The organism is Neobacillus drentensis (assembly GCF_036962765.1).
Classification (GTDB): domain Bacteria; phylum Bacillota; class Bacilli; order Bacillales; family Cytobacillaceae; genus Neobacillus; species Neobacillus drentensis_C.
The window spans coordinates 1-48,418 of the sequence record NZ_JBALOS010000079.1 but is presented as its reverse complement, the minus strand read 5'-3'; the positions used below and the strand labels follow the sequence as shown (position 1 = coordinate 48,418).

The 48,418-nt window shown below is 39.5% G+C and carries 55 protein-coding genes, 1 pseudogene and 2 riboswitches; of the genes and pseudogenes, 11 read left to right on the top strand and 45 right to left on the bottom strand.

What is annotated here, in order from left to right; genetic code table 11:
* Nucleotides 1-209 precede the first annotated feature (209 nt).
* From V7137_RS11755 to yugI, 5 genes are all read right to left on the bottom strand, one after another.
* Entirely contained in the window at nt 210-1,556 is a 1,347-nt protein-coding gene (locus tag V7137_RS11755) for a glucose-6-phosphate isomerase (protein WP_335698257.1), read from the bottom strand.
* Nucleotides 1,557-1,666: 110 nt separating this feature from the next.
* Nucleotides 1,667-2,830 (bottom strand): iron-containing alcohol dehydrogenase, encoded by a 1,164-nt coding sequence (locus tag V7137_RS11750; RefSeq protein ID WP_335698256.1) that lies wholly within the window; start codon nt 2,828-2,830, stop codon nt 1,667-1,669.
* A gap of 119 nt (nt 2,831-2,949) precedes the next feature.
* Nucleotides 2,950-4,233: a Glu/Leu/Phe/Val family dehydrogenase gene (locus V7137_RS11745; protein WP_335698255.1), complete on the bottom strand. Its 1,284-nt coding sequence runs from the start codon at nt 4,231-4,233 to the stop codon at nt 2,950-2,952.
* A gap of 186 nt (nt 4,234-4,419) precedes the next feature.
* Nucleotides 4,420-5,625, bottom strand: a complete 1,206-nt coding sequence (locus V7137_RS11740; protein ID WP_335698254.1) for an ornithine--oxo-acid transaminase — start codon at nt 5,623-5,625, stop codon at nt 4,420-4,422.
* A 210-nt stretch (nt 5,626-5,835) separates the two neighbouring features.
* Nucleotides 5,836-6,222 (bottom strand): S1 domain-containing post-transcriptional regulator GSP13, encoded by a 387-nt coding sequence (gene yugI / locus V7137_RS11735; RefSeq protein WP_218348831.1) that lies wholly within the window; start codon nt 6,220-6,222, stop codon nt 5,836-5,838.
* A 336-nt stretch (nt 6,223-6,558) separates the two neighbouring features.
* Between yugI and V7137_RS11730 the strand changes: the two are divergent.
* Nucleotides 6,559-6,753, top strand: a pseudogene (locus V7137_RS11730) (helix-turn-helix domain-containing protein); the annotation flags it as partial.
* A gap of 162 nt (nt 6,754-6,915) precedes the next feature.
* On the opposite strand, the gene V7137_RS11725 reads toward V7137_RS11730, so the two are convergent.
* The 7 genes from V7137_RS11725 to V7137_RS11695 form a co-directional block, all read right to left on the bottom strand.
* Nucleotides 6,916-7,179, bottom strand: coding sequence for a DUF1871 family protein (locus V7137_RS11725; protein ID WP_335698253.1), 264 nt, complete (start codon nt 7,177-7,179; stop codon nt 6,916-6,918).
* 50 nt (nt 7,180-7,229) lie between these two features.
* On the bottom strand, nt 7,230-7,607 hold the full coding sequence (locus V7137_RS11720) for a PH domain-containing protein (protein ID WP_335698252.1): 378 nt from the start codon (nt 7,605-7,607) through the stop codon (nt 7,230-7,232).
* Between the two features lie 317 nt (nt 7,608-7,924).
* Nucleotides 7,925-9,124: an alanyl-tRNA editing protein gene (locus tag V7137_RS11715; protein WP_335698251.1), complete on the bottom strand. Its 1,200-nt coding sequence runs from the start codon at nt 9,122-9,124 to the stop codon at nt 7,925-7,927.
* 140 nt (nt 9,125-9,264) lie between these two features.
* Nucleotides 9,265-9,591, bottom strand: a complete 327-nt coding sequence (locus tag V7137_RS11710; protein WP_335698250.1) for a hypothetical protein — start codon at nt 9,589-9,591, stop codon at nt 9,265-9,267.
* 181 nt (nt 9,592-9,772) lie between these two features.
* Nucleotides 9,773-10,321 carry a superoxide dismutase family protein gene (locus V7137_RS11705; protein ID WP_335698249.1) on the bottom strand — a complete coding sequence of 183 codons (549 nt, stop codon included), beginning with the start codon at nt 10,319-10,321 and terminating at the stop codon, nt 9,773-9,775.
* Between the two features lie 96 nt (nt 10,322-10,417).
* On the bottom strand, nt 10,418-10,627 hold the full coding sequence (locus V7137_RS11700; RefSeq protein ID WP_335698248.1) for a hypothetical protein: 210 nt from the start codon (nt 10,625-10,627) through the stop codon (nt 10,418-10,420).
* 93 nt (nt 10,628-10,720) lie between these two features.
* On the bottom strand, nt 10,721-11,464 hold the full coding sequence (locus V7137_RS11695; protein WP_335698247.1) for a peptidylprolyl isomerase: 744 nt from the start codon (nt 11,462-11,464) through the stop codon (nt 10,721-10,723).
* Between the two features lie 167 nt (nt 11,465-11,631).
* On the opposite strand from V7137_RS11695, the gene V7137_RS11690 reads away from it, so the two are divergent.
* The gene (locus tag V7137_RS11690) at nt 11,632-12,018 is read left to right on the top strand and encodes a kinase-associated lipoprotein B (protein ID WP_335698246.1); all 387 of its coding nucleotides are present in this window, start codon (nt 11,632-11,634) and stop codon (nt 12,016-12,018) included.
* A gap of 90 nt (nt 12,019-12,108) precedes the next feature.
* On the opposite strand, the gene kapD is transcribed toward V7137_RS11690, so the two are convergent.
* From kapD to V7137_RS11645, 9 genes are all read right to left on the bottom strand, one after another.
* Nucleotides 12,109-12,732, bottom strand: a complete 624-nt coding sequence (gene kapD / locus V7137_RS11685) for a 3'-5' exonuclease KapD (RefSeq protein WP_218348817.1) — start codon at nt 12,730-12,732, stop codon at nt 12,109-12,111.
* Nucleotides 12,733-12,911: 179 nt separating this feature from the next.
* Nucleotides 12,912-13,295: a hotdog fold thioesterase gene (locus V7137_RS11680; RefSeq protein WP_218348816.1), complete on the bottom strand. Its 384-nt coding sequence runs from the start codon at nt 13,293-13,295 to the stop codon at nt 12,912-12,914.
* Nucleotides 13,296-13,416: 121 nt separating this feature from the next.
* Nucleotides 13,417-13,647: a hypothetical protein gene (locus V7137_RS11675; RefSeq protein ID WP_335698244.1), complete on the bottom strand. Its 231-nt coding sequence runs from the start codon at nt 13,645-13,647 to the stop codon at nt 13,417-13,419.
* A gap of 282 nt (nt 13,648-13,929) precedes the next feature.
* Nucleotides 13,930-15,435, bottom strand: a complete 1,506-nt coding sequence (locus tag V7137_RS11670; RefSeq protein WP_335698243.1) for a leucyl aminopeptidase — start codon at nt 15,433-15,435, stop codon at nt 13,930-13,932.
* Between the two features lie 116 nt (nt 15,436-15,551).
* Nucleotides 15,552-16,160 carry a 3D domain-containing protein gene (locus tag V7137_RS11665; protein WP_335698242.1) on the bottom strand — a complete coding sequence of 203 codons (609 nt, stop codon included), beginning with the start codon at nt 16,158-16,160 and terminating at the stop codon, nt 15,552-15,554.
* 125 nt (nt 16,161-16,285) lie between these two features.
* On the bottom strand, nt 16,286-16,609 hold the full coding sequence (locus V7137_RS11660) for a YuiB family protein (protein ID WP_218348807.1): 324 nt from the start codon (nt 16,607-16,609) through the stop codon (nt 16,286-16,288).
* 159 nt (nt 16,610-16,768) lie between these two features.
* Nucleotides 16,769-16,894: a YuiA family protein gene (locus tag V7137_RS11655; protein ID WP_218348806.1), complete on the bottom strand. Its 126-nt coding sequence runs from the start codon at nt 16,892-16,894 to the stop codon at nt 16,769-16,771.
* Nucleotides 16,895-17,052: 158 nt separating this feature from the next.
* A complete protein-coding gene (locus V7137_RS11650; protein WP_335698241.1) occupies nt 17,053-17,544 on the bottom strand; it encodes an NUDIX hydrolase in 492 nt (163 codons plus the stop codon).
* A 94-nt stretch (nt 17,545-17,638) separates the two neighbouring features.
* Nucleotides 17,639-18,856 carry an NAD(P)/FAD-dependent oxidoreductase gene (locus V7137_RS11645; RefSeq protein ID WP_335698240.1) on the bottom strand — a complete coding sequence of 406 codons (1,218 nt, stop codon included), beginning with the start codon at nt 18,854-18,856 and terminating at the stop codon, nt 17,639-17,641.
* A 466-nt stretch (nt 18,857-19,322) separates the two neighbouring features.
* Between V7137_RS11645 and V7137_RS11640 the strand changes: the two genes are divergently transcribed.
* Nucleotides 19,323-20,321, top strand: a complete 999-nt coding sequence (locus V7137_RS11640) for an NAD(P)/FAD-dependent oxidoreductase (protein WP_335698239.1) — start codon at nt 19,323-19,325, stop codon at nt 20,319-20,321.
* Between the two features lie 84 nt (nt 20,322-20,405).
* On the opposite strand, the gene erpA is transcribed toward V7137_RS11640, so the two are convergent.
* Nucleotides 20,406-20,771, bottom strand: coding sequence for an iron-sulfur cluster insertion protein ErpA (gene erpA, locus V7137_RS11635; RefSeq protein WP_335698238.1), 366 nt, complete (start codon nt 20,769-20,771; stop codon nt 20,406-20,408).
* Nucleotides 20,772-20,941: 170 nt separating this feature from the next.
* Nucleotides 20,942-21,181: a YuzB family protein gene (locus tag V7137_RS11630; RefSeq protein WP_335698237.1), complete on the bottom strand. Its 240-nt coding sequence runs from the start codon at nt 21,179-21,181 to the stop codon at nt 20,942-20,944.
* A gap of 227 nt (nt 21,182-21,408) precedes the next feature.
* On the opposite strand from V7137_RS11630, the gene V7137_RS11625 reads away from it, so the two are divergent.
* On the top strand, nt 21,409-22,476 hold the full coding sequence (locus V7137_RS11625; protein ID WP_335698236.1) for an NAD(P)/FAD-dependent oxidoreductase: 1,068 nt from the start codon (nt 21,409-21,411) through the stop codon (nt 22,474-22,476).
* Between the two features lie 78 nt (nt 22,477-22,554).
* Here V7137_RS11625 and V7137_RS11620 read toward each other — a convergent pair whose 3' ends face one another.
* Nucleotides 22,555-22,881, bottom strand: a complete 327-nt coding sequence (locus tag V7137_RS11620; RefSeq protein ID WP_335698235.1) for a YuzD family protein — start codon at nt 22,879-22,881, stop codon at nt 22,555-22,557.
* Nucleotides 22,882-23,033: 152 nt separating this feature from the next.
* Between V7137_RS11620 and V7137_RS11615 the strand changes: the two genes are divergently transcribed.
* Nucleotides 23,034-23,270 (top strand): NifU family protein, encoded by a 237-nt coding sequence (locus V7137_RS11615; RefSeq protein WP_218348798.1) that lies wholly within the window; start codon nt 23,034-23,036, stop codon nt 23,268-23,270.
* Nucleotides 23,271-23,491: 221 nt separating this feature from the next.
* Here the strand turns inward: V7137_RS11615 and yutH are convergent, their stop codons facing one another.
* Nucleotides 23,492-24,502 carry a spore coat putative kinase YutH gene (gene yutH / locus V7137_RS11610; protein ID WP_335698234.1) on the bottom strand — a complete coding sequence of 337 codons (1,011 nt, stop codon included), beginning with the start codon at nt 24,500-24,502 and terminating at the stop codon, nt 23,492-23,494.
* Nucleotides 24,503-24,695: 193 nt separating this feature from the next.
* Here yutH and V7137_RS11605 point away from each other — a divergent pair, with 193 nt between their 5' ends.
* Nucleotides 24,696-25,199, top strand: a complete 504-nt coding sequence (locus tag V7137_RS11605; protein ID WP_335698233.1) for a phosphatidylglycerophosphatase A family protein — start codon at nt 24,696-24,698, stop codon at nt 25,197-25,199.
* Nucleotides 25,200-25,231: 32 nt separating this feature from the next.
* On the opposite strand, the gene V7137_RS11600 is transcribed toward V7137_RS11605, so the two are convergent.
* The 3 genes from V7137_RS11600 to V7137_RS11590 form a co-directional block, all read right to left on the bottom strand.
* Nucleotides 25,232-25,996 (bottom strand): TIGR01457 family HAD-type hydrolase, encoded by a 765-nt coding sequence (locus V7137_RS11600; RefSeq protein WP_335698232.1) that lies wholly within the window; start codon nt 25,994-25,996, stop codon nt 25,232-25,234.
* Nucleotides 25,997-26,061: 65 nt separating this feature from the next.
* Entirely contained in the window at nt 26,062-26,499 is a 438-nt protein-coding gene (locus tag V7137_RS11595; protein WP_335698231.1) for a DUF86 domain-containing protein, read from the bottom strand.
* Nucleotides 26,500-26,531: 32 nt separating this feature from the next.
* Entirely contained in the window at nt 26,532-27,824 is a 1,293-nt protein-coding gene (locus tag V7137_RS11590; RefSeq protein WP_335698230.1) for an EAL domain-containing protein, read from the bottom strand.
* Nucleotides 27,825-28,013: 189 nt separating this feature from the next.
* Between V7137_RS11590 and V7137_RS11585 the strand changes: the two genes are divergently transcribed.
* Together V7137_RS11585 and V7137_RS11580 are read left to right on the top strand one after the other, a co-directional pair.
* Complete coding sequence (locus tag V7137_RS11585; protein ID WP_218348792.1) at nt 28,014-28,280, top strand: DUF3055 domain-containing protein; 267 nt, start codon at nt 28,014-28,016, stop codon at nt 28,278-28,280.
* Between the two features lie 55 nt (nt 28,281-28,335).
* Complete coding sequence (locus V7137_RS11580) at nt 28,336-28,626, top strand: cytosolic protein (protein ID WP_335698229.1); 291 nt, start codon at nt 28,336-28,338, stop codon at nt 28,624-28,626.
* A 26-nt stretch (nt 28,627-28,652) separates the two neighbouring features.
* Here the strand turns inward: V7137_RS11580 and V7137_RS11575 are convergent, their stop codons facing one another.
* On the bottom strand, nt 28,653-28,928 hold the full coding sequence (locus V7137_RS11575; protein ID WP_335698228.1) for a YutD family protein: 276 nt from the start codon (nt 28,926-28,928) through the stop codon (nt 28,653-28,655).
* 106 nt (nt 28,929-29,034) lie between these two features.
* Here V7137_RS11575 and V7137_RS11570 point away from each other — a divergent pair, with 106 nt between their 5' ends.
* The gene (locus tag V7137_RS11570; protein ID WP_335698227.1) at nt 29,035-29,682 is read left to right on the top strand and encodes a YhcN/YlaJ family sporulation lipoprotein; all 648 of its coding nucleotides are present in this window, start codon (nt 29,035-29,037) and stop codon (nt 29,680-29,682) included.
* Between the two features lie 36 nt (nt 29,683-29,718).
* On the opposite strand, the gene lipA is transcribed toward V7137_RS11570, so the two are convergent.
* Nucleotides 29,719-30,636 carry a lipoyl synthase gene (lipA, locus tag V7137_RS11565; RefSeq protein ID WP_335698226.1) on the bottom strand — a complete coding sequence of 306 codons (918 nt, stop codon included), beginning with the start codon at nt 30,634-30,636 and terminating at the stop codon, nt 29,719-29,721.
* A 203-nt stretch (nt 30,637-30,839) separates the two neighbouring features.
* Between lipA and V7137_RS11560 the strand changes: the two genes are divergently transcribed.
* Nucleotides 30,840-31,838, top strand: coding sequence for a M23 family metallopeptidase (locus tag V7137_RS11560; RefSeq protein ID WP_335698225.1), 999 nt, complete (start codon nt 30,840-30,842; stop codon nt 31,836-31,838).
* Between the two features lie 21 nt (nt 31,839-31,859).
* On the opposite strand, the gene yunB is transcribed toward V7137_RS11560, so the two are convergent.
* From yunB to V7137_RS11485, 15 genes are all read right to left on the bottom strand, one after another.
* Entirely contained in the window at nt 31,860-32,657 is a 798-nt protein-coding gene (yunB, locus tag V7137_RS11555; protein WP_335698224.1) for a sporulation protein YunB, read from the bottom strand.
* Between the two features lie 145 nt (nt 32,658-32,802).
* Entirely contained in the window at nt 32,803-33,105 is a 303-nt protein-coding gene (locus V7137_RS11550) for a YunC family protein (RefSeq protein WP_335698223.1), read from the bottom strand.
* Nucleotides 33,106-33,171: 66 nt separating this feature from the next.
* Nucleotides 33,172-34,524 (bottom strand): bifunctional metallophosphatase/5'-nucleotidase, encoded by a 1,353-nt coding sequence (locus V7137_RS11545; protein WP_335698222.1) that lies wholly within the window; start codon nt 34,522-34,524, stop codon nt 33,172-33,174.
* A gap of 6 nt (nt 34,525-34,530) precedes the next feature.
* Entirely contained in the window at nt 34,531-35,352 is an 822-nt protein-coding gene (locus V7137_RS11540) for a sulfite exporter TauE/SafE family protein (RefSeq protein ID WP_335698221.1), read from the bottom strand.
* A gap of 20 nt (nt 35,353-35,372) precedes the next feature.
* Nucleotides 35,373-36,218, bottom strand: a complete 846-nt coding sequence (locus V7137_RS11535) for a DUF72 domain-containing protein (protein WP_335698220.1) — start codon at nt 36,216-36,218, stop codon at nt 35,373-35,375.
* A gap of 385 nt (nt 36,219-36,603) precedes the next feature.
* A complete protein-coding gene (gene sufB / locus V7137_RS11530) occupies nt 36,604-38,001 on the bottom strand; it encodes a Fe-S cluster assembly protein SufB (protein ID WP_335698219.1) in 1,398 nt (465 codons plus the stop codon).
* A 55-nt stretch (nt 38,002-38,056) separates the two neighbouring features.
* Nucleotides 38,057-38,497: a Fe-S cluster assembly sulfur transfer protein SufU gene (gene sufU / locus V7137_RS11525; RefSeq protein WP_335698218.1), complete on the bottom strand. Its 441-nt coding sequence runs from the start codon at nt 38,495-38,497 to the stop codon at nt 38,057-38,059.
* Entirely contained in the window at nt 38,487-39,716 is a 1,230-nt protein-coding gene (locus V7137_RS11520; protein ID WP_335698217.1) for a cysteine desulfurase, read from the bottom strand. Before V7137_RS11520 ends, sufU begins: the two co-directional genes overlap by 11 nt.
* Nucleotides 39,716-41,026 (bottom strand): Fe-S cluster assembly protein SufD, encoded by a 1,311-nt coding sequence (gene sufD / locus V7137_RS11515; RefSeq protein WP_335698216.1) that lies wholly within the window; start codon nt 41,024-41,026, stop codon nt 39,716-39,718. Before sufD ends, V7137_RS11520 begins: the two co-directional genes overlap by 1 nt.
* A gap of 21 nt (nt 41,027-41,047) precedes the next feature.
* On the bottom strand, nt 41,048-41,833 hold the full coding sequence (gene sufC, locus V7137_RS11510) for a Fe-S cluster assembly ATPase SufC (RefSeq protein ID WP_335698215.1): 786 nt from the start codon (nt 41,831-41,833) through the stop codon (nt 41,048-41,050).
* Nucleotides 41,834-42,235: 402 nt separating this feature from the next.
* Nucleotides 42,236-43,078 (bottom strand): methionine ABC transporter substrate-binding lipoprotein MetQ, encoded by an 843-nt coding sequence (gene metQ / locus V7137_RS11505; protein ID WP_335698214.1) that lies wholly within the window; start codon nt 43,076-43,078, stop codon nt 42,236-42,238.
* 13 nt (nt 43,079-43,091) lie between these two features.
* Nucleotides 43,092-43,721 (bottom strand): methionine ABC transporter permease, encoded by a 630-nt coding sequence (locus V7137_RS11500; RefSeq protein WP_335698259.1) that lies wholly within the window; start codon nt 43,719-43,721, stop codon nt 43,092-43,094.
* A 34-nt stretch (nt 43,722-43,755) separates the two neighbouring features.
* Nucleotides 43,756-44,781 (bottom strand): methionine ABC transporter ATP-binding protein, encoded by a 1,026-nt coding sequence (locus tag V7137_RS11495; protein WP_335698213.1) that lies wholly within the window; start codon nt 44,779-44,781, stop codon nt 43,756-43,758.
* Between the two features lie 164 nt (nt 44,782-44,945).
* Nucleotides 44,946-45,055, bottom strand: a riboswitch (SAM riboswitch).
* 130 nt (nt 45,056-45,185) lie between these two features.
* Entirely contained in the window at nt 45,186-46,502 is a 1,317-nt protein-coding gene (locus V7137_RS11490) for an O-acetylhomoserine aminocarboxypropyltransferase/cysteine synthase family protein (RefSeq protein WP_335698212.1), read from the bottom strand.
* Between the two features lie 73 nt (nt 46,503-46,575).
* Nucleotides 46,576-46,684: riboswitch (SAM riboswitch) on the bottom strand.
* A 72-nt stretch (nt 46,685-46,756) separates the two neighbouring features.
* Nucleotides 46,757-47,116: a hypothetical protein gene (locus V7137_RS11485; RefSeq protein WP_335698211.1), complete on the bottom strand. Its 360-nt coding sequence runs from the start codon at nt 47,114-47,116 to the stop codon at nt 46,757-46,759.
* Nucleotides 47,117-47,353: 237 nt separating this feature from the next.
* Between V7137_RS11485 and V7137_RS11480 the strand changes: the two genes are divergently transcribed.
* Nucleotides 47,354-48,268, top strand: a complete 915-nt coding sequence (locus V7137_RS11480; RefSeq protein WP_335698210.1) for an NERD domain-containing protein — start codon at nt 47,354-47,356, stop codon at nt 48,266-48,268.
* Nucleotides 48,269-48,418: the final 150 nt, after the last annotated feature.

Genomic DNA, 48,418 nt, shown 5'->3' with positions numbered 1-48,418 from the left:
CTGAGGTTACTTCGGACAGGTTTGGAAAATATATTGTTTTACTTATTTTTTACGTTTTAAAATGTTGTTATTTTAATAAAAACTTTGTTATCTCAACAAAAAAAAGACCAATTAGGTGATAATTGGTCTGCAAATCAAGTATTTATACTAATATTTTCTCTCCCAAAAGAGAAACCGTTATACAAATGATCAGATCTCTTTTCTGGAAATTATAATCGTTGTTCTAATTCAGCTTTTTTCTCTTCATATCCTGGTTTCCCTAAAAGGGCAAACATATTTACTTTATATGCCTCAACACCAGGCTGATCAAATGGATTTACTCCAAGTAAATATCCGCTCATGGCACAGGCCTTTTCAAAGAAATAAACCAGGTATCCTAATGTATACTCGTCCATCGCTGGTATAGTAACAATTAGATTTGGAACGCCGCCATCTGTGTGTGCGAGCATGGTCCCTTGAAATGCCTTATTATTAACAAAGTCAACGGTTTGGCCAGCAAGGTAGTTTAAACCATCTAGATCATTTTCAACAGCTTCAATTGTTAGTTCGTGACGAGGGCTTTCAACCTTAATAATCGTTTCAAACAAATCACGGCGCCCTTCTTGAACATATTGTCCAAGCGAGTGAAGATCCGTTGAAAAATTGGCTGAGGAAGGATAAATACCTTTTTGGTCTTTTCCTTCACTTTCTCCAAATAGCTGTTTCCACCATTCGGAGAAATATTGCAAGCCTGGCTCATAATTAATCAGCATTTCAATTGTTTTGCCTTTATTGTATAACACATTTCTCACGGCAGCATATTGGTAAGCGGCATTATCTTCAAGTTCGGAATGGCCAAAGTCAGCTTGTGCTTCCTTTGCACCTTCCATGATTTTCTCAATGTTTGCTCCGCTCACTGCAATTGGAAGCAATCCAACTGCTGTAAGAACTGAATATCGTCCGCCAATGTCATCAGCAATCACAAATGTCTCATAACCTTCTTCTGTTGCTAAGGTCTTTAGAGCCCCTCTTGCTTTGTCCGTTGTCGCATAAATTCGTTTACGCGCCTCATCTTGACCGTATTTTTCTTCGAGAAGCTTCCGGAAAATACGGAAAGCAATAGCTGGTTCAGTAGTTGTTCCCGATTTAGAAATGACATTGATAGAAAAGTCTTTTCCATCAAGAAGGTCGATTAAATCTCTCATATAAGTAGAACTAATGTTATTACCAACAAAAATCACTTGAGGTGTGTTTCGTTTTTCTTTTGGAAGTACGTTGTAAAAACTATGCTGAAGCATTTCAATCGCCGCTCTTGCCCCAAGGTAAGATCCGCCGATCCCAATAACAAGAAGAACATCAGAATCAGCTTTGATTTTCTCAGCTGATTTTTGAATGCGTGAAAATTCTTCCTTGTCATAATTAGTTGGCAGGTCAATCCATCCTAAAAAGTCACTGCCCGCGCCTGTTTGCTCATGTAGGGAATGATGAGCAACCTTTACAGCATCACGTAGATATGTAAGTTCATGTTCTCCAAAAAAGGTTAAAGCTTTTGAGTAATCAAAACGAACGTGTGTCATGCATGATCCTCCATAATTTTATTTACATATTCCACTTTATCGAATGATGAGCTGATTATCAAGGAAGGTCTAATAGTGAAAGCGCACCCAATTTCGACAAATTTCTTTCATTATAGTGATTCACGATAAATGGCTAATACATCCTCACGATTTAACTTTTTAAAGTTTCCAAACTCTCCGTTTTCCATCGCTCTATCAGCCATTAACTCTAGTTTCGAATCATCAATATCATAATCAGCTAACCGTGCCGGTGCTTCAATGCTATTCCAGAACTCACGTAATTTCTGAATTCCTTCGAGCCCTGTTTGTTCTGCACTCTTGCCTTCATCGTTTACTCCAAACACACGAACAGCAAGCTGCTTAAAGCGTTCCGGTTTCACCGCTAGATTGTGCCTCATCCAATGTGGGAATAGGATAGCTAATCCGCCGCCATGAGGAATATCATAAACGGCTGATACCGCGTGTTCAAGATTATGTGTAGCCCAATCGCCGCGGTATCCCATATTCAAGATTCCATTGAGAGCCATCGTCCCGCAGTAAAGAATGGTTGCCCGGTGCTGGTAATTTTCTAGGTCAGAAAGCAGCTTAGGTCCCGTTTCCATCACTGTGATTAATAAAGACTCACACATTCGGTCTTGATAATCCGTATTTTCCTCTAGATGAAAATAATGTTCAAGAACATGTGACATCATATCGACTATTCCATAAATCGTTTGATTCTTTGGTACGGTAAATGTGTTAACGGGGTCTAAGATAGAAAATCTTGGGTAGGTAACTGCACTTCCCCAGCCGTATTTTTCATTTGTTTCCCAATTTGTAATAACGGAGCCTGCATTCATTTCAGACCCGGTTGCCGCAAGTGTTAACACAGTTCCAAATGGAAGTGCATCTTTTGCAAATGCCTTTTTAATAACTAGATCCCAGGCATCCCCCTCATATTTTGCACCAGCAGCAATCAGCTTTGTACAATCAATGACACTTCCGCCGCCAACCGCTAGCAAGAATTCTATTCCCTCTTGTTTACAGATTTCGATCCCTTTTCGTGCAGTAGTAATCCGTGGGTTCGGTTCCACTCCAGGAAGTTCAAAAACCTCTGCTCCGATTTCAGCTAATAAGTTGATCACCTTTTCATACAAACCGCTTCTTTTAATACTTCCGCCCCCATAGACTAGCAAAACCTTTTTACCATAACGGGGTACTTCTGTTTTTAATTGGTCCAACTCCCCTTTTCCAAAGATTAATTTAGTTGGATTCCAAAAAGTAAAATTTTCCATAAACATTCACCATCCTTTACCTAATACATTATTAATTATTATGGTTTATTTTGCAAAAACTAGCTTAGTTCACCGTAAAAAAAAACTTCCTTACATCGTAATGATGGAAGGAAGTTTTTTTATACCCAGCCTCTAAATAATGATGCCTCTGCCATTTTTCTGACACCAATCATATATGCCGCTAAACGCATATTTACATTGTTCGTTTGAGCCAGCTCGTAAATATCATGGAACGATTTTATCAGTTTATTATGCAATTTCACTTCTACTTCCTCTTCACTCCAATAAAAACCTTGCTTATTTTGAACCCATTCAAAATAGGAAACAGTTACACCGCCTGCTCCTGCCAAAACATCTGGAACGAGCAGTATTCCCCGGTCAGTGAGAATAGAAGTTGCCTCTAGCGACGTCGGCCCATTTGCAGCTTCCACGACAATTTTCGCCTTAATATTGTGTACATTCTGCGCAGTAATTTGGTTGGAAATTGCTGCAGGAACCAACACATCACATTCCTGTTCGAGCAATTCCTGATTGGTAATGGTCCCCTCGAAAAGCGTCGTGATTGTACCAAAGCTGTCACGGCGGTCGAGCAGATAATTTATATTTAATCCATCTGGGTTATAAAGGGCACCATACACATCAGAAATTCCAACTACAATCGCTCCAGCATCATGCATAAACTTGGCAATATTACTGCCAGCGTTCCCAAATCCTTGAACAATCACACGGGCTCCTTTGATGTTAATGCCGCGTTTTTTGGCTGCCTCTTTAATACAAATGGTTACTCCCCTTGCTCCCGCCTTTTCACGGCCTTCAGAACCTCCTAACACAAGTGGTTTGCCTGTAATAAAGCCAGAAGAATCAAATTGACGGAGACGGCTGTATTCATCCATCATCCACGCCATAATCTGAGAATTGGTGTACATATCGGGTGCAGGGATATCCTTCGTTGGTCCAACAATTTGACTTATCGCACGCACGTATCCTCGGCTTAATCGCTCAAGTTCACCAAAAGACATCGTTCGCGGGTTACAAAGAATCGCCCCTTTTCCCCCGCCAAAAGGTAAATCGGCAATTCCACACTTCAAACTCATCCACATCGATAATGCCTTCACATCATTCGCTGTCACTTGAGGATGAAAGCGGACACCGCCCATGGTTGGTCCAATCGCATCATTATGCTGGGCCCTAAACCCGTTAAATATTTTGGTAGAACCATCATCCATCCGCACTGGAATTCTTACATCTGACATTCGTAATGGTTCTTTCAATAATTCGTACATTTCTTCGTTATAGCCCATCTTTTTTAATGCATCATGAATAACAATTTGTGTTGATGTGAGCAGGTCTAATTTCTCTATTCCCTTTTCACCACCACTATTTGTTACATCATTTATCCCCATTTTTGCACCCCTAGTTTTTAACTATGGCTATTTTCGCATAGATTGTTGTTTTTCGTATAAGTTCATCAACCCGTAAAACTAGATGCTTCGTGGCATCTTTTCGTAAGAACATTTGCGAAAATTGGCTAGAAACTTAGTAAATGATCCTTATTAAGATCCAAAAGCACAAAGTTTACGAATAGAGCCTTAACTATTTCCAAGTACGTTGTTGATCCTCTCTATTGCCCAATCCATTTCATCTTTAGTAATGACAAGCGGAGGTGCAAAACGAATAACTGTATCATGTGTTTCTTTACATAATAGCCCTTGCTCCTTTAATTGCTCACAGTATTTGCGGGCAGGCTGTGTTAGTTCTACACCGATAAATAAGCCTCGACCACGAATATCTTTAATCATCGGATTGTTAATTTCTTTCAATTTGTTAATAAAATACTCACCAAGTTCTAGTGATTTTTCAGCAAGCTTTTCATCAACAATCACATCTAGTGCCGCAATGGAAACCGCACATGCCATCGGATTTCCTCCAAAGGTAGATCCATGCGATCCCGGATTAAACACACCTAAAATATCTTTGTTAGCAACTACACACGAAATAGGGAACACCCCGCCGCCAAGTGCTTTCCCGAGAATATACATGTCCGGTTCGATTCCTTCCCACTCACAGGCAAACATTTTACCAGTCCGGGCCAAGCCTGCTTGGATTTCATCAGCAATAAACAGAATATTGTTTTCTTTACATAAATCCAATGCAGCCTTCATGAAGCCTGCAGGCGGAATCACAATTCCTGCCTCTCCCTGAATCGGTTCAATTAAAAATGCAGCCGTATTGGGCGAAATTGCCGTTTTTAATGCCGCTAAATCACCATATGGGATCAGTTTAATCCCTGGTAGCATCGGACCAAACCCGCGTTTATATTCCTCGTCGGATGAGAGGGAAACAGCTGTCATAGTCCTGCCGTGAAAGTTTCCAACACAAGCAATAATTTCTGCTTGGTTCTCTGCCACACCCTTGACATCATAACTCCAGCGTCGTGCTGCTTTCACCGCCGTCTCCACTGCTTCTGCCCCAGTATTCATTGGCAATACCATATCTTTTTTCGTCAACTGACAAACTTTTTCATACCATGGGCCAAGCTGGTCATTGTGGAAGGCTCGGGAAGTTAAGGTAACTTTATCTGCTTGGTCCTTTAATGCTTGAATAATTTTGGGGTGACGATGCCCTTGGTTTACAGCTGAATAAGCACTAAGCATGTCCATATATTTGTTACCTTCAGGATCCTGTACCCACACACCTTCTGCACGAGTAATCACAATTGGGAGCGGATGATAATTTTTTGCTCCATATTTCTCTGTCTTAGCAATTACTTCATTCGTATTTACATTGGTTGTCATAAAAACTCCTCCGTTTAGCGAAAAAATATGACCATATAGTTCTATTGTAGCCGAGCATGAAAAAAGAATGAACACCTCAGCAAAACTTTATAAATGGAAAAGGCTCTGTTTTTGTATATTTTGTGGAATTTCAAAATAAAAAAAGCCTAGCCCCATGCAAATTAACGCATTGGGTCTAGGCTTCTCTTGAAATTATTTTTTTATTAAATCTTATCGTTGTGACTGGTCAATCCATTCTTGCAGCTTATCTTTTAATGTGTTGAAACCTTGTTGGCCTTCCACTTCCGGAATAATCGCTGCCACTTGGCGTTTACGAGGCTTCTTTGCTTTTGGAGCAGCCTGTTGAACAGGAGCTTCCTCTGTTGCACGGATGGAAAGTCCAATTTTCCCTGCACCTTCATCTACTGATAAAACTTTAACCTTGATTTCGTCCCCTACTTTAAGGTGGTCATTAATATCTTTAACGTAACCATGTGTAATTTCAGAAATGTGGACAAGGCCTTGAGTATTATCGTCTAGCGCTACAAACGCTCCATATGGTTGAATTCCTGTTACCTTACCTGTTAAAATACTTCCAGTTTCGATCTTTTCTGACATGAAAACACTCCTAATTAAATAATTATTTTATCCCTTATATACGCATTATAATACTATATCACAAAGAATCCCTTAAATCAAAAAGGAATGAGAATAAACTTCCCTGCAAAAGGAATGATTTAGCAAAATTCGTGAGACTCATGCGGGCACGTGAGCAGGTGAAACCCCTTAGTGAGGAAGACCGAGAGGCGCCAAACGGGCGATCCCACGGAAAGGGAGTAAATTAATTCAAAGGTTAATTCTTAACAGATTGTTCAAGGATAAGGTAAGAAAGATTTACCAATCGTGTTAAACTAATAGTGAGGAAATCTATTTTTAAAGGAGAGGTGAATCAGTTTGAATACAATCGGCCAAACCATTAAAAATGCCCGCGAAATGCTCAACATGTCTCAGGAGGAGCTGGCACAAAAGGTAAGAGTGGGAATCCAAACCATTGAAAAGTACGAATCTGGGGAACAAGTTCCAAGCACACAAACATTGTTAAAGTTATCTACTGTTTTAGATCTTCCTGCTACAGAATTATTAGAACAGAAATAGTGATAAAAAAGTAATTTGGTAAAAAAATCATTTTTTCTGTTCACAACTGTATAAAAGAAAGGAATACTGGTTAACCTTATATCATAAGGCTTTCTAGTATTCCCCCTTTTTGAAGTGGACATTCATTATTGGAATGTCCTTTTTTTGCTTGAACTATTAAATGGAACAAGCATCATTTTCTTTTATCATTAATAATTCTTTGGCTATTTTTAAACATTCTTCGATCGGTATGATTTTTTCAAATGAAAATTCATAAATGCTTTGAATTCTTTTCGCCAACTCATTAGAATCATCGAGTTCATGGATCGCTTGAATCGTATCAGCGATTTCTGTGTCATAACCACCATTCGTTAATCGGAATGGGTCCCACTCATTTAATATATCCACATATTGTAAATTCGTCTGCAATTCTTTTCTCATTGTCTTTAACTCCTAATTTATTGCATAATTTTAACCCTTGCGTATTGGACTTATTTTAGCACATATTCCGCTAGAACACTTTGAAGTTCGTAGATGTTCAAGTTCTTATTAAATTGCTTTTGTAGTGGCAACGCATTCCCAGATATCCAAATTTTCAATTCAGCATCTAAATCAAAGTTACCTGCGGTTTCAATACTGAAATGAGTAATGCTTTTATATGGAATAGAATGATACTCTACCTTTTTCCCCGTTAATCCCTGTTTATCCACTAGGATTAAGCGTTTATTGGTGAAAATAAACATATCACGTATTAACTTGTACGCTTTATCTATGTTTTCATTCGGTGAAAGGACTTTCCCGAATTCTCTCTGGACATCAGCGACATTCACTTCGGAGGCATTCCCCATTAAACCATCTAAAAAACCCATTGACTTCACCCTCTTATCCTAATAATTTGCTTCAAGCCCAATCTTCCTTTTTGTTATATAAGCATTTTTATATTGCCCGGGTGTAACTCCCGTATACTTTACTCAAAAATCGCATGAAATTATTATTTTTCATTTTCATCCACATTCACCTTAAAAAATGTTAAAAATACCATTTTTTTAATATCATTGTAAATTCCTAGATTATAAAATTCAAGTATCAACCTCAAAGGGGGATATAATCCAATAGCAACAAAGTTTACGTAAAGAGCCTTAATTAAGTATAACAGGCCTCCTGGATTGGAGGCCTGTTTTTTGAGCTAGCGTGTTTTTTCTAAAATCTGCTGGAGCATTTGCTCCCCAGACAGTAGTGCCTCACCGCCGCCCTGGGCAAAGGAATCATTTCCCCCACCCTTTCCATTAATAAGTGGAAGGGCATTGGCGATGACTTTTTTCATGCTTTCTGTTCCAGCTTGTCCACGCGCACAAACAAGCTGGAGCCGGTTATCATTTTCAGACACAAAGTAAACAAGGGCGTTTTCTTCTTCAGTAGTAATAATCCGGGCCAGCTTCTGAAGTTCTTGAATGGATCGATTTTGAAATACTTCGCTGACGAGCATATACTGTTCCTTATCATTCCCTCTTCCTAGTATGTCTTTCGCCTCATAATGAAAGAGATTTTCCTGTGTTTGTTCAAGGGCTTTTTCTACTGCCTTGTTCGTTTCAAGAAGACGAAGGACTGCTTGCTCCATTTCTTTTTCAGGTGCATTGAGGAGTTTCGTTAATTCTAAAAGAACCTTTTGTTTTTGCCCAAGTTGTGTAACCACCCGATTTCCACAAACGAATTGAACACGCACCTTTTTCTTTTGACGTTCCCAATCTAATACTTTTATTGCGCGCACCTCCAAAGTCCCCTTTGGATGGGTCCCGCCGCAACCATTATCATCAAAATTAGGAATAATCACTAGGCGGATATCCTCTTTGACTTTTGTCTCTTTTCGGAGCTTATAATGAGACAGTTCATCTTCCGTCACCCATTTCGTCTCGATCGGCCTGTTTTCTAGGATGATTTGATTGGCAAGTTCTTCAGCCTCCTGTACTTGTTGCTGGCTAAGATTTTCCGTCTCTAAATCGATTGTGAGCAGCTCAGCGCCTAAATGGAACCCGACCGTCTTGTACGCAAATAGGTGATCAAAAGCGGCAGATAAAATATGCTGGCCCGCATGTTGCTGCATATGATCCAAGCGTCTTTCCCAATCGATCTTCCCGATGACTTCCTCGCCAACGTCATCTAACGGCCTGTCCAGATAATGACGAATTTCTCCATCGATTTCTTCGACATTTAGTACATTTCTATCAGTAAGCGTTCCAAAGTCGTGTGGCTGACCGCCGCCGGTAGGATAAAAGGCGGTTTGATTTAATACAACGTACCAGTTGCCAGCAGTATTTTGTTCTTGTTTTACCACCTTAGCTATAAATGTTCGTAAATAGGGATCCTGATAATACAGTTTGTTCTCCATGTTGCTGCACACTCTCCTATGTATTGTTAACTAATATATATACTTATTGTCGGGAAAAAGAGTGGATAAATCAAGGTATAAGAAAACTGCCCCTTTATGAAAGGGACAGTTAGAATTCCACAAATCCTAGTTGATCATGGTTACTTCTTTTCTTTTCGCTGGCCAAACGTTGGTGGTTTTTGTCCACTTTGCTGGGAACCGCCCATGCCTTGTGGGAAACCAGTTTGTTGACCGCCCATCATTTGAGGGGACCCTGATTGCTGACCGCCCATCATATGGGAATGGCCAGGCATTTGGTAGCCTCCCATTTGTGGATAACCCATATGTGGGTGTCCTCCCATTTGCGGATAGCCTCCCATTTGTGGGTGGCCTCCCATTTGCGGATAGCCTCCCATTTGTGGATAGCCTCCCATTTGCTGGTATCCAGGTTGTCCCGGATATCCTCCATAGAATTGTCTTTTTTCCAAACTTATCGCCTCCTAAACCGTCTCCATGCTAGTGTATGTCCACTTTCAGGATAAGCTTAGATTCTTACCTAATTTTAAGAAAAAAATAAAAACCATCATCAGGATGGTTCCATATTTATAACAATGAAAATCCTCACAACTAAAAAAAGCTATCACGTTTAGTTGATAGCCTTTCAAAATATTATTTCTCATCCTGTGCTTTCTTTTGACCAGCTTGTTTATTTTTTGTAATTTCACCACAGGCAATCCGTTTTCCAGAGTCTCCTGAAGGCTGTGTCATACCATCATCTTTTCTTTCATCAATCACGATCGTTGTACCCTCTTTAGTAAACAATGATGTCTTTCCATCTTTTAAGGTTACATTGGGTGCCATAATATCAGCTTTTACAGACCCATCATCACCAACAATTAAGTTAGGTAAATCCCCTGCATGGGCACCTTTAGGGTGGAGAAGCCCATGTTCCTTATTATCGGGATTAAAATGATTTCCTGCTGATTTAAAATCTGGCGCTTCACACTTTCCACTGCTATGGATATGAATGGCATGTTCCCCCGCAGGAAGGCCCTTTAAATCTACTGATAATTTAACACCGCTAGCTTGCTCAGCTACCTTTACTTTACCGAGAGAATCCCCGACCGCGTTATACATCTCCACATCAAGCTTTCTGATATTCTTTTCAGTGCATCCTGTAAGAATGAGCAGTGGAATGATCAACCAGCTTTTCTTCATCTGTATACCCCCACACTAGACAATTTGCCCTTAGTATGGACAATCCCCCTCTCCTTTATCCAATCGAAGAATAAAAGAAAAAGGAACAGCATCGGGTTAACTGTTCCTTTGAGAGTGCTCTTGATTTTTCAATTGTTCTTCTAATTCTTTTGCCTTTTTAGCCTCCCGTTTCGAGACCAATACGATTAAACGCATCGTAAGAAAGGCACCGATTATGAAAATCAACAAGCTGATCGCAGCAGGTATATATTCTGATTTATCTTCTGGAAAGTATAAAAATAACGAAAGTACGGATGGATGAAACATTTTTCTCTCCCTTTCTCTAAAGGACATGCTCTAAAAATTAATTATAGCAATAAAAAACATTTCATACCACTTTCTCAATCTTCGACCAATTGATTATTCTTCTAACACCTTAATCTTCTTAATGATAACGTCCTTTTCAGGTTTATCTTGGGCACCAACAGGAGTGTCTGCAATTTTATCTACGACATCCATGCCTTCAATTACTTGGCCAAAAACAGTATGACGATGGTCGAGCCATGGTGTGCCACCGTTTTTATCATAAGCTTCAATAATATCTTTTGGATAGCCTGCTTTTTCCATTTGTTCTTTCATGGCTGGATCCAGTGACGAGCTTTGGACAATAAAAAACTGACTGCCATTCGTGTTGCTGCCCGAATTAGCCATTGATAAGGCACCACGGAGATTATACAGGTTTTTAGAAAATTCATCTTCAAAAGGCTGTCCGTAAATGCTCTCCCCGCCAGTCCCGTTACCACTAGGGTCACCACCCTGAATCATGAAATCTTTAATGACCCTGTGAAAAATCAATCCATCATAGTAACCTTTTTTACTATGTTCTACAAAGTTCTCAACAGCTTTCGGGGCATACTCTGGAAACAATTTGATCTTGATGTTTCCCATTGACGTTTCCATTTCAACAAGCTTTTCATTATCAAGCACCTCTGTTGAAAGCTGAGGATAGACGACATTAGTCACTTTTTGTTCCCCTTCCTTCTGTTCTGTTTTTGACGCGGTGGTTTTAGGTGCAGACTCTTCTTTCTTCGTGCTTGTCCCACAGGCAGCCAAAACTAAAACAATTGTAAATAATGTTATGAAGAATTGCAGATTCTTTCTCATATATCTTTCCTCCAATTTTTTCACTTTAACCGAAATTTTATTTTTCACATTGTTTTTAATTTACTATGTTTCATATTAAAATGGAAGAGGAAAAGCGAGAGACCTTTTTTAGGAACCGCAGCTAGACTGTTTTAAATAATAAATCATTGTCGTGAGGGGTGTTGGTGATGTCAGAATTACAAATCGGTCAGATTGTTACTGCCATTTATAAAACGGGGAAATATATCGGTGAAATAACAGAGGTACGCCCTCAGCATTATTTAGTGAGGGTTCTTGCTGTACTTAAACATCCAATGCAAGGAGATTTACATAACCCTAAAGATGCGGATGTGCTTTTTTTTCATGAGAGAAAAGCACTCAGTTATCGTGAGCAAGCGAATATTCCTTTCAAAATGGTGAAGTCTTATGAAAATGAAGTTCCTGATTATATGGGATCGTTAAAAGAGACGTTAGCCAAAATGAAACAGGAATTAGCGGAAACCCCTTCAGAATGGGCTGAGATGAGTCTAAGAGCGTTGGAATCGCTTGAGAGGGATTATAAACTAAAAGCGTAAGTCCTGTTCAGCCGGGGCTGGACTGGTGTACTACGAACTGAGACATTGTTATAACATTAAAGGCCAAATCAATATGAATGATTTGGCCTTTTATGCGAATTCGCTTAATAACTTGGAGAAATCAATCCGGTCCCCAATGGTTGTTGGTTCTGGTTTTTCTAAATAACGTTTATCCTTTTCAACGAGTTTGAATATATTAAAGGTAGTCAATGCATCGTCTAGTGCCCGGTGATGTTTGCCTGTCCCTTCTTTTCCATATTCCTGAACCGCCTTCCAGAGGCCGGTTTGGTTCTGATCACCAAAGAACCGTTTATATTCCATGGAAAGATCCAATTCAGCAGCTTTTAGGGGAAATGGAACCCCTGCCTTTAAACAATTATGCCGAAGCACCTTCATATCCATATTTCCCCAAGTAACAATGGTTGTTTCATAATTCTGCTTATTGAACTCCTCCAATTTCTTCACAAGCTCAAAAATAGATAACCCATTGTCTACCTGCTGCTGAGAAATATGTAAAAAGGATTTACAGCGTTCAGTAAGTTTTGGGAACTTAAGAGGAGTAACAAAAGATGAAAATTGTTCTGTCACTTGGTCATCAACGACCGCAACAATTCCGACTTCGATAATTTCCGCATAAAAATCCTTCATGCGAACATTCCGTTCAGGCATTGTAAACTCAAAATCGATAAACAAATATTGCCGTCTTGCCCTCATCAATTTCACCACCTTTACGTTTCCTCTTACTACATTATATAAAGAAACATGTACAAAAAATTGTGCTTTTTTTCTATTTTTTTTATATTATAACACGAAATTAAAGTTAATTTTTTAAATTTTTAATCAATATAAATAAAAAAGAATGGCTATGAACTCCATTCCAATTTAAATTATGCTTATTTTTTCAATTTAATGACTGCCATGGTACATCTTGATACGCAAATAAGGCGATCCTGCTCGTCTGTGATTTTAATATCCCACACTTGAGTTGTTTTACCTTGATGCAGAACAGTAGCAATGGCTGTAACCTGACCCTCAGATTTAGGACGAACATGATTTGCATTAATCTCTAAACCAGCAACAGCCTCTGTTTCTTTATCTACTAGTTCATAGGCACCTACACTAGCAACCGTTTCTGCCAATGCAACAGATGCCCCGCCATGCAGGATTCCGTGCGGTTGGAGAGTACGCCCATCCACCGGCATGGTTGCCATTACCTTTCCCTTTTCGAGTTGGGTTATTTCAATTCCGAGTGACTGAAGTAATGTATTTTCAATCATTTTGATTCCTCCTGTATGTAAGCTGATGCTATCTATATAAACTATTCGCTTTATAAACGTATTTTCCTTTAAAACATCACTTTTTCCATAAAAAAACAGCCCAAGAGCTGTTTTTCTCGTTTTAGTAATAATATGGATATGGGGCACCGTAGCCTGGATAAAATGGGCCAACCGGCGGTGGTGGTGGCGGTGGATAATAACCAGGATATCCGTAACCACCATAAAATGGTCGGCTAATTAACGCGCCTCCTAATAAGCCGCCTAAAAAGCCGCCAAGTAACGGCAATCCAAAACCAAAGCCAATAAATCTTTGGTCCCCTCCTTGATGAGGATTCCGATAATAAGGGTACATGCAGCAAACCTCCTTCCTCTATACTTGCCTACACTATTTCATATGCGACATGAAGGGGTTTGGAGTGGGCAAACTAAACATCCGAAAATGTCATAAAAGTTATTTTGTTTATGGTATGAAGATTTAGTCAGAGATGTAGGAGGTATCTTATCGTGCTGGCTTTGGGACGGAGGTTCCGGGCAAATAAGAGGGCTTTATCTTACCTTAATAGCAACCCACCGAGGAATCCCGTAATATAAAAAAACTGTCCTCAAAAGGTGCTTATGAGGACAGTAAAAGTAATTATTTGATTGGTTCAAACCGTTCTACAAATAAGGCAAGGGTACGGGTCATGACTCCGGTTGCACCGGCAGGACCTAAATCATATGCCTTTGCGGTAGTGGCTGTCCCGGCAATATCTAAGTGAACCCAAGGTGTGCCTTCTGCAAATTCACCAATAAATGCACCAGCAACAAGCGCATGTCCTTCACTGCCAGGGGAATTATTTAAATCGGCGACTTTACTGTTTCTAACTCGCTCAATTTCCGTTTCAAACAATGGCAGCTGCCACATTTGCTCGCCTGCCTCTCTAGAAGCCTCCAGGACTTGATCATATAATGGTTCATGATTGGTCATTGCCCCTGTCGTATGGAGGCCGAGGGCCGTAATGACTCCACCGGTTAAGGTGGCCACATCAACAAGGTAATCGGCGCCATGATGTTTAGCATAGGTGACCGCATCTGCTAATACAAGGCGGCCTTCAGCATCCGTATTTAATACCTCGATGGTTTTACCGCTCATTGATGTAATTACATCATCAGGCTTAAAGGCATGGCCACTAATCATATTATCTGTAGAAGGAATGACCGCGACCACGTTTTGCTCGGGCTGTATCTCCCCGATGATTTCCATTGCGCCTAAAACCGATGCTGCTCCACCCATATCAGTTTTCATCCCCACGATCCCTGATTTAGTTTTAATGGAATAACCGCCCGTATCAAAAGTAATCCCTTTGCCTACTAAGCCGATGACATCTGTCCATTCATCTTTTCCTTGATATTTTATGACAATCATTTTCGGAGGTTCTGTTGACCCCTGGTTCACTGCAAGGAATGCTCCCATTCCGAGTTTCTCTATTTCGGCCTTATCTAAGATTTCCACTTCGAAAGTATATTTACTCCCTAGTTCCTGTGCGTAATTAGCCAAATCTGTTGCCGTTAACAGATTGCCCGGAATGTTCACGAGTGTTCGTGCTGAATTAGTCCCTCTTCCAAACGCATATCCTACGGTTAATGAGGCTTGGACTTCTTCTTCTTCTACGGTATCACAATAAACCGTTAGCTGACCCAGCTTTTTCTCCGGTTCGTTCGATTTTTGCTTGTACCCTTCAAATTGATAAGTGGAGAGGGCAAATGCTTCACTCATCGCATGCGCTGCATCTAAAGCATCCACTTTCTCGGATGTAAAGGAATTTAAATAAACTGCTATTTCTTCAAGCTTACTTGTTTTCACTTCTTTAAAAAGCCGGCCAAATGCTGATTTTAAAATTTCAAAAGAAAACTCCTTCTCTTTCCCGAGACCTACAAACCAAATTCGCTTTGGACCGATTTTGCCTAAACTATGTACTTTACTGTTACTCTTTAATTTAGCAGATATATCACCCGATTTTACCAGTTCCGTTAACTGCCCATTAAACTTCTCATCGATGATAGCTAATTTTCCAGAAAATTTTTCTGGTTTATCAAAAAGGCCTATGACTAAACCTTCCTGCTCTGTTGATAGTTCTAATTCCTGTTTAACATAAAACAAACTACCTCACCTCCATATTATACGTGTTTAATTATAGCGAATAACCGTGTTTATTTCGAGCAACTAATTATTTTAAATTTGCTAGTAAAAATAAAAAACAGGCCCGCAGCCTGCTTCTATCTTTTTTCAGAACTAATATACTGTCCACGGAAAACTTGCATTGATTTATCCTCATTTAAGTCCTTCAGTGTTTGTTCAGTCAGTTTCCCATTTCCTTTTTGTACCACATAGATATCGAGTTCCTTTTTCCCCCACTTATTATAAACATCTTCAACAGTTTCATAATAGAGGTCTAGTTCATTCCCTTTTATGGCTCCGCCTTTATCGGCAACCACACCATAACCGTATCCTGGGATAAAGAGAATTGTTCCGATTGGAAATACATTTAAATCGGCTGCGATGGTTGAAAATAAATCACGTTTTACTTTTACACCCGAGTAAGTAATCCCATATTCAGGATGACCTTTACTTTTTCCTGTTGACTCTACTCCTGCAGTATAACCAGTAGCAGTAACCGTTAATTTAGGGTATTTAGACCAATCGATTTCGTTCTCTAAGGACCTTTGTGTTCCTGATACAGGCTCAGTCGAAGCAAGAACAGACGCAAATTGGGTTAAAAACGATTGTGCATTGACTCCAGAGATTGATTGGAAGGTCGCAAAGACTGCCATTAAGAAGAGACATATCATGGCAAAACGCCTTGTCCAATGTTTCATATTATTCATCAAAATTTTCACTCCTCCCAAAATATTCATTCCCAAGCTGAAGGAAAATATTCAAAAAAGGAAAAGGAAAATTTTACAGGAGTGGATCTATTTACAAAAAAAGACTCTTACCTATTGTAAAAGTCCTAAAACATCTGATATCCATTTTTTCGTAATAGTTTGATTGTGAAGCCTGCCGCAACCGCGCCAGCTAGTCCGCTTATTAATATAAGAATATCTGCAGTGGCTAACGAAGTAAATCTTTGGCCCAAATCAGTAAATGCCATTTTACTATTTGTAAAATACTCACTAAAACGCACTTTATCTACAATAAAAATTGCCACAATAGGATAAACTACAGCCATAACCCATGACATTCTAAGCAGCATATTGAGAATAAATCCAATTCCAAAAAATAATACAAAGAATAGTAAAATTGATATGATTAAGACAACAATGCTCATTTGCATCCGAGATTCCCCCTTATACATCAACATTTAGTGTACTGAATGTCGAAAAAGGAGTCAATATAAACGAAATTTTTTCTTTCCCATTCAAAAAAAAAGCCCTCCGAATATGATTCGAAGAAGCGCATTGAGTCGTTATCGATTCAGACAATAATACCTGCCTTATTCTTTTTTCTTACCAGTTCCTCCACAGCAACTACAGGTTTCGGATCCACCTAGGACCAGTTGAAAATAACCTTTCCCCGAACAATAATCACAAGTCTTTGAATCTACGCTTTTAACTGTCATGGTTCTTTCATCTCCTTAACTAATTAACTTAATTTTCTGATAATATATCAAGAATTCGCTAAAAAGGAAAGGACGGAAATTGGGCAAATTCGAACGAGAAAGCGGATACATGTCAAGTTTTCTTCCAATAACGAAGCGTTCCTTAAATTTTCTAAAAATTACAAAAATAATTTATAAGCTGTATAGCCAAACTGGTCACCAGGGTTAAGATTATCTATAGCTTGCTTTGAGAAGGTAATGTCATTTCTGATCAGGTATTGAAGGATGATGGATGCGTCTTTTTCGAGGAGTAACTCTTCCGGTGCCATAAATTTTGCTTCAAAGAGCTCGTTATCCTGATGGCTCACCTCTACTTCATTCACGGGTTCAAGAAGAAAATGGAGTAAATTATCACTGATTTCTCCATTGATTACACCGGTCCTTAGCCCAATGAGTCCTTTCACCCGACATTGGATGCCGGTTTCTTCGAGGACTTCCCTAATTACGGCTTCATCTGCTGTTTCTCCCATCTCAACAAAGCCCGCGGGGAGCGACCATTGGCCTTTTAGGCCTCCATAGCGTTTCTTAACAACTAGCCACTGCCCTTCTTTTGACTTTACAACCCCAGCAACAGCTAACCAAACCTTGCCCCGTTTTTCACGATTACTCACCGAATCTCCCCCTTACACAAAATTAATTAATTTAATCATATCAAAAAGGGACAGATTTCTCTGTCCCTGATACGAAATTTTCGCCCTTTTCTTATTAGAAAACGTTAAACTTCCCTTTTTTCAATACAAGTCCGGCGCCGCCAATCATGTAAAGAGAGCGATTATCGACTACTTTTTTCATGAAGGATGCTTTTGCACCAGTAATTTTCTTACCGAATACAACACCAATTGCATCATCTTCACCAAGGGAACAAACGGTTCCTTTGTTGTCGAATTTGAAAACTTCTAACTCTGATTTATTACGAACTAATGCCGCAATATTGCGAGCACATACTTCACCTTGCTGCATAGCAATCTGTGCAGTCGGTGGATATGGACGGTTGATTTCTTCATTAATCATGAGAGAGCTGTCACCGATCATGAAGATATCATCGAAACCAGGAACGCGAAGATCTGGCTGAACTTTTACTCTGCCTCTCATTGCTTCAAAACCTGATTTTTCTACGATAGAGTTCCCGCGAATTCCAGCGGCCCATACTACAGTACCAGCCTTGATTTCACGTGGCTCCTCTTCACCTTTTGCTACAACGATGCCATCTTCCGAACATTCTTTGATCGCTGTTCCGATTAAGAATTCGACACCTTTACGTTCTAATTGGGACACAGCATAATTCACTAGTTCTGGTTCAAAACCTGGAAGTACTGTTGGGGCAGCTTCAACACAAATAATTTTTACTTTGTGAGAATCAACATCATATTCATGGCATAATTCCGGAATTCGATTTGTTAATTCACCAAGGAATTCAATTCCTGTAAAGCCAGCACCACCAACAACGATCGCCAAACGATTGTCGTTTTTCACTTCTTCCATATTGTATGTGGCAAATTGGTATTCGATATGCTCACGCAATTGACGCGAAGAATTTACATTTGAGATTCCGAATGCATATTCTTTTAATCCTTTAATTCCAAATGTTTCTGGCTCTCCGCCAAGGGCAATAACAAGGAAGTCATAGTTGACTTCGCCTTTTTCTAAAATAACTTTCTTTTCCTCTTTATTAATTTCCATTACAGAATCTTGAACAAAATCCACCTTACTGCTGTCGATTACATCACGGATATCATAACGTACACGGTCGTGATGCAATGTTCCTGCAGAAGCCTCATGCAGCCATGTGGTTTCATAATGGTAGTCATTTTTATTCACTAATACAATGTCAGCTTCATTAACGCCGATTAACTTCTGTAAGCGAACTGTTGTCATTAGTCCACCGTAACCAGCACCAAGAATCACAATTTTAGGCTTTCTCAAAGTGATCACTTCCACCCTTAATATTTTTTAGATAAACCCTTTTTTTCTTAGTTTCCACTGCAATGACCATTTTTATTTTGTATAATAAAAAAATGTATGTGATATAATTCACGAACATGACTAAAAAAAACGAACTTCCTAGAATGCATATAGGTCAAGCGAGGAATTTTGCTAAGAATGTAAGAATGTAATTATTTTACTTTGTGACACCAAAATGTGCTTTTTATGTCACAAATATTTAACAATCTATCCTCAATACATCTTATGCTACTTTTATACGATTATCAAGCAATTTTCATAAATTTTTTCTCTTAGCTTATGAAGATAATTGAATCTCATTAGGATTAATAAACAATGTTTTAAAAATTGCTTCAATTGTGAATATTACCCTATAAAGATGTGAGAATTTTCTATTTTGTGATATTATAATGGATGGAGATGTTACTACAGGTTGGGGGGATACGGAGTGCAAGCAGAACAAAAAGTTTATGACATAACAATCATTGGTGGAGGTCCAACTGGTCTTTTTACTGCCTTTTACGGTGGAATGAGACAAGCATCAGTGAAAATTATTGAGAGTTTACCACAATTAGGCGGTCAATTATCCGCGCTTTATCCGGAAAAGTATATTTACGATGTTGCCGGTTTCCCAAAAATCCGTGCACAAGAATTAATAAATAATTTAAAAGATCAAATGAGCAAATTCGAACCAACAGTTGCACTTGAGCAATCTGTTGAAAAATTGGAAAAGCTGGAAGATGGAACATTTAAATTAACAACGAATAAAGAAGTCCATTATTCTAAAACCATTATTATTACAGCTGGAAATGGTGCATTCCAACCACGACGTCTAGAACTCGAAAGTGCGGCTCAATATGAGCGTAAAAATCTTTACTACTTTATCGAGGATTTAAATAAATTTGCCGGTCAAAAAGTGGTTGTTTTTGGCGGCGGCGATTCTGCAGTTGATTGGGCCTTAATGCTTGAGCCTATTGCAGAACAAGTTTCAATTGTCCACCGCAGAGATAAGTTCCGTGCACACGAGCATAGTGTTGAAAACTTATTTAACTCAAAAGTGGATGTGAAAACACCTTATGTACCTGCTGAACTGATTGGTGATGAAAGCGGCATTAAACAGGTTGTTCTTGAAACCGTTACTGGTGATGAGAAAGTAACACTAGATGTGGATGCCGTTATTTGTAACTATGGTTTTGTCTCTTCGTTAGGACCAATTAAGGAATGGGGCTTAGAGATCGAAAAGAATTCGATTGTCGTAAATTCGAAAATGGAAACAAACATACCTGGAATTTATGCTGCGGGTGATATCTGCACGTATGAAGGTAAAGTAAAGTTAATCGCGTGTGGCTTTGGTGAAGCACCAACAGCTGTTAATAACGCAAAAGCGTTTATTGATCCAAAAGCCAAAATTCAGCCATTACACAGCTCCTCTATGTTCAATAATTAAAGTGGAAGCGTCCGTATAGACGGAGCTTTCCTAGTGGAGATAATGAAAAAAGCGTCCCAATGTGGACGCTTTTTTCATTAATAATTAGCATTCTTCCGGAGTACCTGTAGCTGTAGCCGTACGGAACGATGAACCGCATCCGCATGATGCGATCGCATTAGGATTTTCAATCGTAAAGCCTCCGCCCATCATTGATTCTTTATAATCAATTTTGGTTCCTTGTAAAATGGCTGCACTCTCTTTATCAACTAAAATCTGAATTCCAAATTGTTCTAACTTCAAATCATCATCATTTACTGTATGATCAAAACCCATCCCATAGGATAAACCGCTGCAACCGCCGCCTTTTACGCTGACACGCAACAGTGCACCTTCTTCTTCGTTATGCTTCATCATTTCTTTAATATGCAGCGATGCTGCTTCTGTTAAAATAACTACATCATTACTCATAATATTCCCTCCCAATATGAGGCTTTTCTTAAATTATATACAGAGTTTATTCACTACTCAAATAATCAGATTTCCATTAATTATTTTATGCCATATATATAAATAAGGGAGCGGCATGCTCCCTCTATATTTATTGTCCAGCTCCACGCCTAGGGGCGTTTCCGCTTATCTTAAAACATTGGATTTTCTTCTAAATACTGATAAATGTTATCGACCAGCTCATCAGGAGTTTTCCCAGTTACTACTTCTCCGTTAACGAGTGCATATAGCGTGGACGCACATTTTCCGCAATAGCCAAGACATCCGTATTCAATAATATCCAAATTAGGATCTTTTTCTAATTTCTCCAGTGCCTTTTGTGCACCATTCGCAAGATTGCTTACGCAAAATTCGATGATGGGTTGAATCATTGCTTTCACCTCTCCACAACTAATTATCCTACTCTATTTATACAGCTCCGTCAATTACCATGTTTACTATCTCAATGTCAAGAAAATCATGAATTTTGTTGTTATTTCGACACAATTCCGCTATACTCGTATTTGGAAAAGGAACGGAATTATTATTTTAGAATTTATTTTTTGACACTACAGCCAACTCTAAATATGAAAACCTGATACTAAAAGGGGATATAAAAATGAAAAACCTTGTAATTCTAGGTGGCGGCTACGGCGGGATGAAGTTATTAAGCGAGCTTCTCCCAAACCATTTACCAGAAGACATGATGATAACACTTGTGGACCGTGTACCCTACCATTGCTTAAAAACGGAGTACTACGCATTAGCTGCAGGAACAATCTCTGACAAAGAGGTAAGGGTTGCTTTTCCGGAACACCCACGACTCAAAGTAATGTATGGTGAGGTTATCGGTATTCAGACAACTGAAAAACAGATCACACTAAAGGACGCCGAACCGATTGTCTATGATGAATTAATCATTGGTCTTGGCTGTGAGGACAAGTATCATGATGTTCCCGGAGCGGATCAGTTTACTTACAGTATACAGTCTATAGAAAAGTCTCGACTTACCTACTCCGTTTTAAACAATTTGGGCCCTGGCTCCGTTGTTGGTATTGTTGGGGCGGGTCTCAGCGGCGTAGAGTTAGCAAGTGAATTAAGTGAAAGCCGGGATGATTTAACCATCAAATTATTTGATAGAGGCAAGCATATCCTCTCCGCGTTCCCGGAACGGTTAAGCAAATATGTAGAAAATTGGTTTGTAAAGAACAATGTTGAAATTATAAACAGCTCTAATATTACCAGGGTCGAAGAAAATATATTATATAATCACGATGTGCCGATCCATTGTGATGTGATTGTCTGGACAGCAGGAATCCAAGCCAATAAAATTGTCCGCAATATGGACGGGGAAAAAGATGGAATGGGAAGACTCGTTTTAACCCCACTCCACCATTTACCAAATGATGAACACATCTTTATAGTCGGCGATTGTGCAAGTCTTCCTCATGCACCAAGTGCACAATTAGCGGAAGGACAAGCAGAACAAATTGTCGAAGTATTAAAAAGACGTTGGAAAGGCGAAGAGCCTCCAACCTCCTTCCCACAAATTAAATTAAAGGGAATCCTTGGTTCCCTTGGCAAAAAACACGGGTTTGGGATGATGGCTGACCGCGCCATTACAGGTCGGGTCGCCCGTCTGCTCAAATCCGGTATACTGTGGATGTACAAATTTCATAATGGGTGATCATAAATTCCGCTCTCGTTTCATGACGAGCTGGATTCAGACAAAAAAGCATTCCTTTTCGTGGAATGCTTTTTTTCATTATATTGCCTGATAACCGTATTTCTCTAGTTCGGAAAAAATGGTCTTTAATCGCGGGTTCCCTTCGCCAACAATTTTTTCTTTGATGACAACCACCGGATAAAACATATCCTCCTCTATTACTTTTTTGGCAAAGTTACGTTTTTCGCTCTCCCCTGCCGGATGATAAATGTCAACATACGTCATTTTAAAGGGCTGGTCAGGAAATTTTCTGGCGATAGCCGCTTCCAGCCATTCAAATGTTTCTTTGGAAGATGGTAAATTTACACAGCTGGGGCACAATTGTTCAGCCCCATAAACTACAATTTCTACTTCAGTTCTATTCATCTAATCATTCCTGTCTTTTTATTTCAGGTTAACTCATTTTTACGAAAATAACCAAGGAAATGTCTATAAATGTGTGTCTTCCTAATTTCTGATAATGGATTTTTCACGTTGATGACATTATAATATAAATTATAGGAAGGGAGTCGATTAATTTGGCAGAACAAGAAATCTTTGAACAAGTTCAAGAAGTATTAGATAAATTACGTCCATTTCTTCTTCGCGACGGCGGAGATTGTGAATTAGTAGATGTTGAGGATGGCATTGTCAAACTTCGCCTGCTAGGTGCATGCGGCAGCTGCCCAAGTTCAACAATCACTCTTAAAGCTGGTATCGAAAGAGCACTTTTAGAAGAAGTACCAGGCATTGTTGAAGTAGAGCAAGTATTCTAATAAAAAAGCGATTACCCCAAGGTAATCGCTTTTTTATTTTTCTATGTTAAAGCATATTGTTGATTTTGGCACCCTGTTGATTGGAGAGGAAGGCGCGAAGACTCCTGCGGGAGAGGGGAGACCCCGCAGGAGCGCAGCGACGAGGAGGCTCCCCGGACCGCCCGCGGAAAGCGAAGCGCCTGGAGCGGAAATCAACAGGCAAGTTTAACAGAGCCTTTTATTTAGTAAAGCCATTCCAATAGGGGCAGTTTTAAACGCTTTATCGGCGCATCAGTTAGTTGATAAAAGCGAGCCAAAAACCGTTCATATTCACCGGATTGTCGTAAAATTCTCATTAACTTTTCTTCCAATACCTTTTTATCCTGTTCCGATGTAGTTATATAATAACTTTCAATACATTCAAAGTAATGGAGCGGGAAAATCAAACGGGAATACAACAACCGCCAGGAAAAAGGCGACAACTGAGCAATACTTTGATACTCTTCAAAAAAGCGCTTTAATTCCACATCATAGGTTTGGGAATTGTGAAAATATCTTTCCCTTGTCCATTCAGCTATATCTCGGCTGCGATGGTCAAGTACCCAATCGAACGGGTTTTTGATCATATAATGATTGACCGGCCCCCAGGTCTTTTGAGTAAAACGTTCATGACAAACGGTACCGCTATCCGTATCAAGTGGTTCATCATCAATCTCTGTATCCACTAAATATTGAATAGCGTTCTCCGTTAAGCCAAGATAATACGGAAAAGAATCAACAAACATCCGTTGGAATTCATCTTCCGGTGTTTGAAAAAGAAGACCATTCCATACCTTTTCCATTTGCTCCAGCCGCTTCTCCCATAATGACTTCCATTGTCCGATCCTGCTTGACCTCTCAATTTGAAAGGGAACCTTTCTGCCTCGCTCATGGAATTTAGCCAATTTCCTGCCCAATTTAATTTTCTTTTGTTCTTCCATTTGCCGATTGGCAAGGACACAATATTTACTTTTTTCCCATTCCGTAATAAATTGACCTTCTTTGGTGGGCAAAAAGACAGGGACATTTTGATCGCCATAATTTCGTAAATGCTCGGCGATTTTTTCAAGTTCGACAATATCTTCTTCTTCCTTGCCTGTTGGTCTCGAGATTAAATAGAGCCAGCCATTCCCTCTTAACGCGTCATACGTATCTAGTTTTACATATTCATCGACCGAAATGCCATATTGATTCTCCAGCATTTTCTGCAGCATAGGGTCCACCTCATTTCTTTCCCTTTTCTTACTTCATGTATATGTTTTAGCTTCATAAAACTTGTTCCTGAATAACGTTGAAAAATGAAGGATAATATAAGGTTTTAACTATGCTCTTTTTTAGAATGAATTTGCATAAGTTAGAATAATACAGTATATATAGTGAAAATCCATAGAAAAGGTGATCAGAGGAATGGCAGACGACAAAAACGTAAATCAAACCGAAGAAACGGCACGCAGATGGCTGAAAGAAAGAGGCGTCGAAGTACAGGATATCGCTGATTTAGTTTTCTTTTTGCAGGAAAAATATCATGAGAACTTGAAAATGGAAGACTGTTTAGCCAACGTGGAACGAGTTCTTTCAAAACGTGAGGTTCAAAATGCTATTTTAACAGGAATTCAGCTCGATATACTTGCCGAAAAAGGAATGCTCGAGGAGCCTCTTCAATCGATCATTGGTACAGATGAAAGCCTCTATGGTGTGGATGAAATTCTAGCCTTTTCGATTGTCAATGTTTACGGATCAATCGGTTTTACGAATTACGGTTATATCGACAAGTTAAAACCAGGAATATTAGCGCATTTAAATGATAAATCAACAGGAGAATGCCATACTTTTTTAGATGATATCGTTGGGGCAATTGCTGCGGCGGCATCCAGCAGACTTGCTCACCGGGCCGCACGTGAAGGGAAATAACGCGAAAAAAGGATGGGTTTCCCCATCCTTTTTTATATCTTCCATTGATCTAAGGAATCAATCGTATAAGTTGGCATTCGGTCATAGCCAGTTAACAGTTCTTTCGTCGTAACCCCCGTATGTACTAATAATGTATCCAACCCTGCGTTCATGCCTGCTAGGATATCGGTGTCATAATAATCGCCGACCATTAATGTCTCTTCCTTCGCAGTCCCTAAGACCTTTAAAGCCTGTTCCATTATAATGGATTCAGGCTTGCCAATAAAAATCGGCTTAGTTTGTGTGGAAACCGTAATCACGGATGTTAGTGAGCCATTCCCAGGAACCAGCCCTCGTTCAGTTGGAATGGCAATATCTCCATTTGTAGAAATGAACGTCGCGCCGTTACGAACGGCCAAACAGGCGATCGTCAATTTTTCATAACTAATTTCTCGATCGATTCCGACCACGACAAACTCGGCATCTTCTCCGCCATTTTTTAGGCCCTTTTCTGCTAGCGCCCTCCGAATCCCCTCTTCTCCAATCACATAAACAGTTGCATCATTATTCCGTTCATAAATGTAATTGGCCGTTGCTTGGCTCGTTGTAAAAACCTGCTTCTCTTGTGCGGGGATATCAAACTGTGTCAACTTTTCAGCCACCTGTGCCGGCGTCCTTGATGAATTATTGGTCACAAAAAGATAAGGGATTTGTAGTTCCCGGAGTTTTTTCACGAAGTCTGATGCGGCTTCAATCCGCTCTGAGCCTTTATACATTGTTCCATCTAAATCAATTAAATACCCTTTGTATTTTTTCATAAATAATCACTCCTAAAGGTTTAGTTCTTAAATAAAGTAAAAAGACCGCACAAACGGTCTTATTATCAATTTTTAAACGCCGAAACCGGACCTAATTCAGTTGCGAGATACTCACGGACGTTGGACGCAAAATTCACCAACTCATGGATATGCTTTGAAAACGTCTGCTGAAGATCGTGATGGTCAACATCTGTATAAAATTGGACTAGCTTTTTCCGATATTGAATCAGGATCTTTAGGCAATTGCCCGTTTCAGTTGAGATTACTTTTTCGTCCATTAAAATATCAATGATGTCTTCATAACTCCCTGGGTCACGCATAATAAACCCATCAATCATCGAATTTCCGACGTCGAGCACGGACTCAATCATGATATGGTTTACTCGCTCTAATGCTGCCTTTTCGAGCGGGGTGGACCACTCTTTTTGACTTAAAAAGAGTTGGATTTGCATTTCTAAATAATTCAGTATCTCTTCAATTTTCTCCCTATCAACAAAATACATATGATCACCTTTTCTTGATTTTTCTAGGTTGATTAAATCTTTACAAATGCAGATGGCCGCGCATAAAAGAATCCCTGTGCCAAGTCAACATTATTTCTCCTTAGTACAGATGCCTCTTCCTCGTTTTCAATGCCTTCTGCGACCACAAGGGAACCCGCTTCTCTTGCAATCAGCATTAACCCCTGTAACATAGATTCTTTGACCGAATTTTTATCAATATTTGAAATGACAGAACGGTCAATTTTAATAATATCTGGCATGATTTCGCTGATAATACTCAAACTGGAATACCCTGAACCTGTATCATCCATAGCAATTTTAAACCCCATTAAGCGAAGCATCTTGATATTATAGATAAAATTCTTTAAGCCCTCGATTGAATCATTTTCCGTTATCTCAATCGTTATTTGATTAGGAGAAATACTGGCATATTGCTGCATGAGTTTTTTTAAATCACGAGTAAACCGAATATTTCCAAGTGTTAACGGGGTACAATTAACAAAAATATTTTGCCGGCATCTTGTTGCTTTTATTTGTTTTAAAACTTTCTCAAGGACGAGCATTTCAAGTTCGTACAATAAACCTGTTTGCCTCGCAACCGAAAAAAGTGATAAAGGGCTCTCTAATATCGTTCCATCTGGCCCGCGCGTAAGCATTTCCAAAGCTCTAACTTCTTTTGTTGCTACATCAATAATGGGTTGTGCTAATAATTTTATATCCTTCTTTAAAACGATTTGTTTCATTGAGAAAACCATTTCATTCCATTCCGATTTTACTCTTTTTTCCGCCATCGTAATCGCCTGCCGGCGGGCACTTTCGACAGAATGGATGATGGAAAGATTCTTTTTTTCCACAAACATATATCCTGATTCAAACTCAGGCTGTAAGGTGGGGTAAAGGTGATAAAGGCTTTTTTCTACGTTGTATATTATTTTACCCATAATCGTATTTATTTCAGAGAGGGAATGGTGAAGATAATCCACTTTTATAAAAAGAGTCAGTCCCTCTTCGTAATAGTCATGAAGGGTGATGATATCTTGATTGGCGATTTGCTGTTCTATGGTTTTACGAAAGGTTTTTTTTATTTGCTTATGTATTTGTCCATACTGGTATGGACCGTATTGCTCCACTATTTCATTCATATCCTTTAAACTAAAAACCAATACCGCCACATCATATCCATTGTTAATTGCCGCTGTTACACCTTCTAACACAGGATTTCGCAATATGAATTGAGGAGGATAAAAACGGATGGACGAAAGAGGGAATAAAATCTTTACCCATTGCAGTATATTCTTAACCTTTTCCATGTAACAATGGATCATTCCATCCTTCCTCTCGGTGTCAACTTTCGGGAATTTAGATTAATTGTAGCATAATTTGACATTATACGCTTTTTTCCTTCCTAAAAACTTTTGAAAATTGTGTAGAATTCTGTACTCCCCTAGGTTCGCTTTATTTGTTACTATATAGAAGATGTGAAAATAACTATTTTAATTAAAGGAGACCATTAAATGCAAGAACGCTTTTTCTTATACGATGATACAGAAGATACAAAAACCAGATTTGTCAGCTTTGTTGGTGAAAATCAACGCTTTGATTTAGCGATTGTTAAAAGTGACCGCCATTACGGGAAACATCTTGTGCTTGATATGCAAGGCAACCGGTTCGCGATTATCGGTTTAGATGATCTACAGGAGGAAGGGTATATAGAGTACGCGTTTCAATTAAATGAGGAAGAAGCGGAGGAATTACGGTCCTTTTTAATGGAAATCGTGTAAAGGGTCATGAATTACCTTCCCTTTGAAAATAATAGTGCTAAAGGGGGCGTCAATCATGACAGAAAATAAAGAAGAAAAATATACGGAATTATCCAATGTTGAAAAACAAAGGAATTTTATAACAGCTGAAGATTTTCCCGAAGGTCCTTATGGTTCGCCAATCCGTCAAAACGAACCAGTTCAGAATAAAAGCACCCCGTGGGAAGAAGGGCAACGGTCATATAGTGCTTTTAATTATGAAAATAAAAGCCTGCATCAGAATCTTCCGCGGCAAATGGAAGGGGCCCATCCACCTCATGATGACCCTGCAGAGGACCAACAGCCGCCTTATACAGAATCAACATAAAAAAGGGCCAGCTCGCTGACCCTTTTTTATTTTTTTACTTTTTTCAAGACAAAATAAGCACAGCCAAAATTACAGTATTCATAAAGATATTCACTCAGCGTGCTAATTTTTGTATCGAAGGTAGCTTTTTGGTTTTGGTCGTCGAAAAATCCTTTTAAGCGGAGTTGACCATATCCCCAATCCCCTACTACAAAATCATATCTTGTCAAAATATCACTAAATCTTGCTTTAAGGGCTTCTTCATTAAATCCGTTTCGATGTTCTTGGACAATTTCATAAACGGTGTTGTTCATTATTATCATGATATTTCACCTCTTTTGCCAGCTAATTCCTAATACCCATTATAACCGATTCCCCATCAATTACTAAGAAAAAAAATCCTCCGAATGGCTATTCTAAGTAAAGGAGGTGTTTAAGTTGAAAAAATTAGTCATAATCTTGGGATTATGTACACTAACAGCTTTAACAGGATGCACTAAGGATATGGGCAACCGAGATGTCTATGAAGAAAGTGGTAATACCATTAATGTAAACAATAAAAGGCATGACCTTTACAATGAAGGAGCCAGCCGAGGTATCCGTAATGTTAGTAACAATTATGGCTTTGTCCGTCATCAAAAAAGTCCACTGATGAATGACAACACGGCTAATGACCATTATACTGCATTGGACCGTGAACAGGCTGCCAATATCATTAGTAAATTAAGTACAGATATTCCCAATGTCAACGATGTTGCTACACTCGTCACTGACCAAGAAGTATTAATTGCCTATAATACCGATTCAAAGGACCGCAATTTAACCGCTGATCAGGTGAAGAAAGCAGCGATGTCCGTCGTCCCAAGATATTACCATGTCTTCGTTACTGACAATAAAGTGTTAATGAGAGACGTAGAAAATCTGGCGAACCTTGATTCAACAAGCAGAAATGCCCGAAATTTGGTAAATGGGCTAATTAAGCAAATGAAAAAATCACCACAAGGACAGCGAATTAATGACAGTGAAGATGAAAATGGATTAACATCCGATGATAATATGGGCAGAAATAATCAATAAAAGAAGAGTTCAGTCACTTTGACTGAACTCTCGTTTTTATGCTTGTTGTGTTTCTTGTTCACCGAGCATTTGCTTGTGTTTTGCTGCTGCATTAACTTGCTCGTCAGCATGATAGGAAGATCGGACAAGCGGACCTGCTTCACAGTGACTAAAGCCTTTACTTAACGCAATTTGCTGGAATTCTTTGAATTCATCTGGACTATAATATTTTTCAACCTTGAGATGACCTTTTGTCGGCTGTAAATATTGACCAATTGTCATAATGTCGACTTGATTTGCTCTTAAATCATCCATAACTTCAAGAATTTCTTCCTTTGTTTCCCCTAGTCCCACCATTAAGCTCGACTTCGTTGGGATAGTGGGCTGCATTTCCTTTGCACGACGGAGGAACTCAAGAGAACGATCGTATTTTGCCCTGGCTCTTACTCTTGGTGTTAACCGTTTAACTGTCTCAATGTTATGATTTAAAATGTCTGGTTTTGCGTCCATTAACAAACGTAAGTTTTCCTCTTTCCCGCCCATATCAGATGGAAGAACTTCAATGCTTGTAAATGGATTTTTTCTACGAATAGCTCTTACTGTTTCAGCAAAAACAGCTGCTCCGCCGTCTCTTAGATCGTCACGGGCTACCGCGGTAACAACGACATGCTTTAAGTTCATCAATTGAACAGAGTCTGCCACTCTTTCTGGTTCCTGCCAATCCAACTCGGTTGGCAGACCTGTCTTAACCGCGCAGAAACGGCATGCACGGGTACATGTATCACCAAGGATCATGAAGGTAGCTGTCCGTCTTACTGCCCAGCATTCATGAATATTAGGACAGCGTGCTTCTTCACAAACCGTGTGGAGATTTTTTTCACGCATCATTTTCTTCAAGCCCGTATAGGACTCATTTGTGTTTAGTTTTATTTTCAACCAATCCGGTTTTCTTAAAATTTCTTCTTTCTTACTCATCTATAGTTACACCCCTTGAAGCTAGAAATGGATCTTCTTTGTCACTTTAACATAATGAAAAAATATCGACAAGCAAATCGGATTATTTATCTGGACGAACTGTCTCGCTCTGGTAAAAAAACTTGTTTACCATTTATTAACCATAATGAAATGGTTTAGAAAACATAAACTAACCTTGTACATTAATTGGAAGGAGGATTCTTGTGCGGGCTGTTCTATTATTGGGAACTTTTCTTTTATTCTTTACCACTTCATGGTCTGTTACGGATGTTCATGCAGCGCCTAGTGAACCAAATCCATACCAAGAGCGAATGAAGCTCTATAAGAAAGTTGAAACAGTTACACAAATTCCTTGGTACTATTTAGCGGCCATTGATCAATACGAAAGAAGCATCCGCCAGGTCCGCAGAGACTTACCTAAACCAGATAGCGTCATTGGCATCTATTACCGTTCAGAAGAATGGGCTGGTTTAACAAATCCAAATCCTATGGAGGATAACCCAGCTGTCATCCAGTTTTTTGATGGAAAGGGTATAGATGGAGACGGGGACGGGAAAGCAAGTCTTAAAAATGATGAGGATGTCCTCTATGCGTTTGCTAATTATCTCCTATCATACGGTGTCGATCATGATAATATAAAAATCGGCTTATGGAATTACTATCATCGCGATAAGACGGTTGGTATCATTGCTGGAAAAGCAAAAATATATAGGCATTTTGGGCGGATAGATTTAGATACACAGGTATTTCCTGTCCCAATTCGCAGCAATCACAGTTACCGGAGTACCTGGGGGTCAGCACGCGGCTGGGGCGGCCGGAGGATTCACGAAGGTACCGATATTTTTGCTGGTTACGGTGTTCCGGTTCGAGCGACAAATTATGGAATTATTGAAATGAAAGGCTGGAACAAGTTTGGTGGCTGGAGAATTGGAATTCGTGATATTAATAATACGTATCATTACTTCGCCCACTTAAGCGGTTTTGCTAAGGATTTAAAAATCGGTCAAGTGGTTGAGCCGGGCATGTTAATTGGCGGTGTAGGAAGTTCCGGTTACGGCCCTCCGGGAACCTCAGGAAAATTCCCTCCCCATTTACATTACGGGATGTACAAAGACAACGGGGTCACCGAATGGTCTTTTGATCCTTACCCGCATTTAGCGAAATGGAAGCGGATGGAACGGATGAATGCACGTAAAAAATAGGACTTTCCATTGTGGATAGTCCTATTTTTTCGTATCGGATTTTTTGGTGGCTTCCTTTTGTTTATCCGGAAGTTGGATAGATGGCGTAATACCTTCGCCGCCGCCATTATAAAATTGCGGAACATCGCCTTGGATTAACGAACCGTCGACCGGAATGCTTTGAGTCAGCTTCGTTATCTTAGTAGCAAATGGAGTTATGATTTGGACAGATACTTCAATATGAATAGAAACATCGACCCAGGTATTATTAATCCCTACTTCTTTTGTCTCTATTTTTACATCTGGCTCCACTTCACCAATAGCATGAAACTTGACAGGAATTTTTGGCCCTAAATTTCCTAATAATGAAATATTGGTTGCTTGCCCTAGCGGTACGTACCAAATAATTCCGTCTTCCTTTTCAGAATTTTGCGTTTCAATTTCTACATCGGTTAATTGCTCAAGCGAAGAAAGATCACCTTTTTTGGCAGCTTTCAGGTTCTTTTGAATTTGTGCGGTTGTTTCCGCTAATACCCGATTTATATAAACAGTATTGAGCTTCACGTTTGATGCCTTTCCATTTTCACTCGGCAAAATCACAATGACATTATTGTTTTCCCCCGTATCTGTCGTCCGTTTCGTGATCGCTTTATTGATAACTAACGAAGCAATATTTCGGGTTTCAGAGGTTGCAATTCTCATTAAAGTTGGTTCAATCCCCTTATTGACAAGCCATAGACCTGTCGCAGTAGAAAAGAGGAAAAAGACAAACGTCAATAGCATAACATAACGGAAAGGCAACGGTCCTCTCTTCGGAAGCCGTCTGCGAAACTTCGCCAAAACAATCACCCCTTCAAGCTATATGTATGCTTTAAAAAGGGGAACTAGCCTAAATATTAGCCAAAAATAATCTTATCTAGACTCAACGCTATTGCTAAGAAGTTTCTTCCATAAAAAAAAGCTTGCTTTTTAATAGCAAGCCTTTTTAGATCATTTTCATTAACGCGTCCTTGCCAATCATTCCAGGAAGAATACCTAACTCCTCCGCTTCAAGGGTAACCGACTCTAACGGGGCATTCAGAAGCTGTTCTATTGTCCTTACCCCAACAGCCCGGCCGGCAATGATTTTGCGGTCCCTTAGTTTTTCGTTTAATAACCCAACATCTAAGGCACCGCACATGATATATCCTTTATCATTAGAGACTGATAACAAGGTTGTTTTAGGAAGCAACACTGAAACAGCAATAAACGTATGTCCATTTATAGTAACGGGTGAAAGATCAACCAAAGATTCCCCACACTCCTTTCCTCTCTAACACATTATGATTAGAACAGAAAAAAAGTGTTTATGAACCTATGACTGCATTTGTAATTTCCACTTTAATATATCTCTAAGGAATTCCGGTAAGAAATACTTCTTTTCCTTATGAGGAAGAACATCCTTGAAAAAGTGGCCAAACGTAAACATATCTGGAAGGGCTAATGTGTATTTTCGTTGATGGTCTAACTCCTTCCCATCCACGAGAATGATTTCACCATTAACGCTAATTTGGTCATAGACAAATATTCCTAAAAGCGTTCCTCTGAAACCCAGACCTTTAATATGTTTATAAACTAACTCTTCCTTTTTTGTTTCCCACAATACCTTTTCTAATTCATCTCCAGTTAGTTCAACTACACATGGATTAATGGGATGCGGGCAGATTCTAAGTAAATCGTAAACTGTTACGTCACCATTTAAAGGCCCTAAGAGGAGGCCAGCGTTAATCATTGCGCAATCCGTGTTACACCATTCCCTTAATGCCTGGCAAAGCATTTTGGAAAACTCTGTTACCTGAAACAGGTCAGTAGTTAACGGTCTTGGTAAGGTGGTTACTTTTTGATTTAATAAGGATTTTCCTTTTGTAAAAAAAGCATCGATTTGTTCCTGCTCATTTTTTACAGATGGAAGTTCACTATGTTTATATAAGGCGGCATCTTTCGTGATGATCATTTTTTGTTCGTTTATACAGAGCGTGACGTGCCCCACAAAATGTCCATACTTTCCGGCAGCCCCAAGTAGTGTTTCCCCCACCAATTCTCCTTCTTCAAGGAAATGATGGGTGTGTGAGCCAAGGATGACATCAATGTCAGGAAATTCTTCTGCGATCGATTCATCCTCATGGAGACCAAGATGGGAAAGTAAAATGATGAAGTCAGATTCCCTCTTCATTTGTTTTATCCATTTTTTCAATTCTGTGATTGGTTCTGTTACCTTCCAGCCCAGTAATCCGTAAAGATGTGGAAAGGGCGCGGTTAAACCAATGACTCCCACCCTTGTTCCCTTTTTCGTATGATAAACCTTATATGGCTTTACCCAATTAGGATAGCGCCCATCTTGGTAATAAAGGTTTGCTAATAGAACATCAAACTGAGCATGATCATAGAGTTGATTTAAGTCATCAAAGGGGAGATTAACCCCTTCATTGTTGCCGATTGTTACAGCGGTATATTGGCATTCATTTAAAAGGTCTATATTTCCCTTCCCATGGTCGGCCTCAGTAAAAGGATGCCAGCGATCAATAAAATCACCAATATCAAAAAGAAACACATCATCATTCGTTTGCAGATGAGTTTCTTGTTTTTCAGCTAAGAATTGCTTAATTCGCGGCCAATTTTCTAAGTGACTGTGGACATCATTTGTATGATAAATATGTATCGTTTCCATATATTCCTACCCAAAAATTCCTTGATAAATTAATCGAATACCAACGATGATAAGAATCGTTCGTAAAAGTAAGACAATCGTTTTGCTCTTAAGTTTTGTGTTTAAATAAACACCTATTTTAGCGCCAATCCAAGCACCGGGAACCAATGCTAGAGCATACATCCAATTAACATTTCCTAAGGAAATATGCGTAATTGAACTCAATAATGAAGTTGGTAAAATCATAAACATTGATGTCGCTACCGCGACATGCGGCGGAAAGAAGAACACCAATATCATCGTCGGAACCATTAAGGAACCACCGCCCACACCGAAAATCCCCGATAAAAAACCAACAATAAAGGCAATCAGGATGCCAAGGAGCGGGTTATAACCGTATTCAAAAGTTTTTCCGGCCTTATCCGTAAACGTACGGATGATCCCCCGATCCTTCCGATAAGGCAATGGCTTTAATTTGTCCTTTAGTACTAAAATAATCGAGATAAAAATAATAAATAGCCCGAAAAAGATATTGAAGGTCTTCAAGTGTAAGCCTTCCGTTACCCAAGCGCCCAGGATACTCCCCGGACCGCTTCCGATAAGAAAAATTAAGCCGCTTTTATAATCAACGGTTTTGTGTTTCAGATAAGCCAAGGTCGACGACAGGCCGGTAAAAATCATCGTAAATAAGGATGTCCCCACCGCGACCTGAGGTGTTATATGACCAAAGGATGGGAGGGTGGATAAATAAAGTAACGAGGGCACAATGACAACCCCTCCTCCTAATCCAATGAGAGAGCCTAATGAGCTTGCTAATAGGCCGATAAAAACGATTAAGATCCATTCCATGTATTCCTTCTCCTAACTTTTTATAGTAGATCTAACTGGCGTGGAGCAAGCCCCTTGTATTCGATATGCAAAAGGTTAATCATTTCCTTCGCATTATCTGCCGCATCTCCGCCAGAATTGTTGTTAAAAAGGAGATAAACATCTCTTGAGTCCTTGGCTAATGCTTGAATAGAAACAGCCCATTCTTCCAGTTCCTGTTGATTATAGCGGTAAAGATAACGAACCTCGCGCCAATCCACTCCCGTCCTTTTTTGCCAGCCATAGACATTTCGGCCATGAAAACGGACGAGGACTTTCTCTTGGGAGGTCGACTGCAATACCGTTGGAATCGAACCTTCTCCAGATTGAGGTTCATCACAGATACTATGGATCCATTTTTCTTCCGTCATAAACTCGATTGTTTTTTGACGATACTGGGGTGCAAACCAGGATTGATGTCTGAACTCTAAAGCACATGGGAGATCCCCCATTTCATGCTTACACCATCTTAAGTATTGGACATTCTCTCTAGTACACATAAACCAAGGTGGAAATTGAAAGAGGGTCATCGCTAACTTATTTGTTTCTATGTATGGCTCGAGCGATTCTTTGAAAACTTTAAACATCGCTTGTTTATTATCAAACGGAATTTCACCACGCAAATGTCCGGTCATTCCTTGATAGGCTTTGACGATAAATTGGAAGCTGGCTGGTGTTTCATTGACCCACTTTTCAGCATTTCTTTTTGGCTGAATCGCATAAAAGGCCGAATCTACTTCTACGATCGGAAAATGGCCTGCATACGCCTTCAGTTTATCCCGCGAGGTAATGGGTCCGGGATATAAGCTGTCATGGTCCCCCCAGCCTGTTACGCCGATATAGATCAAAAAAACTCACCCCCAACTATTAATAATAGCATAACCATTTTTGCGTGGTGGTAATTTTTTGAATGGAGGAATAGTCATTTAGTTACTGGCAAATAGGGCCTGTCGCCAGTAATGGAGCGCCATCCGACAGTTTAGTGCCGCTATTCGCCAGTAAAGCAGCTCCATCCGCCAGTATAGCGGCGCCAACTGCCAGTAAAGCGGCGCCAACTGCCAGTATGAAGCTCTATCCGCCAGTAATGGAGCGCCATCGAGAGTAAATTGACCTTATCCAAGAGTAAATCAACCTTATCCAAGAGTAAATCAACCTTATCCGAGAGTAACCAGCTTATTGGATGACGAAAACCCGCCTGCCATATACGGCAAGCGGGTAATTTTTTCAAAAATATTAACCGATGGAGCCTTCCATCTCGAACTTGATAAGACGGTTCATTTCAACGGCGTATTCCATTGGTAGTTCTTTTGTAAATGGCTCGATAAAGCCCATAACGATCATTTCAGTTGCTTCCTGTTCTGAAATACCACGGCTCATCAAGTAGAAGAGCTGCTCTTCAGAAACCTTCGAAACCTTCGCTTCATGCTCAAGCGAGATATTATCGTTCAAGATTTCATTGTAAGGAATAGTATCAGATGTTGACTGATTATCCATAATCAGCGTATCGCACTCGATATTTGAACGTGCGCCATCTGCTTTACGGCCAAATTGGACAATTCCCCGGTAAGTAACTTTCCCACCATGCTTAGAAATCGATTTAGAAACGATTGTAGATGAAGTATTTGGTGCCAAATGAATCATTTTCGCCCCAGCATCCTGGTGTTGACCCTTACCTGCAATGGCAATCGATAAAGTCATCCCACGAGCGCCTTCACCTTTTAAAATAACGGCTGGATACTTCATTGTTAATTTTGAACCGATGTTTCCATCAATCCATTCCATTGTCGCGTTTGCTTCACAAACGGCACGTTTTGTTACTAGGTTAAAGACGTTATTTGCCCAGTTTTGGATTGTAGTATAACGGCAGTAAGCATCTTTTTTAATAACAATCTCAACGACTGCACTGTGTAAAGAGTTTGTTGTATAGACTGGTGCTGTACAACCCTCAACGTAATGCACATGCGCACCTTCATCAACAACGATTAATGTCCGTTCAAATTGTCCCATGTTCTCTGAGTTAATACGGAAGTACGCCTGTAATGGAGTATCAACCTTCACACCTGGTGGAACATAGATGAACGAGCCGCCAGACCATACTGCAGAGTTAAGCGCAGCAAACTTGTTGTCCGTTGGCGGAATTGTTTTTCCAAAGTGCTCGCGGAAAATATCTTCATTTTCTCTTAAAGCGGAATCCGTATCTTTAAAGACAATCCCTAAGTCCTCAAGCTCTTCCTTCATGTTGTGGTAAACTACTTCAGATTCGTACTGAGCAGATACACCTGCAAGGTACTTTTGCTCAGCTTCTGGAATCCCTAGCTTATCAAAAGTAGCCTTGATTTCCTCAGGTACTTCATCCCATGATTTCTCAGATTTCTCAGATGGTTTTACATAATAAGTAATTTCATCAAAATTTAAAGAAGCCATATCACCGCCCCATTGCGGCATAGGCATTTTGTAAAATTGCTCAAGTGACTTTAAGCGGAAGTCTAACATCCATTGTGGTTCGTTCTTTAACTTTGAAATTTCTTTAACAATTTCAGGTGTCAAACCACGCTCAGAGCGGAATATGGAAACGTCTTTATCGGCAAAACCATATTTATAATCACCGATTTCCGGCATTTTTTTCGCCATCGTCGTGTTCCTCCATTTCTTAAACGAATAAGGCCTAAAAATGCCCTATTTCATCCTATTCTTTTTCCTCTTCTTTCAATCCTTTTTCCATTGCCTTCCACGCTAAAGTTGCACATTTAATGCGGGCTGGGAATTTAGCAACACCTTGAAGTGCTTCAATATCACCTAAATCAAGATCGTCATCATACTCTTTGCCTTGCATCATGTCGGAAAAAATCGTTGATAACTTTAAAGCTTCTTCAATTGTTTTCCCTTTAATAGCTTGGGTCATCATTGAAGCTGATGACATGGAAATAGAACAGCCTTCGCCTTCTTGCTTTGCGTCAACTACGATCCCATCAACCACCTTTAGGGTCAATTGAATCCTGTCTCCGCAGGTTGGGTTATTCATATTAATCGTCAGACTGCCATCATCTAAAACTCCACGATTCCGAGGGTTTTTATAATGGTCCATAATCACCCGACGGTAAAGATTATCTAAATTATTAGAAGACATCGCTGAAATACTCCTTTGTTTTTACAAGTCCTTCAACAAGTTTATCTATATCATCTTCTGTATTATACAGGTAAAAACTGGCACGAGCCGTTGCTGAAGCTTTAAGCCATCTCATGAGCGGCTGGGCGCAATGATGTCCGGCACGAACAGCAATACCTTCCGCATCAAGAACCGTTGCCACATCATGTGGATGAACGTCACTTATATTAAAGGTTACTAGTCCGGCACGCTTTGCTGCATCGAGTGGACCGTAAATAGTCATACCTTCTATAGTCGACATTTTTTCTAAAGCATAAGCTGCAAGCCTGTGTTCATGCTCTGCTATATGATCCAAACCAATCTCAGTTAAAAAGTCGATAGCAGCGCCTAGACCAATTGCTCCAGCAATGATCGGTGTACCGCCTTCGAACTTCCACGGCAACTCTTTCCAGGTAGATTCTTGTAATTGAACAAAATCAATCATCTCACCGCCGAATTCAATTGGCTCCATGTTTTCGAGAAGATGTTTTTTTCCATAAAGAACGCCAATGCCGGTAGGACCGCACATTTTATGTCCTGAAAAAGCAAGAAAGTCACAATCTAAATCTTGAACATCGATTTTCATATGCGGAGCACTCTGCGCTCCGTCGACTACCATAATTGCCCCATTTTCATGGGCAATTTGAGCAATCTCTTTCACCGGATTAATGACGCCAAGTACGTTTGATACTTGCATGACAGAAACAACTTTTGTGTTTGCTGTAATGGTAGCACGTGCATCATCAAGTGTAATCGTTCCATCTTCTTGAAGTGGAATGTATTTCAACTGGGCACCTGTCCGTCTTGCCACCTGCTGCCACGGAATGATATTACTATGGTGCTCCATATAGGTAATAACGATCTCATCGCCTTCTTTTAAATTTGCTGCCGCATAGCTTGCAGCAACTGTATTTATAGACGTCGTCGTTCCTCTAGTGAAGATTACTTCCTGAATGGACTTGGCATTGATGAACTTACGAACCTTTTCCCTTGAACCTTCGTAAGCATCAGTTGCTCTTGTTCCTAGTGTATGCACACCACGATGGACATTGGAATTAATTTCACGATAATATTTATCAATTGCTTCGATTACTTGCAGCGGCTTCTGCGAAGTTGCAGAGCTATCCAAGTATACTAAAGGCTTACCATTAACTTCTTGATCTAAGATTGGAAATTGTGCACGAATATCCCTGATATTCATTAGCGTACTTTCCTTTCAATTACCTCAGTTAACTGTTTCTTTACACCTTCAATTGGAAGCTGGTTTACAACCGGTGCAAGGAAACCATGAATAACTAAGCGCTCAGCTTCTTCTTTCCGAATACCACGGCTCATTAAGTAGTACAACTGAATCGGGTCAACACGTCCGACAGAAGCTGCGTGGCCTGCCGTTACGTCATCTTCATCAATGAGAAGAATTGGATTCGCATCACCGCGTGCTTTTTCACTAAGCATAAGAACACGTGATTCTTGTTCCGCATTTGCTTTTGATGCCCCGTGTTCAATTTTACCAATACCATTAAAAATAGAGGTTGCACTGTCCTTCATTACACCATGCTTTAAGATATAGCCTTCACTATTTCTTCCAAAGTGAACAACCTTAGTGGTAAAGTTTTGCGTTTGCTCGCCACGTCCGACCACAACCGTTTTTGTATCACCGTAAGAGCCGTCGCCAATTAAATTGGTTGTGTTTTCAGAGATTGTATTGCCTTCATTCATTAAGCCTAAAGCCCATTCAATTCGTGCATCTCTACCCACAACACCGCGGCGGTTAACATAGGTTGTGATTCCTTTTGCAAGGGTATCAACAGCCCCGTATTTAACCTTAGCGTTTGCATTAACAATTACTTCCGTTAAGATATTTGCGACAGTAGATGAAACTTCCATCGTTGAGATGTAATTTTCAACATAGGTCACTTGACTATTATCTTCTGCAACAACAATGACGTGATTAAACAGGTTGGCCTTCTCATCATCATGCACATAGATGGAGTGAATTGGTTCAGAGATTTCTACATTTTTCGGAATGTATAAGAAAACCCCACCATTTACAAGTGCCGCATTAAGAGCTGTTAAACGATGTTCATCCACATTAATGGCTTGCGTCATATAATACTTTTTCAATAAGTCACCATGTTCTTTAGCTGCAGTAAAAATATCTGTAAAAATAACACCCTTGCTTTTTATCTCTTCAGATAAAGATAAAAAAGCTGGAGTTTGATTTCGTTGTATATATAAATTCTTATTGTCTGCATCCAAGTCAACTAATGATTTCACTTCTTCTGGTAATTCAGAAAGTGAAGAATAAGGAGCACTTTTTACAGTATGTTGTGTGAATTGGGTGAAGTTCCATTTATCAATCTTAGTTTTATCAGGTCTAGGCATTGGAAGTTGCTCGAAATCAGTTAATGCCTTAAGACGGAGCTCTTCGAACCAAGCAGGTTCGCTCGTTTCTTTTGAAAAGGAACGAACATTTTCCTGATCAAATGATAATTTGATTTCTGTTGTCATTGTAATCCTCCTAACCCTCTCTTACGCTTCTTGCCCAACTGTTTCATCTTCAATTCCAAGTTCTTGTTTGATCCAGTCATATCCTTCAGCTTCTAAGCGTTGTGCTAGTTCGGCTCCGCCGGATTTAACAACACGGCCTTGCATCATTACATGCACATGGTCTGGAGTGATATAGTTTAAAAGACGTTGATAGTGTGTAATAACTAAGCAGCCGAAATCTTCGCCGCGCATTTGATTGATTCCTTTTGATACTACCTTAAGGGCATCGATATCTAGTCCAGAGTCAATTTCATCTAAGATGGCAATTTTAGGTTCTAACATCATTAATTGCAGGATTTCGTTACGTTTCTTCTCACCGCCGGAGAAGCCTTCATTTAAATAGCGTTGTGCCATATCAAGGTCCATTTCAAGGAATTCCATTTGCTTATCCATTTTACGAATGAATTTCATTAATGAAATTTCATTTCCTTCACCAAGACGGCTATTGAGTGCTGAACGTAAAAAATCGGCATTCGTTACGCCGTTAATTTCACTTGGATATTGCATAGCTAGGAATAGTCCAGCACGTGCACGCTCATCTACTTCCATTTCAAGAACATTTTGTCCATCTAAAGTGATAGATCCGCTTGTTACTTCGTATTTTGGATGACCCATAATGGCAGATGATAAAGTGGATTTACCAGTACCATTTGGACCCATGATTGCGTGAATTTCTCCACCCTTTATTTCAAGGTTTACACCTTTTAAAATTTCTTTTCCATCAATTGCTACATGTAAATCTTTGATCGTTAACGTTGATCCAGCCATATCTATACCTCCAAAGAGAAAGTGTTGTATCATGTAATCGGATTATTTCAATAACCCTATTCTCATTTTATTCTCATTCCAATCTTATAACAAATGAAATGTATTAGCAACTCTTAAACAGTAAAAACAGAGTATCTATTTTCATTAAGCTAGTATCAAATGAGAATGAAAAGCAAACTTTAATGAAAATTCTGATTAATCTCATTTAAGAAAATACACTCGATTAAAATCATACCTTATTTTTTCCCCATTTGCCAAGTGAATTCAGTTTTATGTTCTTTCTATTTTTCCCAACGTACCTTTATAAATGTATAGCGCATTTTGATAGGAACAGAAGGCATAATCGAACAGCTGCATAGAAAAAGCCAGTGTATTTACACTGACTTTCTTCCTATTTATAACTTACTCAGAAACCGGAACAACGGCACCTTTGTATTGTGTTAGAATGAAATCTTGAATTTCTTTGGAATGAAGCACTTCTACAAGTGTTTTGATTGATTCTTTGTTTTCGTCTCCGCTGCGGACAGCAATTACGTTTACGTATGGTGATTCCTTGTCTTCGATTGCAATAGAATCTTTAACAGGATTTAAGCCAGCATCAATCGCATAGTTGGAATTGATAAGAACTGCGTCGCCTTCGCCATTGTTATAGATTTTTGGAAGTAAAGCTGCTTCATAATTGGTATCAAACTTTAGGTTCTTAGGATTTTCAACAACATCTTTTAATTCAGCTTTTGTTTTATCAATGCCTTCTTTTAATTTGATAACTCCTTCTTTTTCAAGTAGAGAAAGCAGACGGCCATGATCAGCTACAGAATTACTCATGATCAAGTGTGCACCTTTTGGAAGATCACTTAGCTTTTTATATTTTTTAGAATAAACACCAATTGGCTCGATATGGATTCCGCCAGCGTTCACAAAGTTATAACCATTCTCTTTGTTTTGAGAATTTAAGTAGGGAATATGTTGGAAATAGTTTGCATCAAGTTCTTTTGACGCTAATGCTTTATTAGGTAATACATAATCTTGGAATGTTTTAATTTCTAAGTCAATGCCTTTTTCTTTTAATAGTGGTTTTGCTTTTTCAAGGATTTCAGCATGAGGAACGTTAGATGCTCCGACAACTAATTTTGTTGTTTCTGCTTCTTTTCCAGTAGTACCTTCTGATTTTTCCTCTGACTTACCACAAGCTGCGACAACAAATACAATCGATAATGCCAATAGTAAACTTAATAATTTTTTCATGTTGACCTCTCCTTTATCTTTTATCTAATTTTGAAGTGATAAAATCACCGATAAACTGAATGATAAAAACAATAATTAAAATAATGATCGTTGCGACTAATGTGACATCGTTTTGGCTTCGTTGAAATCCTTGAAGGTAGGCAAGGTTTCCTAAACCTCCTGCTCCTATTACGCCTGCCATTGCCGTGTAACCAACAAGTGCAATCGCTGTGACCGTGATTCCCGAAACTAGCGCTGGCATCGATTCAGGTAAGAGCACCTTCCAGATGATCGTACCAGTTGTTGCCCCCATTGATTTTGCCGCTTCGATGACCCCTTTATCAATTTCCCTGAGGCCGATTTCCACCATCCGCGCATAAAACGGTGCAGCACCAATAATCAAAGCGGGCAATGCGGCGTTTTCACCAATCATCGTTTGAAAAATTAACATTGTAAATGGGATTAATAAGACAATTAAGATAATGAATGGGATGGAGCGAAAAATATTTACAATACCACTTATGAAGACATTGATCGGTTTATTGCCCCACAGGCTTCCTTTTGAAGTAAGGAATAACAGCAATCCCAGCAGGATGCCTAGTACAAAAGTAGCCACAACCGATATCCCTGTCATATAAAGAGTTTGTTTCGTTGCTTCCCACATCGCCAGCCAATCAAAATCTTGAAAATAAGGTTTACTATTCACTTGTAACCACCTCCACTCCTACTTGCTGTGAACGAATATAGTCGACTGCTTGATTGACTTCTGCTTCGTCCCCATCAATATGAATGAATAGAGTCCCATAGGATCCACTTTGGGTTTGTGAAATCTTCCCTTGCAAAATATTAACAGTAACATTATTATGGCGAATTAAATTGGTGATTAACGGCTGTTCAACAGATTCCCCAATAAAGGTTAATTGAACAATTTGACCGGAACGATAACGCTCAATTAAGTGTTCGGCTGTTTCTTTTGTTTCCTCTGGTTCGGTAACCTGCTGGACAAAGCGCTTCGTAATCGACTGCTGTGGATTTCTGAATACATCTAATACTTGTCCGAGTTCGACGACCCTTCCACTTTCCATGACTGCAACCCGGTGACAAATCTTGCGGATTACATGCATTTCATGGGTAATGAGAACAATTGTCAGACCGAGTCTTTTATTAATATCAACTAACAATTCCAAAATAGAATCGGTAGTTTGTGGGTCTAGTGCTGAAGTTGCTTCATCACAAAGAAGTACTTTCGGATTATTCGCAAGCGCTCTGGCAATCCCCACACGCTGTTTTTGTCCTCCACTTAACTGGGACGGATAGGCATTTTCTCTACCTTCAAGACCAACCAATTTTATCAATTCAGAAACTTTCTTTTGACGCTCAGGACCTTTGATGCCTGCTATTTCTAACGGAAACGCAATATTTTCACTAACTGTTCTTGACCACAGTAAGTTAAAATGCTGAAAAATCATGCTAATCTCTTGGCGTGCTTTTCGGAGTTCTGCACCCTTGATTTTTGAGACCACCCTGCCAGCCACCGTTACAGTTCCGCTAGTTGGCAATTCCAACCCATTTAACATTCTGATTAAGGTACTTTTACCAGCACCGCTGTATCCAATTACTCCGAAAATTTCACCTTCTTGAATTTCTAGGTTTACATTATCTACAGCTGTTAGCTGCCCTTGTTTACCTGGAAAGATCTTCTGAACATTCTTTATAGAAATCATTGAATCACCTACTTCTTATCCAATTTACTTAACATTCTGAAAGCTTTTTCTTGTAATATTCCTTATAAAGTATAGGGTTTGACTTCTTGAACGAAAAGATTCTATTTTAACAAAATAAAAGCCTCTCTGCACAGGCAGAAAGGCATCATAAATAATAATCCTTTCTCCCATCTCCCAAAGCAAGCGCTTTGTGTGAATTGGCACCATTTCAATAATAAATATTGACGGTTGCCGGGCTTCATCGGGCACATCCCTCCACCTCTCTTGATAAGAGCATCAAGTCCTATATTCAATTAAAACGTTAATTTGATTAAGTAATTATATTACGAAAGCTATCGTATCACGGATAAAATGGGGTGTCAATGAAAAAACTTCATATTCGGATAAATTAGTTTGAGTTACGATTAGGCATTCACGTTTAATGAGGCTAAACCAGTTGCCGATACAATCGCTGATTCAAGGTCCTCAATGAGATCTTCTACATTCTCAATACCAATTGACAGGCGAATTAAATCCTCTGAAACACCTGCTGCTTTTAGACCTTCTGCATCTAATTGCTGATGAGTGGTGCTGGCTGGATGAATAATTAAACTTTTCGCATCGCCAACATTGGCGACATGCGCCCAAAGTGTAATCGCATCAATTAATTTAGCCCCTGCTTCTTTACCACCTTTTATTCCGAAAACCACCATTGAACCCGCACCTTTTGGCAAATACTTTTTGGCAAGTTCATAATCAGGATGTGACGGATGACCTGGGTAAGATACCCATTCCACCGCAGGATGGCTTGCTAAATAAGCCACTACTTCTTTTGTATTAGCCACATGCTCTTTCATGCGGACATGAAGGGTTTCAAGACCCAGGATAAACTGGAAGGAATTTTGCGGACTTAATGCTGGCCCTAAGTCACGCAGCAATTGGACACGAGCTTTAATAATATAAGCGACAGCGCCAAGTGCTTCCGCATAAACCAGATCATGATAACTTGCATCTGGAGTAGTAAAGCCAGGAAATCGCGGTGAATTCCAGTCGAACTTACCACCATCGATAATGATTCCTCCTGTGGTCGTTCCATTTCCTAAAAGCCACTTTGTTGCAGAATGAATGACAATATCCGCTCCATGTTCAATCGGACGGCATAGGTATGGAGTGGCAAAGGTATTATCAATGAGGAGCGGAACACCTGCCTCATGGGCAATTTCTGCAACTTTTTCAATATCGAGTACGCGTAAGCTTGGATTGCCAATCGTTTCAGCAAAAACAGCCTTGGTTTTATCAGTGATAGCTTTGCGGAAGTTTTCCGGATTTTCCGCGTCAACAAACTTCACTTTAATACCATATTTCGGCAGGGTCACTGCAAATAAATTATAGGTGCCGCCATAGAGATTGGCCGCAGAAACGATCTCATCGCCAGCCTCAGCAATATTTAAAATAGCAAGAGTTATGGCTGCCATTCCGCTAGCAACCGCTAGAGCACCCACACCGCCTTCCAATAATGCAACTCTTTCTTCAAAAACGGTAGTCGTTGGATTGTGAATACGTGTGTATATGTATCCCGTTTCAGCTAAGCTAAAGAGATTGGCGGCATGCTCGGTATTCTTAAATTGATAGGCATTGTTTTGATAAATCGGAACAGCCCGAGCCCCTGTTACCGGATCTGGAGTTAATCCACCATGAACACTTAATGTTTCAAAACGATACTTCTTTGGATTTTCACTCATACTTCTGCTTCCTCCTTCATAAGCAATTCACTATACAAAAAACCCCCGCTTCAGCGAAGAGGGGGTCTCACTCTCCTCATCTTCCAAAGCTTAATTGCTCTGCTGGATTTAGCACCGTGTTATTGTGTTTAACCGGTTGCCGGGCTTCATAGGGCCAGTCCCTCCGCCACTCTCGATAAGAATGTATAGATTAAATTGGTTAAATATTCTAATTTCATGTTAGCCGAAAATTAATTCCGAGTCAACAGGTTTGATTAAAAATTTGTAATCTTCGGTAAATTAACTTGTGGTTTTGTCAAATAGAAGATAGATTCTAACAATAACGTCGTGCGTAATGGAGCAGAAATCCTAAGTTGGCCGTTGCGTTCTAGTGCTCGTAACCTTTCTTTACCCTCTAACAGCTGCTTCATGGCATTAAAGTCACCACGGATTTCAGGTATTGTTTGAGTCTCTTCGTTATCATGAAGGATGAACATTTCTCCATCCTTCATGATGATTTTATTGTTTTGTTGTTCACAGATTAAATTCACTCTTATATGGATATGTTCAAGTAACGGCAAAACATGTCCTTGTTTTTTAATTGCCAATTGAAGCGTTTTCAACATCTCTATCATTAACACCACTCCGGTCTACTCTCTTTCCTTAACTATACAAGAATCTAGGTAGAAATCCTCTTTAAAGCGGTCGACAATTCTCTACTTTGGTAAGGGTGTTAGGTAAGATTTCCTGAGAAATATGTCGGATTGAGAAATTTTTTTGAAAAGTGTTGGAAATTAGTCAAACATGGTCGCTGATTGGAGGTTAATATTTTGTAAAATGTATGTAGATTCTAGATGAAAAGGAAGTGAGTTATGAGTTTTAAGAGCCGAAGTGAACCCGCTGAAGTAACGATCTTGAGATCCCTAAACAATCGGATGATATTAGCAGAGAAGGATAAAAAGCGTTATTATACTCTTGAAAAGGGCTATGAGGGGGAGCTAATGTTTGACGCTTTAACAGAGAAACTTCAAAGTCATAGTCTAATTTTGAACGACTTACGGCTGGAGTCAAACAAAAGCAAATTCCAACTTGATTCTTCGATTGTTTTCCAAGCAAAGATAAACCTGTTTGAAGTCAAAAATTACGAGGGGGACTATTATTATGAAAATGGAAAGTTTTACACTCTTTTTAAAAAGGAAATTCAGAATCCGCTGCACCAATTAGAAAGAGAAGAAACCTTGCTTCGGGAAGTGCTCCACAATATTGGGATTAAGATCCCTATAGAGTCGTACGTTGTCTTTATTAATCCTGCGTTTTTCCTGTATCAAGCCCCTCTAAACAAACCCATTATTTATTCCAATCAACTCCCTTTATTTATGAAAAATTTGAACATGCAGCCCTCAAACCTAAATACGTGGCATATGAAGTTGGCCGAAAAATTGGTTTCCTTGCATCAAACAGAATTACCTTATGATAGGCTTCCTCCATATGAATATGGCCGGCTTAGAAAGGGGACTACTTGCAAAAGATGTAATTCATTCTCGGTGTCTGTTAAAGGTTATAAGATTGTTTGTGGTACGTGTGGATGTGAGGAGGAGGTTGCATCAGCAGTAATACGTGGTGTGGAGGAAATCAATTTGCTTTTCCCTAATATAAAAATTACAACAAATCTAGTTCATGAATGGTGCAAGATTTTCGAGTCAAAAAAAGCAATTAGAAGAGTATTAAAACAAAATTACTGTTTTGTTGGGAGGAAAGAATTTGGTTTCACTCATTTAAACGATTGAATAAGCAAAATTATCGTTAACAGCTTGATTTTATTTTAAAATTTTCATTTTTGGTTTTTCACAGTTCCCAGGCTATGCTTTTTTTCTCCTCTATGGGCACTCTGGGCTTCCCACAGGGACCGTGACGTGCCTTTTTTCACTTTGACGGGC

What these genes read in the sequence shown, in the direction of transcription:
- V7137_RS11630 (WP_335698237.1), bottom strand. Translation starts at nt 21,181, where the DNA reads ATGATTCAACCCATCATCGAATTTTGCGTAAGCAATCTTGCGAATGGT.
- metQ (WP_335698214.1), bottom strand. Translation starts at nt 43,078, where the DNA reads ATGAAAAAATTATTAAGTTTACTATTGGCATTATCGATTGTATTTGTT.
- sufD (WP_335698216.1), bottom strand. Translation starts at nt 41,026, where the DNA reads ATGACAACAGAAATCAAATTATCATTTGATCAGGAAAATGTTCGTTCC.
- V7137_RS11495 (WP_335698213.1), bottom strand. Translation starts at nt 44,781, where the DNA reads ATGATTTCTATAAAGAATGTTCAGAAGATCTTTCCAGGTAAACAAGGG.
- V7137_RS11545 (WP_335698222.1), bottom strand. Translation starts at nt 34,524, where the DNA reads ATGGAAACGATACATATTTATCATACAAATGATGTCCACAGTCACTTA.
- V7137_RS11520 (WP_335698217.1), bottom strand. Translation starts at nt 39,716, where the DNA reads ATGAATATCAGGGATATTCGTGCACAATTTCCAATCTTAGATCAAGAA.
- V7137_RS11500 (WP_335698259.1), bottom strand. Translation starts at nt 43,721, where the DNA reads ATGTGGGAAGCAACGAAACAAACTCTTTATATGACAGGGATATCGGTT.
- V7137_RS11580 (WP_335698229.1), top strand. Translation starts at nt 28,336, where the DNA reads ATGACAGAAAATAAAGAAGAAAAATATACGGAATTATCCAATGTTGAA.
- lipA (WP_335698226.1), bottom strand. Translation starts at nt 30,636, where the DNA reads ATGAGTAAGAAAGAAGAAATTTTAAGAAAACCGGATTGGTTGAAAATA.
- V7137_RS11745 (WP_335698255.1), bottom strand. Translation starts at nt 4,233, where the DNA reads ATGGGGATAAATGATGTAACAAATAGTGGTGGTGAAAAGGGAATAGAG.
- V7137_RS11575 (WP_335698228.1), bottom strand. Translation starts at nt 28,928, where the DNA reads ATGATAATAATGAACAACACCGTTTATGAAATTGTCCAAGAACATCGA.
- sufB (WP_335698219.1), bottom strand. Translation starts at nt 38,001, where the DNA reads ATGGCGAAAAAAATGCCGGAAATCGGTGATTATAAATATGGTTTTGCC.
- V7137_RS11605 (WP_335698233.1), top strand. Translation starts at nt 24,696, where the DNA reads ATGGCAGACGACAAAAACGTAAATCAAACCGAAGAAACGGCACGCAGA.
- V7137_RS11620 (WP_335698235.1), bottom strand. Translation starts at nt 22,881, where the DNA reads ATGAATAGAACTGAAGTAGAAATTGTAGTTTATGGGGCTGAACAATTG.
- V7137_RS11705 (WP_335698249.1), bottom strand. Translation starts at nt 10,321, where the DNA reads ATGAAGAAAAGCTGGTTGATCATTCCACTGCTCATTCTTACAGGATGC.
- V7137_RS11480 (WP_335698210.1), top strand. Translation starts at nt 47,354, where the DNA reads ATGAGTTTTAAGAGCCGAAGTGAACCCGCTGAAGTAACGATCTTGAGA.
- V7137_RS11680 (WP_218348816.1), bottom strand. Translation starts at nt 13,295, where the DNA reads ATGATTGAAAATACATTACTTCAGTCACTCGGAATTGAAATAACCCAA.
- V7137_RS11485 (WP_335698211.1), bottom strand. Translation starts at nt 47,116, where the DNA reads ATGATAGAGATGTTGAAAACGCTTCAATTGGCAATTAAAAAACAAGGA.
- V7137_RS11725 (WP_335698253.1), bottom strand. Translation starts at nt 7,179, where the DNA reads ATGAGAAAAGAATTGCAGACGAATTTACAATATGTGGATATATTAAAT.
- V7137_RS11655 (WP_218348806.1), bottom strand. Translation starts at nt 16,894, where the DNA reads ATGACAGTTAAAAGCGTAGATTCAAAGACTTGTGATTATTGTTCGGGG.
- kapD (WP_218348817.1), bottom strand. Translation starts at nt 12,732, where the DNA reads ATGAGGGCAAGACGGCAATATTTGTTTATCGATTTTGAGTTTACAATG.
- V7137_RS11540 (WP_335698221.1), bottom strand. Translation starts at nt 35,352, where the DNA reads ATGGAATGGATCTTAATCGTTTTTATCGGCCTATTAGCAAGCTCATTA.
- V7137_RS11675 (WP_335698244.1), bottom strand. Translation starts at nt 13,647, where the DNA reads ATGTACCCTTATTATCGGAATCCTCATCAAGGAGGGGACCAAAGATTT.
- V7137_RS11625 (WP_335698236.1), top strand. Translation starts at nt 21,409, where the DNA reads ATGAAAAACCTTGTAATTCTAGGTGGCGGCTACGGCGGGATGAAGTTA.
- sufU (WP_335698218.1), bottom strand. Translation starts at nt 38,497, where the DNA reads ATGTCTTCTAATAATTTAGATAATCTTTACCGTCGGGTGATTATGGAC.
- V7137_RS11490 (WP_335698212.1), bottom strand. Translation starts at nt 46,502, where the DNA reads ATGAGTGAAAATCCAAAGAAGTATCGTTTTGAAACATTAAGTGTTCAT.
- V7137_RS11690 (WP_335698246.1), top strand. Translation starts at nt 11,632, where the DNA reads ATGTCAGAATTACAAATCGGTCAGATTGTTACTGCCATTTATAAAACG.
- V7137_RS11715 (WP_335698251.1), bottom strand. Translation starts at nt 9,124, where the DNA reads ATGGAGAACAAACTGTATTATCAGGATCCCTATTTACGAACATTTATA.
- V7137_RS11600 (WP_335698232.1), bottom strand. Translation starts at nt 25,996, where the DNA reads ATGAAAAAATACAAAGGGTATTTAATTGATTTAGATGGAACAATGTAT.
- V7137_RS11720 (WP_335698252.1), bottom strand. Translation starts at nt 7,607, where the DNA reads ATGGGTTTTTTAGATGGTTTAATGGGGAATGCCTCCGAAGTGAATGTC.
- V7137_RS11595 (WP_335698231.1), bottom strand. Translation starts at nt 26,499, where the DNA reads ATGTATTTTGTTGATAGGGAGAAAATTGAAGAGATACTGAATTATTTA.
- V7137_RS11660 (WP_218348807.1), bottom strand. Translation starts at nt 16,609, where the DNA reads ATGCAAATGAGCATTGTTGTCTTAATCATATCAATTTTACTATTCTTT.
- sufC (WP_335698215.1), bottom strand. Translation starts at nt 41,833, where the DNA reads ATGGCTGGATCAACGTTAACGATCAAAGATTTACATGTAGCAATTGAT.
- V7137_RS11695 (WP_335698247.1), bottom strand. Translation starts at nt 11,464, where the DNA reads ATGAGAAAGAATCTGCAATTCTTCATAACATTATTTACAATTGTTTTA.
- V7137_RS11585 (WP_218348792.1), top strand. Translation starts at nt 28,014, where the DNA reads ATGCAAGAACGCTTTTTCTTATACGATGATACAGAAGATACAAAAACC.
- yugI (WP_218348831.1), bottom strand. Translation starts at nt 6,222, where the DNA reads ATGTCAGAAAAGATCGAAACTGGAAGTATTTTAACAGGTAAGGTAACA.
- V7137_RS11755 (WP_335698257.1), bottom strand. Translation starts at nt 1,556, where the DNA reads ATGACACACGTTCGTTTTGATTACTCAAAAGCTTTAACCTTTTTTGGA.
- V7137_RS11700 (WP_335698248.1), bottom strand. Translation starts at nt 10,627, where the DNA reads ATGTTTCATCCATCCGTACTTTCGTTATTTTTATACTTTCCAGAAGAT.
- V7137_RS11740 (WP_335698254.1), bottom strand. Translation starts at nt 5,625, where the DNA reads ATGACAACCAATGTAAATACGAATGAAGTAATTGCTAAGACAGAGAAA.
- V7137_RS11665 (WP_335698242.1), bottom strand. Translation starts at nt 16,160, where the DNA reads ATGAATAATATGAAACATTGGACAAGGCGTTTTGCCATGATATGTCTC.
- erpA (WP_335698238.1), bottom strand. Translation starts at nt 20,771, where the DNA reads ATGAGTAATGATGTAGTTATTTTAACAGAAGCAGCATCGCTGCATATT.
- V7137_RS11590 (WP_335698230.1), bottom strand. Translation starts at nt 27,824, where the DNA reads ATGATCCATTGTTACATGGAAAAGGTTAAGAATATACTGCAATGGGTA.
- yutH (WP_335698234.1), bottom strand. Translation starts at nt 24,502, where the DNA reads ATGCTGCAGAAAATGCTGGAGAATCAATATGGCATTTCGGTCGATGAA.
- V7137_RS11750 (WP_335698256.1), bottom strand. Translation starts at nt 2,830, where the DNA reads ATGGAAAATTTTACTTTTTGGAATCCAACTAAATTAATCTTTGGAAAA.